The sequence below is a fragment of the Ectothiorhodospira shaposhnikovii genome, assembly GCF_022227765.1.
In the GTDB taxonomy this organism is placed as follows: domain Bacteria; phylum Pseudomonadota; class Gammaproteobacteria; order Ectothiorhodospirales; family Ectothiorhodospiraceae; genus Ectothiorhodospira.
Window position 1 is genome coordinate 1 of sequence record NZ_JAJMLZ010000005.1, and the last position, 57,671, is coordinate 57,671.

Consider the following 57,671-nt stretch of genomic DNA (forward strand, 5'->3'; position numbering starts at 1 on the left):
TTGACAACATCGACCATGGGTCAAAGTTTACGCCACATGGTGCGCTTCGCGCACCCGCAATTCCTCCCGCGATTGAAATCGCGGGTTTCCTTGCGGAGATTCTATGAAATACAACGTTCGCCGGGCGATACCGACGCATTCCGTTCAGCCCTGGAGATGAAACACGGCACCCGCCCGGCAAACAATAAAACGTCGCCCTGATGGCGACAGGCCGGCGGCTTCGCGTCCGCGATAAGACGCGATAAGAGATGTGATCGGGGATTGATCAAGGTGAGATGCCGCGGCCCTACCCCATTCGGGCCGCACGGGTTCCCTGTACTCCATGACCTTTTCCAATGCATGGTCCTGAAGTCGAGATTAGCCGATTTTGTGACGCAATTCCTGTTTCAGGTCAGGTTTATTCTGCAATCAGCGCCACTCAATCCACGCCGGACAGGTGGCTCTCCATGGCCAGCCAGTCTTCGATGGCGGTGGGCCGGGGCGGTGTTTCCGGGGTGAAGCCCAGGGATTTGGCAAAGACCCGTTCCGGGGCCACATGGCCGCCCTTGCAGCGGATCAGTCCCTTCACCAGACCGATGGCCACGGTGCGCCCCTGCCGCACGAAGCGTTGTTCCATGTAGAACCACTTGTCGTCCCAGTAGAGCACCCGGGTGCGCAGTTCGAAGCGCTCGAAGGGCATGAGGGAGCGGCGCCAGCGCATCATGGACGAGGCAATGACCGGCATCCATTTTTCCTGCACCACCAGCCTGCCCATGCCGCTGCGGAACATCAGGTCCACCCGCCCCAGGTCCATCAGCAGCAGAAACCGGGCGTTGTTCATGTGGCGGTTCAGATCCAGGTCGTTGGGCAATACCCGCATCCGCAACACCGACTCGTCCAGGGGACCCAGACGGGGCCGGAAACGCATGGTGATCATCAGCAGAAGCAGCCGGAAGTACAGGTTCATCCGTTCGGACTCCTGGGGGTGGGCAATGCCCCGAGTGTTTCAAACGCTTGAAAGAAAATCAAGGCCTGCATAAGCTCATAAGCGATCGAACAAACGATCAAATTAGAACGAATAAACCACCATGGATCCAAGGTTGAGGAGGCGCAATCATGCGCAATGACAGCAGTGATGGACGTTTCACCCGCCGCCGTGCCTGGCAGGCGGCCTTGCCCGGCGCCCTGCTGATGAGTGCCCTGTCCGGCGGCGCCCAGGGGGCCGCCTTCGCCCTCAAGGAGCAGAGCGCCGCCGCCCTGGGCAATGCCTTTGCGGGGGCCACGGCGGGGGCGGAGGACATCAGTTACAGCTTTTTCAATCCCGCCGCCCTGGCCTACGGCACCGGAACCGAGATCTCTCTGGTGGGCAGCCTGATCCTGCCGCAGTTCGAATATGCCTCGGACAACCCGACGGCCGGTCTGCCCTACCCCGGCGCCCATCACAGCAAGAGCGATCAGGGGGCCTTCGTGCCGGCGGCCTTCGTGGCCCGGGATCTGGGTGAAGGGCTGCGCCTGGGGCTGAGCGTGACGGTGCCCTATGGCCTGGAGACCGATTATGTCCGCCGCTGGGTGGGCCGTTACGATGCCATCAATACCGACCTGCTCACCGTGGACATCAATCCCGCCCTGGCCTGGCGGGTGTCCCCCCGGCTGGCGCTGGGGATCGGTCTATCGGCCCAGTATGCGGACGCCAGTCTGAGCAGCGCCGTGCCGGGGGCGGGCATCACCCCGGACACCGACGGCAAGATCCAGGTGGAGGGGGACGACTGGACCTACGGCTTCAATCTGGGCCTGCTGTATGAACCCGTGGCGGGCACGCGCCTGGGGCTGGCCTACCGTTCCCGCATCAGCCATGAGCTGTCGGGCCACGCCCGCTATACCCCGGCCGGTCTGGGACCGGTCACCGCCGACCCCCAGAAGGTGGGGGGCACGGCCAAGCTGGAACTGCCGGAGACCGTCGGCCTTGGTCTGCATCAGGACATCGGGCCTCGCTGGTCGGTGATGGCGGACGCCACCTGGACCCGCTGGAGCCGCTTCGACGAACTGCGCATCCGGTTTGCGGATGACATCGCCCTGGCCACGGACCCGGTCACCGGCCTGCCCATCAGCGCCATTTCCGAGAGCGTGGATGAATACAACTGGCAGGACACCTGGTTCCTGGCCGTGGGCGCCAGCTATCGGGTCAATGAACGCTGGACCCTGAGAGGCGGGCTGGCCCATGACGAGAGCCCGGTGAGCACCTGCTGCCGGACCCCGCGCATCCCCGACGATGACCGCACCTGGGTGACCGTGGGGGCCACCTTCCAGCCGTCCGACCGGACCCGCCTGGATCTGGGGTATGCCTACATCCGCCTCAAGGACGCGGACATCGTGCTCAACGGGGAATCGGCCCTGCCCGAGATCTCCGGTGGCTATGAAAGCTCGGTGCAGATACTCACCGCCTCGTTCAATCATCGTTTCTGATCCGGAGGGGACGGATGCGGGCCGCCACGGGCATCATGCCGTCGGCGGTTCCGCGCGGTCCCGAAGGGTGCGCGCCAGCGCGATGAAGGCGCGCAGATAGTCAATGTCGGCATCGGCTTGCCGGATACCAAGAAAGATCTGCTTGGCGATGCCCTGCGCCCCCAGCGGCACCGAGGTCAGGTCAAGCCGCTGGGCATGTTCCTCCACCAGCCAGCGCGGCAGGGCCGCCACGCCGCGTCCGCCGGCCACCATCTGCAGCATGATGTCGGTGGTCTCGATGGGCTTGTGACGCTTGGGCCGGATGCCCGCCGGCAGGAGGAATCGGGTGTAGATGTCGAGCCGGTCGATGGCCACCGGATAGGTAATCAACATCTCTTCCGCGAGTTGCGCCGGCTCCACGAAGGGGACATGGCAGAGGCGATGCCCCTTGCCGACCACAAGCACCTGCTCATAGTCGAACACCGGCTCGAACCGCAGGCCGCGGGTGTAGAGGGGATCGGGCGTGACCAGCAGGTCGATCTCGTGGCCGAACAGCGCGCCGATGCCGCCGAACTGGAATTCCTGCTTCACGTCCACGTCCACGTCCGGCCAGGCGTCAAGGTAGGGGGCGACCACCTTCAGCAGCCACTGATAGCAGGGATGGCATTCGATGCCGATGCGCAGGGCGCCGCGCTCCCCCTGGGCGAATTGCCGCAGACGGGCTTCCGCGTGGGTAAATTGGGGCAGCAGGCGATGGGCCACCGCCAGCAGATATTCACCCGCCTGGGTCGGGCGCAGACTTCGGCCCTCCCGGTACCAGATGGCCACGCCGAGCTGCGCTTCCAGCTTGCGCACCGCATGGCTCAGGGCCGACTGGGTGAGATGCAGGTGCTCGGCGGCGGCGGTCAGGGAGCCGTGCTGATCCACGGCACGGATGATCGCCAGATGGGAACGGTCCAGGTGTGTCATGGCATCCGCCTCACATGAATTTCATACATGCTTTGATGAAATAAAACCATTTTTATTCATGGTAATGGCCGATCAGAATGGTGTCATCCATTCACCACTCAGGACAATCGGCATGGCCATCACGCACAACCTCGGCTTTCCCCGCATCGGTGCCAGGCGGGAATTGAAGTTCGCTCTGGAATCTTACTGGAAGGGTGAGTCATCCCTGGATGCCCTCAAGGCGGTGGGCGCCCAGCTGCGCGCGCGCCACTGGGAGGACCAGGCCGGTCTGGACCTTGTACCGGTGGGGGATTTCGCCTTCTATGACCAGATGCTCGACATGAGCTTTACGCTGGGCAACCTGCCCGAGCGCGTGCAAGGCTTCGAAGGGGATGCGCTGGACAACTATTTCCGTGTCGCCCGCGGGCGCTCGGCGCCCGAAGCGGATGCCCAGGCCCGTTGCGGAGGCGTCGCCGCCGGCGAGATGACCAAGTGGCTCGACACCAATTATCACTACATCGTGCCGGAATTCACCGCCGACACGGCTTTCAGGCTTGATGCCTCCCGTCTGCTGGCGCAGCTGGAGGAAGCCAGGGCACAAGGCGTGGGCGCCAAGCCGGTCATCATCGGTCCGGTGACCTATCTGGCGCTGGGCAAGTCGAAGGATGGGGCCGACCGCCTCGCCCTGCTCGATCGCCTGCTGCCGGTGTACGGAGAACTGCTGAACACCCTGGCGGCCCATGGGGTCGAGTGGGTGCAGATCGACGAACCCATCCTGGTCACTGAACTGGACGCGCCGTGGCGCCATGCCTTCGAGGACGCCTATCACACCCTCAAGAGCGTGCCCGTGAAGCTGCTGCTGGCGACCTATTTCGGCGAACTCCAGGACCAGCGCTATCTGGTCGCCAACCTGCCCGTGGCCGGCCTGCACATCGACGCCATCAACGGCCGCGATGACATCATGCCGCTGCTGAACCTGTTGCCTTCCGGCAAGGTGCTGTCGCTGGGTGTCATCAACGGGCGCAATATCTGGAAGACCGATCTGAACGGGGTGCTGGACTGGCTGGAGCCGATCCACGCGCAGCTCGGCGAGCGCCTGTGGATCGCGCCGTCCTGCTCCCTGCTGCATGTGCCGGTGGACCTGGACAGCGAGCGCAAGCTGGATGGCGAGATCCAGTCCTGGCTGGCCTTCGCCAGGCAGAAGCTGGAGGAGCTGCGCATCCTGGCGACCGCGCTGAATCAGGGGCGCGAGGCGGTCAGGGCCGAACTGGACGCCAACCGCGCCGCCATCGAGGCGCGCCGACACTCTCCCCGGGTGAACAATCCGACCGTGAAGGCGGCCATCGCCGGGATCGATGCCGGCATGGGCCGGCGCCGTAGCCCCTATGCCGAGCGTGCTATCCGGCAGGCGGCGCGGCTCCAGCTGCCGAAGTTCCCCACCACCACCATCGGCTCGTTCCCGCAGACCAGCGAAATCCGGGTGGCGCGGCGGCGTTTCAAGGCGGGTGAGATCGACGCGGCAGCCTATCAGGAGATCATGCACGGGGAGATCGCGCGCTGTGTGCGCGAGCAGGAGGCGCTTGGGCTGGACGTGCTGGTGCACGGCGAAGCCGAGCGCAACGATATGGTGGAGTATTTCGGTGAACAGCTCGACGGCTACGTCTTCAGCCAGTTCGGCTGGGTGCAGTCCTACGGCTCCCGCTGCGTCAAGCCACCCATCCTGTTCGGCGACATCAGCCGCCCGCGGCCGATGACCGTGGACTGGATCAGCCATGCCCAGTCGCTCACCGACAAACCCATGAAGGGCATGCTCACCGGCCCGGTGACCCTCCTCAACTGGTCCTTTGTGCGCGACGACCAGCCGCGCGCGGTGTCCTGCCGGCAGCTGGCGCTGGCCATCCGCGAGGAGGTGCTGGACCTGGAAAAGGCCGGCGTGGGCATCATTCAGATCGACGAGGCGGCACTGCGCGAGGGCCTTCCCCTGCGCCGTTCCCAGTGGCAGGACTATCTGGACTGGGCGGTGGAATCCTTCCGCATCACCGCCAACGGGGTGGGCGACGAGACCCAGATCCACACCCACATGTGCTACTCGGAGTTCAACGACATCATCGAGTCGATCGCCGCCATGGATGCCGACGTGATCACCATCGAGACCTCGCGCTCCGACATGGAACTGCTGGATGCCTTCGACCGATTCAAGTACCCCAACGAGATCGGACCCGGCGTCTATGACATCCACTCGCCCAACATCCCGACCGAAGCCCACATGGTCGACCTGATGACCAAGGCCGCGGAGCGGATTCCCGCCGAACGCCTGTGGGTGAATCCGGATTGCGGCCTCAAGACCCGCCAGTGGGGCGAGGTGATCCCGGCCCTGACCCGGATGGTGGCCGCCGCAAAGACGCTGCGTGCCGGATATGCATGAACAGGGTTGCCGGGCCAAGACCCGGCAACCCCCATGACCCGCCACGGGCCTATACGGCGGCGGAATCCGCCCTTTCCCGGCGCCGGCCGGATGAGGCCCTGGCGCCGATCGGGGCAAGGGCCTCCGGCGGCAGGGCATCGGTCAGGACGCACTCGTAGCGCAGGTCTTCATAGACCTGCAGCCGTTCGGCTTCCTCTTCGTCGAGTAGCCCCCGCTCCCGGGCCTGGGCCAGACGCTCACCGAAGGTCAGGCCTTCCACCTCTCCCCGGGCCACCAGCTTCTGGAAGCGGTCATACAGCGGCTCCACCTGCTCCAGCATGCGCAGGGCCACCTCCATGCGGCCGACGGCATCCTCCCCATCATCCTCGGCCCAGAAGCCGATGCCGGTGAGGCGGTCGCGCACCCCGCCGGTCTGCATCATGGCCTGGGCGATGGACTGGCCATCCTTGTCCCGGGGCGGGTGGTAGGGACGGCCCAGGGGGAAGACCAGGGCCCGCAGCGCGGCACCCAGCAGGGGGCTGGGGAAGTTGCGGAAGAACTCGTCGAAGGCCAGACCGATCTGGTTGAGGGAGTCATCCAGGGCCCAGCGCACGAACGGCAACTCTGCCTCCGGGCGACCGGCATCCTCGTGGAACTTGAGCACGGCGGACCCCAGATAGAGGTGACTGAGCACATCCCCCAGACGGGCGGACAGACGCTCCTTGCGCTTGAGCTCCCCGCCCAGCACCCCCATGGCCACGTCGGAAACGAAGGCCAGGGCCGCGCTCATCCGGGTCAGCTGCCGGTAGTAATCGGCGGTGGGGCCGGACCGGACCGGTGTCTGCGCCCATCGGGAACCGGTCAGGCCCAGCACCAGGGCCCGTGTCCCCCGGTTGATGGAATACCCCATATGGCCGAGCAACAGGCGGTCGAAGGCGGCCAGATCATCATTGCGCACCGCTTCCATCTCCTGGAACACGAAGGGATGGCACCGCACCGCCCCCTGGCCGAAGATCATCAGGTTGCGGGTGAGGATGTTGGCCCCCTCCACCGTGATCCCCACGGGGATGGCCTGATAGCTGTAACCCAGGTAGTTGCGGGGTCCGAAGATGATGCCCCGGCCGCCGTGCACGTCCATGGCGTCATTGATGGATCGGCGCATCATTTCCGTCATGTGGTACTTGGCAATGGCGGAGATGACCGAGGGCTTGATGCCCAGATCGCCGGCGGTGGCGGTGAGCCGCCGGGCCGCCTCCATGCGGTAGGCATAGCCCCCGATGCGGGCCATGGCCTCCTGCACCCCTTCGAAGCGTCCAATGGGCAGCCGGAACTGGCGCCGGATGCGGGCATAGGCGCCGGTCATGCGGAAACTCATGTGCCCGGCCGCGGTGCCCAGGGCCGGCAGGGAGATGGCACGGCCCACCGACAGGCATTCCATCAGCATGCGCCAGCCCTTGCCGGCCATTTCCGGGCCGCCGATGATCCACTCCAGGGGGATGAACACGTCCCGCCCTTCCACCGGACCGTTCATGAAGGCCAGTCCCATGGGCAGATGGCGGTCGCCGATGCGGATGCCCGGATGGGCGGCGGGCACCAGGGCACAGGTGATGCCGTATTCCCGGGGCGCGCCCAGCAGACCCTCCGGGTCATGAAGACGGAAGGCCAGGCCCACCACCGTGGCCACCGGGGCCAGGGTGATGTAGCGCTTGGAGAAACTGACCCGCGCCCCCAGGACCTCACGACCTTCGTGCATGCCCCGGCAGACCACGCCGAAATCCGGCATGGAGGCGGCATCCGAACCCACGTCGGGACCGGTGAGGGCAAAGCAGGGGATTTCCCGGCCATCCGCCAGCCGGGGCAACCAGTAATCCTTCTGGGCCTGGGTGCCGTAGTGCAGGATCAGTTCCCCCGGCCCCAGGGAGTTGGGGACCATCACCGTCACCGCCGTGGAGATGTTGCGGGTGGCGATGCGGGTCACGACGCAGCTCTGGGCGTAGCTGGAAAACTCCCGGCCACCGTAGGCCTTGGGAATGATCAGGCTGAAGAAGCGCTCCTTGCGGATGTATTCCCACACCTCGGCGGGCAGGTCACCCTGTTCCCGTTCGATGCGGTCGTTGTCCAGCATCCGGCACAGGTGGGCCACCTGATGATCCAGAAAGGCCTGCTCCTCCTCGGTGAGTCGGGTCACCGGGATGGACCGCAGACGCTGCCAGTCCGGGTTGCCCTTGAACAGCTCCCCTTCCCACCAGGTATCACCGGCCTCCAGGGCCTCCCGTTCGGTGGCGCTCATGGGCGGCAGGCTGCGCTTAAACACCGTGAACAGCCGACGGCTCAGCAGGCGACGGCGCAGCATCGGCAGGTTCAGCACCAGGGCCAGGGGCGTCAGCACCGCCAGGGTCAGGAGCATCCCCCCATCCGGCAGCAAGCCGCCGCCCCACAGTCCCAGCACGTAGAGAAAGACCGCCAGGGTCCAGATCACCAGCGGCGCCCCCTGATAGGCCAGGTACACCCCGCCCAGAACGGCCACGGCCATAGCAATTGCCAGCATCATTTTTGTTCACCTCTTGGTGGCAAGGGCATCCCGCCCCATATACAAACGATCGTTTTACACCAGGTCGCATCAACCCGTGTTTTCCAGGTCCGGCGCGCCTACATGCGCTCGAAGATGCCGGCGGCCCCCATGCCGGTGCCCACGCACATGGTCACCATGCCGTAGCGGCCGCCGGTGCGGCGCAGGCCATGGGTCAGGGTGGCGGTGCGAATGGCGCCGGTGGCTCCCAGGGGATGCCCCAGGGCGATGGCGCCGCCCAGGGGATTGACCCGGGCCGGATCCAGATCCAGTTCCCGCATCACCGCCAGGCTCTGGGCGGCGAAGGCCTCGTTGAGTTCGATCCAGTCCAGGTCCTGAATGCCCAGGCCGGCGCGGCGCAGGGCCATGGGCACCGCCTCCACGGGACCGATGCCCATGATCTCCGCCGGCACCCCGGCCACCGCGTAACCGACGAAGCGGGCCAGCGGTTCCAGTCCCAGGGCCTTCACCTGTCGCTCGCTCATCAGCAGCACGGCACCGGCGCCGTCACTCATCTGGGAGCTGTTGCCGGGGGTGACGCTGCCGGTGGCGGAAAACACCGGCTTGAGGCGGGCCAGGGCCTCGGCACTGGTGTCGGGACGCGGCCCCTCGTCGGTGTCCACCCGGCACTCCCGCACGGCGATGCAGTTCCCCTGGGGGCCCGGCGCCGCATGGCGCACCGTGACCGGCAGGATCTCCCGCCGGAAATGCCCGGCATCCATTGCGGCGACGGCGCGGGCATGGCTCTGCAGGGCGAAGGCATCCTGATCCTCCCGGCTCACGCCCCAGCGGACCGCCACCTTTTCGGCGGTCAGGCCCATGCCGTAGGCAATGCCCACCTGGCCCTCGTCATGGAACAGGGAAGGATTGAACTGGGGACGATGCCCCATCATGGGCACCTGGCTCATGGACTCGGTGCCGGCGGCGATCATCACCTCGCTCTCCCCCAGGCGGATGCGGTCCGCCGCCAGGGCCACCGCCTGCAGGCCGGAGGCACAGAAACGGTTGACGGTATAGCCGGGCACCCGGTCCGGCAGCCCGGCCAGAAGGGCGCCGACCCGGGCCACGTTGAGCCCCTGGGAGCCTTCCGGCATGGCACAGCCCACCACCACGTCGTCGACCAAGGCTGGATCCAGGGTGGGACAGGCATCCAGCACGCCGCGGATGACGTGGGCCAGCAGGTCGTCCGGGCGGGTGTGACGCAGGCTCCCCCGGGGCGCCTTGCCCACCGGGGTGCGCAGGGCGGAAACAATGTACACAGCGTTTTCACTCATGATGCATGACTCCTTGCCGTCATCGGTTCGGCTCAGTTGCGCAGGGGCTTGCCGGTCTTGAGCATGTGGGCGATCCGCTGCCGCGTCTGATCGGTGCGCAGCAGCGCCATGAACGAGGTGCGCTCCAGCTGCAACAGCCATTCCTCGCTGACGCTGCTGCCGCCTTCCACTTCTCCGCCGCACAGGGCAGCGGCGGCATGACGGGCGATGGCCAGGTCGTGGGAGGAGATGAAGCCGCCCTCGTGCATGTTCACCAACTGGGCCTGCAGATTGGCCAGCCCGGCCTTGCCGGTCACCGGGACGGGCGCCGGCAGGGGGGGCCGGTAGCCGCTTTCCGCCAGGGCACGGGCCTGCACATGGGCCACGTGCAGGAGCTCGTGGGGATTGAGCACCACCGTGTCCGAAGGGCGCAGCAGCCCCATCTGCCGGGCCTCCCTGGCACTGCGGGACACCTTGGCCAGGGCCACGGTTTCAAAGGCGCCGCGGATGAAGGGGAACAGGTCCCCGTCGGGGCTGGACTGGGCCGCCCGCCGGGCCAGCTCCTTGCAGCCGCCGCCGCCCGGGATCAGGCCCACCCCGGCCTCCACCAGGCCGATATAACTCTCCATGGCGGCCACCACGTGGTCGCAGTGCATGAGGAATTCGCAGCCGCCCCCCAGGGCCAGACCACGCACCGCGCCCACCACCGGGATGCTTGAACGGCGCAGACGCTGGGTGGCCTCCTGGAAGCGGACCACCGTGTCCTCCAGGCCGGCGTAGTCCTGGCGCTCCAGGGCGGCCAGCACCTGCTTGAGGTCCGCCCCCACGCAGAAGAGTTCGCCGGGATGCCACAGCACCAGGGACTGATAGCGCTGCTCCGCCTCGGTCACCGCCTGCAGCACGCCCTCCAGCACGGCGGAGTTCACCGCCTGGCGCGGCGTCAGGAAACTGAGGATGCCCACGTCTTCCTGGAGATGCCACAGACGCACGGCCCCCGTATCCAGAGTCACATAACGGGCCCGGGACGGGATCTCTCCCAGCACCCGGTCCGGAAACAGCTGACGCCGGTACACCGGCAACGGCGAGCGGGCGACATACTCCTTCCCATGCGCATCCCAGGAGGTTTCCGAGCGGTGGACCTCGGAGACTTCATCCACCCAAGCGGGCAAGGGGGTATTGGCCAGGCTGTGCCCGGCCTGGATGTCTTCCCGGATCCAACCGGCCACCCGCTCCCAGCCCGCCGCCTGCCAGGTCTCGAACGGCCCGCTTGCCCAGCCAAAGCCCCAGCGCATGGCCAGATCCACGTCCCGGGCACTGTCGGCGATCTCCGCCAGCCAGCAGGCGGCGTAATGGAAGACATCCCGCTGAATGGCCCACAGGAAACGGGCCTGGGGATGTTCACTGGACCGCAGGGCGTCCAGCCGCTCCCCCGGGTCCTTCAGGCTCAGGGTCTCCCGCACCGCCTCGTCCATCACCTGGCGGGCCTCCCGGTATCCTCCCTGGGAGGGGTCAAAGACCTGCAGCAGCCTGTCCTGGCGACGATAGACCCCCGCCCCGGTCTTCTGGCCCAGGGCCCGCTGCTGGATCAACCCGCCGATCCAGTCCGGCAGCCTGAAGAAGGGTTGCCAGGGGTCCGTCCGCAGCAGACGGGCCGATCCGTCCACCACGTGAGCCAGGGTATCCAGCCCCACCACGTCCGCGGTCCTGAAGGTGGCGGACTTGGGCCGGCCGATGGCGGGACCGGTGAGTGCGTCCACCACGTCCGCCCCCAGGCCCATCGCCTCGGCATGGTGGATGGTGGCCACCAGGGAGAAGACGCCGACGCGGTTGGCGATGAAGTTGGGGGTGTCCCGGGCGCGGATTACCCCCTTGCCCAGACCGCCCACCAGGAAGGTCTCCAGGGCATCCAACACCTCGGGATCGGTTTCCCGCCCGGGGATCAGCTCCACCAGGTGCATGTAGCGGGGAGGATTGAAGAAATGAACGCCGCAGAAGCGGCGGCGCAGGGATTTGGGCAGGACATCGGCCAGGGCATTGATGGACAGTCCCGAGGTGTTGCTGGCCAGCAGGGCATCCTCGGACAGGAAGGGGATGATGCGACCGTAGAGTTCCCGCTTGAGGTCCATGCGCTCGGCGATGGCCTCGATGACGAAATCGCACTCGGACAGGGCCGACAGGCCGGTGTCATAGTTGGCGGGACGGATATGGGCGGCATCGGCCGGGTCCGCCAGGGGGGCGGGCTGCATCCTGCCCAACCCCTGGATGGCGCGACGGGCATGGGCATTGGGATCGCCGCCGTCGGCGGGCAGTTCGAACAGGACCACCGGGATGCCGGCATTGACCAGATGGGCGGCAATCTGCGCCCCCATCACCCCGGCGCCCAGCACGGCGGCACGCCGGATGAAGGTGGGCGCCGGACGAAAGGGGGCGCCGAGCGCCGCCTGATGCATCATCACTGAACTCATGGACTCCTCCATTATCATCTTGAGTGGGCCAGACGCGGGGCCTGGCGGGGGCTGTGATGCCCTTCGTACAGAGCCTCCAGTTCGTCCTGGAAGCATTTCAGGATGCTGTTGCGCTTGAGCTTGAGGGTGGGCGTGAGCATGGCGTTGTCTACCGTCCAGGGTTCCGGCAGGACCCGCAGACGCCGCACCTGCACGTAACCCGGGAAGCGGTGCAACAGGTCGCCGATCCGTTCCAGCAGCCAGGCTTCCACCTCCGGCGAGGTGCTGGCGATATCCATGCGGGTGGGCAGGCCCTGCTCGGCGGCCACCTCCCGCCAGATCGCCTCGTTGAGTACCACCAGCGCCACCAGATAGGGCCTCCCCTCCCCCACCACCATCACCTGCTCGAACATCGGGTCGTTGGCGATGGCCATCTCCACCTCGATGGGCGGCACCTTCTCGCCGTTGGCCAGCACGATGATTTCCTTGATCCGGCCGGTGATGGTGATGCGCCCCTCCGGGTCCAGGCGGGCCTTGTCGCCGGTGCGCAGCCAGCCATCCCGGGTCAGGGCCTGACGGTCGGCGGCGGGGTTGTTCCAGTAACCGGCCATGATGTTGGGGCCGCGCACCTGCAGTTCGTCCTGTTCACCGATGCGCACGTCCACGCCGGGCAGGGGTTTGCCGACGGTCCCCGGGCGGTTGTCGCTTAGGGTGTTGACCGCAATGACGGGGCTGGACTCGGTGAGTCCGTAGCCTTCCAGCACCGGTACGCCCAGGGCCAGAAACAGGCGGGAGATTTCGGGGCTGAGGGGAGCGCCGCCGCTGATGGCCACCCGCAGACGGCCGCCCAGCCGACGGGTGACCTTGCCGGCCACCAGGGCGCGAAGCAGCGGCCATGACAGTTCCCGCGGATGCCAGGAGACCTGGCCTTGCTCCCGCTGATAGCGATGCCAGCCCACCGCCACCGCCTGGTGGAACAGTTCGCGGGCGGTCGGGGATTTTTCCTTGAGTCCCTGCAGGATGCGCCCGTAGACCCGTTCATAGATGCGCGGCACCGAAACGAGGGCGGTGGGACGGTGATGGGCCAGGTCCTCGGGCAGATCGCCGACCGACCGGGCATAGGCCACCGTGGCGCCGGCCATGACCGGCACGTAATAGCCGATGGTGCGCTCCAGGGTATGGGAGAGGGGAAGGAAGGACAGGAACAGATCGTCCGGATGAATGGGGATGCGCTGCAGACCGGCCCAGGCATTTTCCAGCATGTTCAGATGGGACAACCTCACGCCCTTGGGGCGCCCCGTGGAGCCGGAGGTATAGACGATGGAGGCCAGATCATGGCCGTTTGCGGCCATCGCTTCAGCCCTGCCGTCGCCACCCCGCTCCAGCCACTGGTCCAGGCTCATGACCCGCCCCCGGCTGTCCATGGGACCCGCCGCCTGGGTCACGATCACCCGCTGCAGCCGCTTGAGGGTCTGCCCACCCTGTTCGATGCCGCGCCAGATCTCCATGTGCTGAAGGATCAGCACGCTGGCGCCGCTGTCTTCCAGGATGTAGGCCAGGTTGTCGGCCCGATCGCTGGTATAGAGGGGAACGACCACCAGCCCCAGGCTCAGGGCCGCCTGATCAAAGGTGAGCCATTCACCGCTGTTGGGCAGCATGATGGCCACCACGTCGCCCAGTTTGAGGCCCTCCCGGGCCAAAGCCGTCCGCCAACGCTCCACAGCCGCCGAGGCGTCGGCCCAACTGCATTCCCGCCAGAGACCCTGGCCGGCATCGAATTGACGATAGGCGATGGCCTCGGGGGTGCGCCGCACCCGCGCCTGAAACAAACGGGGCAAGGTGCCGACTTCCCCGGGTGGTATGTAATCCGTCCTCGTTCCCATGGTGTTTCCTCCGATCCTGTCGGGGCTGTCTGTGCAGCCTGAATGCTGAATGACCGATCCTTTCTTGCGACCCATGACCCGCTGCCGCACTGATGACGCACCGCAAAAGATTAAACGTTTGTTTGATATCGGTTTAAAAAAACTCGCTCACTTCGAAACGCAAACTGTCGGGTCGCGGAAACAGTGCTGCATTGTGTCAATGAAACGTTCGTTTTACAGTCTTGAAAAAATGCCCATCCCCGTCCCCGGTGCCTCAGGCCGGGTCGCGGGGTGACGCTTCCAGCACATCCCGAGCCTGCGCCAATTCTTCCGGCAACGGTGCCCGCAGACCCGCGGCGAGAAAAGGCACCACGCGACGGATGATCTCCCGCGGCTCTTCCTGTTCCGAATTCCGGCTCGCCGCCAACAACTGCATCATGTCGTTGCCGGCCATCACGTAGGACATCACGCCCACCAGGAAATGCAGCCGCCAGTACAGTTCCGTCTTGGGCAATTCGGGCAGCACCGCCCGGAAGGCCGGCTTGAACCGGTTCACCAGCGCCTCGTTGGCATGACGCATGTGCTCGTGCAGAAAGCTGGCATGTTCCGTATAGGTGCGACCCATCAGACGCACGAAGCGACTGCCGCCGCCCCCATCCCGGCTCAACTCCAGGGGCGGACCGATGAAGGCCTCGATCAAGCCCTCCAGGGTCACGTGACCCTGACGCTCCAGACGATCCAGACGCCGGATGCGCTCCCGGTTGAGGGGCTCCAGTCGCCGCGCCAGCACCGCCTTGATGAGCCCTTCCTTGGAGCCGAAGTGATAATTCACCGCCGCCAGATTGACCTCGGCATGGGAGGTGATCTGACGCAGGGAAGTCTGTCCAAGACCGCGTTCGGCAAACAGGTGTTCCGCTGTGTCCAGAATACGGTCCTTGGTATCGCTCGCTTCAGCCATGGTGCCTTTCGGAATGGTAAACGTACGTTTATTTATAACGCACGGAACGGGCAGGTCAAGGAGAATTTGATAAAACGCAACTCCCACCCACTACCCATCCCGCGTCGTCCGCCACTAGTAGACGCGCGGCTCCCCTTGCGGCCGGGTCTTGAAGAAGCGCAGTGTCCACAGGTACTGGGCCGGATCCCGGCGGATGAGCGCTTCCAGCGCGGCATTCATGCGGGCCGCGTCGGTCGCGTCATCCCCGGTGGGAAAGTCTGCCAGTGGCGGCGCCATCACCAGCTCGTAGCAGTCCTCATCGGTGCGGTAGAAGCCGATGGCGGGTACCACCGGTGCCCCGGTGAGTTTCACCAGACGCCCCAGGGCCGGTACCGTGGCCTTGGGGATGCCGAAGAAGGGGGCGAACACGGCGTGCTCCCGGCCCAGGTCCTCGTCGCCCAGGTAGTAGAACACCTTGCCCAGGCGGATATGGCGAATGGCCGGGCGCAGACCCTGGTCCCGGGAGAACATGGCGGCGCCGTACTGGGATCGGCTGCGGGTGTTGATCCACTCCACCACCGGGTTGGACATGGGCTTGGCAAAGGATACGCCGCCCACCTCCAGGCTCAGCCGCAGACCGCCGAAATCCAGCGCCGGGGCATGGGCGGCACAGAGGATCACCGGCCGACCGGCCTGCTGCATGGCCAGTACCCCGGCCTCGTCCACCAGCCGGATGCGCTCCCGGTGGCGGCGGCGGCTGCCGAACCACAGCAGGGGGTAGTCGACGAAGCATTGACCGGCGATGCGGAAATGGTCCCGCAGCACCTGTTCCCGGCGGGCGGCGTCCCAGTCGGGGAAGCACAAGCGCAGGTTCACGTCGGCAAAGTGCCGACGCTTGCCGCCGCTGCGCCAGGCCATCCAGCCCACCAGCCGGCCCAGCCCCAGGGCCACGGGACGCGGCAGCCCCATGACCGCCCACAGCAGGCCGATGCCCAGCCAGGTGGGCCAGTAGCGGGGATGGAGCATGAAGGCGCGAAAGGGGGGCAGGTAGCCCTCGGGGGCGTGTTCCCGCCCGCTGGTGTCGGTCACTTCCGTCATTGATCCTGCCCGGCCAGCTGTTTCTCCGCCCGCTTGCGGAACACCTGCATCTCCTTGACCGCCTGCAGGTCGCCCTTCTGCCCGGCCACCCGGATGCCTTCGTCGAAGGCCTCGATGGCCTCGTGCAGGGCACCCCCCTCGGCCAGGGCCCGGCCCAGCAGTTTCCAGGCGGCGGAATAGCCGGGGTCGTGGCCCACGGCGGCCCGCAGATGGATGGCGGCCTCTCCCGGCTGCCCTTCCGCCAGATGGGCATTGCCCAGGGTGAAACGCAGCATGGCATTGTCCTGGCCGGCGGCCAGCATGGCTTCAAAACGCTGAATGTTGCTCATGAATGAACCCCCTAAAGGAAGGTCACGCTCACCTGGAACAGGCGCTCGACCTCGTTGACGCGGCGCTTGTCGGTGAGGAAAAGAATCACATGGTCTTCCGCCTGGATGACCGTGTCGCGGTGGGCGATGATGACTTCGTCCCCCCGCACCAGGGCACCAATGGTACAGCCCCGGGGCAGGTTGATCTCCTCCACCATGCGTCCCACCACCCTGGAGGTCTTGCTGTCGCCGTGGGCGACCGCCTCGATGGCCTCGGCGGCGCCGCGGCGCAGGCTGTGCACCGCCACCACGTCACCCCGGCGCACATGGGTGAGCAGGGCGCCGATGGTCACCTGCTGGGGGGAGATGGCGATGTCGATGATGCCGCTCTGCACCAGTTCCACGTAACTGGGGCGGTTGATCAGGGACATCACCGTGCGCGCCCCCAGGCGCTTGGCCAGCATGGCGGAAAGGATGTTGGCCTCGTCATCGTTGGTCACCGCCACGTAGACATCGGTGTTTTCGATGTTTTCCTCGATCAGAAGCTCCTCGTCGGCGGCATCGCCGCCGAGCACCACCACGTTGTCCAGCACCTCGGCCAGCTCCCGGGCCCGCACCGGGTTGTGCTCGATGAGCTTGACGGAAAAACGCGGACCCAGGGCCTGGGCCAGGCGCTTGCCGATGTTGCCGCCGCCGGCGATGATGAGCCGCCGATAGGGCTTGTCCAGCTTGCGCAACTCGCTGGTGACGGCGCGAATGTTGCGCCGGGCGGCGATGAAGAAGACCTCGTCGTCCACCTCGATGACGGTCTGGCCGTCCGGGTAGATGGCGGTGTCCTTGCGGAAGATGGCGGCCACCCGGGTCTGCACCCCCGGCATGTGGCTGGCCAGGTGGCGCAGTTCCTTGCCCACCAGCGGCCCGCCGTGATAGGCCCTCACCGCCACCAGGGAGACCCGGCCATCGGCAAAGTCCAGCACCTGCAGGGCGCCGGGGTGCTCGATCAGGCGCTGGATGTAGTTGGTGACCTCTTCCTCGGGGCTGATGAGCACGTCGATGGGCAGGGCTTCGGGGGCGAACAGGGCCGGATAGCCCAGGTATTCCACACCGCGGACCCGGGCGATCTTGGTGGGGGTGTGGAACAGGGTGTAGGCCACCTGGCAGGCGATCATGTTGGTCTCGTCGGAATTGGTGACCGCGATGATCATGTCCGCGTCACGGGCACCGGCCGCTTCCAGCACCTCCGGATGGGAGGCAAAACCGGTCACCGTGCGCAGGTCCAGGCGATCCTGCAGGGCACGCAGGATGTCCGACCGGGTATCGATGATGGTGATGTCGTTGGCCTCGCCGGACAGGTTATGGGCCACGGAACTGCCCACCTGCCCTGCCCCCAGGATCAGGATCTTCATTCTTTCGCCTTCTTGGGCTCGATGCCGAGGGCGCGCAGTTTACGGTACAGATGCGTGCGTTCAAGCCCTACCCGCTCCGCCAGCCGGGTCATATGGCCGTCCACCTGCTCCATCTGGCGCAGCAGGTAGTCCCGCTCGAACTGCTCCCGGGCTTCCCGCAGGGGCAGGTCCACATCCACCGGCGGGGCGTCCCGGCAGTCCTGGGCCAGAGGACCGCGCCCGGCCAGGGCGGCCTGTGCCTCGTCCGCGTCCACTTCCTCGGTATTGCCGAGGATCAGCAGGCGCTGCACCAGATTGCGCAACTCACGGATGTTGCCGGGCCAGGGATACCGGGCCAGACGGGCGCAGGCGGCATCACTGAAGCGGCGTCGGGGCAAACCTTCCTCCTGGTGCAGGGACTCGGCCTGATGGCGCAGCAGCTCGGGAATGTCCTCCGGATGCTCGCGCAGCGGCGGGACGTGCAGGGGCACCACGCTCAGGCGATAGTACAGATCCTCCCGGAAGCCACCGGCACGCACCAGGGCGCGCAGGTCCTCGCGGGTGGCGGCCACCACCCGCACATTGACGGCGATGGGATCACTGCCGCCGACCCGGGTCATGCGCCGGCTCTCCAGGGCGGACAGCAGGCGGCCCTGGGTATGCAGGTCCATCTGCGCCACCTCGTCCAGATAGAGCACGCCCCCCGCGGCCTGCTCCAGCAGGCCGTAGCGGATGCGGTTGCCCTGTTCCTGGCCGAAGATCTCCACCGCCGCCTCGTCGGCGTTCATCGCCCCCACCGGCACCTCCACGAAGGGACGGGATGCCCGGGCACTGTGACTGTGCAGATAGCGGGCAAAGGTCTGCTTGCCCACCCCCGCCTCGCCGCTGATAAGCACCCAGGTGTCATGCTGGGCAATGCGCAGCACCTGCTCCCGCAGGGCCTGCATCACCGCGCTGCTCCCCTCCGGGTGGACCCCATGCCCGAACCGGCGGCGCAGGCCGATGTTCTCCCGGGTCAGGCGGTCCGCTTCCAGGGTCCGCTCCACCGTCAGGGTGAGCTTGGCCATGGACAGGGGCTTTTCCAGAAAGTCGTAGGCCCCCAGGCGGGTGGCCTCCACCGCCGTCTCCACCGAGCCATGGCCGGACATCATGATGACCGGACTGGGCTGGCCGCCGGCCTCGCTCCATTCCTTGAGCAGGCTGATGCCGTCACCGTCCGGCATCCAGATATCCAGCAGGATGAGGTCGAAACGGCGTTGGCGCCGCTGCTCCCGGGCTTCCTCCACGGTGCCGGCCACGGCCACGACGTAACCCTCGTCCTCCAGGATCTCCTGAACCAGGGTCCGGATATCCGGTTCGTCATCCACTACCAGGATACAGGCCTCTTTCACACAACCTCCCGTACATCACTGTCCTCGACATGGAGACTGCCGGGGCCGGACAGGGGCAGATGGATCACGATCTGCGCCCCGCCCCCGGCGGGATTCTCCGCCCAGACCATGCCGCTGTGTTCTTCGACGATCTTCTTGACGATGGCCAGGCCAAGCCCCGTGCCCCGGTGCTTGCTGGTGACATAGGGCTCGAACAGACGCGGCATCATGTCCTCGGACAGGCCGCGCCCGTTGTCGCGCACCCGGATCTCCACCATGTTGCGCTGCGCGTCCTGGATACAGCAGGTGGCCAGTTCCAGCTCGCCCCCGGAGACGCCTTCCAGGGCCTCCAGGCCGTTCTTGATCAGGTTATGCAGCAACTGGCGGATACGCCCGGCGTCCGCCGTCAGGGTCGGCAGGGACTCATGCAGTGCCAGGGTGAATCGTACCGGGCTGTCCCCGTGCCGATACAGCTCCACCACCTCCCGCACCAGCCGGTTCAGATCCAGGGGCGAGGGGGTCATGGCCGGGGGACGGGCATAGTCGCTGAAGGCGTTGACCATGGCCTTCATGGCCTCCACCTGCTGCACGATGGTATGGGTGGCCCGCCGGAGTACCTGTTCCTCCTCCGGCCCCAGATGGGGCTGCAGCTTCTTCTGCAGACGCTCGGCGGAGAGCTGGATCGGGGTCAGGGGGTTCTTGATCTCGTGGGCCAGGCGCCGGGCCACCTCGGCCCAGGCGGCATCCCGCTGGGCCTGCAACAGGGTGGTGATGTCGTCGAACACCACCACCGGCCCGCCCCGCAGCCCGCCCCCGTAGGAGAGCCAGACACCACGACACATGAGCACCTTGCGACCACTGGCCCCGAAAACCGTGAGCTGCTCGGTCCACTCCGGCTCCCGCTGGTTGAAGCGGCCTTGCAGGGCCTGGATGAAGGTTTCCACCACCCGGGAGTACTGTCCGATCTCCTCCAGGGAGCGTCCCAGATGGCGCTCCAGATCCACTTCCAGGATCTGCGCGGCGGCGGCGTTGGCGGTGCGCAAGGTCAAGCGCCGGTCCAGGGTGATGACCCCGGAAGACAGGTTCTGCAGTACCGTCTCCAGATACATGCGCTGACTTTCCGCCAGGCGCCGGCTGCGCTCCACCTCGTCCCGGGTGGCGGCCAGGGTGGCGGTCATGCTGTTGAAGGAGCCCACCAGGAAACCCAGTTCGTCGTTGCGGGTGACCAACAGCTTCTTGTGATATTCGCCCGCCGCCACCGAGCGTGTCCCCTCCGCCAGTTCCTGGATGGGGGCCACCAGGCGCCCGGAAAAATACAGGGCCGCCCAGATGGCGGTCATGACCGATATCAGCAGGGCCAGGGAGAGGGTGGTGTTGAAGCTCTGTTTCAGGGGGACCCGCAGATAGGCAAACGCCTTGTAGTCGGAGAAGGCGTCCTGGACGCTGTCCGCCAGCACGCCCATGCGGGCCGCCACCGGATAGACCGCCTGCAGGATGCGGCCGTCCCCGGTGGGGTCCCGGGACGGGATCTGGGTCACCACCCGGATGTGCAGGCCACTTTCGTAAACGGGCTCCAGCGCGGTGTAGGTATTGCCCTGGGACAGGATCAGCAACACCTCGCCCGCCGGCAGGACCGGCAGGCGCTGCACCCGCTCACCGCTGGCATAGGCGATGATGCGGTTGTTGGCCCCGAACAGGGACAGCTCCTGGGCCTGGCTGCTCTCCCGCATGTCCCGCAGCCTCAGGGCGGCCAGGGTCTCGGGCACGTCCACCAGCTCCCGCGCCAGCAGCTCGGTCTGGCGGGCATGCTGGCGCACCCGCAGGTCCAGGGAGGAACGGGACAGCTCCAGGGCATCTTCCAGGGCCTTTTCCACCCGCACGTCGAACCAGCTGTCGATGCCCTCGTCGAGGAACTTGAGGGAGAAGTAATAGACGATGGTGACCGGCAGCAGGGACAGCCCCACGAACAGGACCAGCAGCTTGGCGGTAAGCCGCGATCCCGGCTCCCGGCGGATCACCTGCCGGCTCACCCGCAGCAGACGCACGCAGATGGCCAGCGCCATGATGACCAGGGCCAGGGAGTTGAACAGCAGCACCCAGACATAGAGCCGCTCGAAGCGCTCGGAATTCTGCGCCGCATCCCCCATCACCACCAGGGAACCCAGCAGCAGCACGAACACCACGGCCATGAAGATCAGCCCCACGGGGGCTCTTTTCAGCGCAGCGACCATGCGAACCACTCACTCACCGGACTCCATTCGCGGGACAGATACCCCCGCACCCGCAGCGGCAGGGGCAGGTCTTCCGCCTTCAGGCGGGCGCGCAGACGAACGGTGTAGTCCTGGTCATCATCCAGCAGGGCGGCATCCAGCAGCGGCAGTTCCCGTAGGTCCCCCAGGGTGAACAGGGCGGACTCCAGGCGATAGAAGGCCCGCTGGACGCCGGTATTGAGGTGGGTGACGATGTAGAGACGGCTCAAGGCGTGATACTCCACCCGATACCGCTGCACCAGCTCGGCCACCGTGGCGTTCCACAGCCAGTCCCGGCTGCGGGTGATCTCGATCTGGACCTCGAAGGTCAGCTTGACGCCGTTGTGCAGTGCCTGATTGAGATTGCGGGTAAGCCGGTAGTCGATATCCGCATTGAGCAGGTAGATGCCGCTGACCAGTTCGGTCCCGGCCCAGCGCACCTTGAGGGGATTGTCATCCGACGAGGCCGCCAGCACGCCCGGCCATGCCAGCAGGAAAGCCAGCAACAGGGCCGGAGCGGCGGTTCGGGGCTGGCGGGTCAGGGCATTCAAGATCGGCTCAGCAGGGCATAGTAGAATCCGTCCCCCCCCTGCTCACCGGCACGCAACTGACGGCCGGCCTCGACGCTCACCCCCCAGGCGGCCTCGATGGGCCGCTCACGGGCCGTGGGCTCTTCGGCCAGAAAACGGGCAACCGTCATGACATTTTCCTCCGGCATCAGGGAGCAGGTCACATAAAGAAGCATACCCCCGGGGGCCAGCAGGGGCCAGAGCGCCCTCAACAGACGGGCCTGTTGAGCCTGCAATGCCCGGATGTCCTCCTCCCGGCGCAGGTGCTTGATGTCCGGGTGGCGACGGATCACCCCGGTGGCGGAACAGGGTGCATCCAGCAGGATGCGGTCATAGCCGGGACCCTGGTGCCACGCCTCGGGGGCGCCCGCGTCGGCGGCGATCAGGCGGGCCTCGTACCCGCCCCGCCGCAGATTCTCCCGCACCCGCTCCAGGCGGGCGGGGTCCGCATCCACGGCGGTGAGATCCAGATCCCCCCCGGCCTGCTCCAGCAGGTGCAGGGTTTTGCCGCCCGGCGCGGCGCAGGCATCCAGTACCCGCATGCCCGGGGCGCAGGCCAGCAACGGCGCGGCGAGCTGGGCCGCGACATCCTGAACCGACACCATCCCCTGCTCGAACCCCGGCAGCCGTTCCACCGCCACCGGCTGCGCCAGGGTGAGCGCCGTCTCCACCCGGGGATGGGGCTGGGACGCCAGACCCTGATCCGCCAGGGCGCCCTGGTAATCATCCCGGCTGACGCGGGCTGTATTCACTCTCAGGGTCATGGGGGGGTGGGCATTGAGCGCCTGGCAGAGGGCTTCGGTGTCTTCGCCATGGGCGGAAGCCAGACGACGGTAAAGCCAGTCCGGCAATGCATGGCGCACGGCGGGATCCTGGTCCACGAGCCGGGCCGTCTCGTCCATCTCCCGCTGGGCGCGCCGCAATACCCCGTTGATGAGTCCCACCGCCCATTTCTTGCGCAGCCGCCGCCCCAGGTCCGCCGTCTGTTGGATGGCCGCATAGTCCGGGGTGTTCATGTGCAGCAGCTCGAACAGGCCCATGGCCAGGGCGCAGGCCACGTCCTGATCCCGCCCTCGCAGGGGCTTGTCCATCCACTGCGCCAGCATGGCTTCCAGGCGGCGATGCCAGCGCAGGGTGCCGTAGCTCAGGGCCTGCACCAGTCCCCGGTCACGGGCGCCGACCTGATCGAGCCGGGGCGGCAGGGCCTCGGACAGGGAGACGCCGTCCCGCAGGACACGCAGGATGACGCCGAGGGCGGCTTCACGGGCAGACAGGGACATGCATGACTCCGGTGGTATTGCGGCAGGACGCCCGCGAGGGGCATGGGTCGATCAGCAGGCCTTGCCCCCATCGTCTCCCAGACAGGTCCCCAGGAGCGATCGTGCATTCAGGAAGGCCTTGGCCTCCAGTGGCTTGCCGCCGGGCAACTGCAGGCAGGTGATGCGCAGGATCCCCTCGCCGGTGGCGACGTCGATCCCCTCCGGCCCCTCCGCCACCACGGTGCCCGGCGTCGCGCCGGTGCCGGCGGCCGGCAGGGAGCGGGACATCCATAGCCTCAGCGGCTGTCCCTGATACAGGGTCTGGGCCACCGGCCAGGGGTTGAAGGCGCGGATGCGACGGTCCAGCACCGCCGCCGGCAGCGACCACTCCAGCAAGGCTTCGGCCTTGTCCAGCTTGCGGGCATAGGTGGCCAGCGTCTCGTCCTGGGGTTCGGGATGGAGCCGACCGTCGGCCAGGTCATCCAGGCAGGGCAGCAGCAATGCCGCCCCCATCGCCGCCAGGCGGTCATGCAGGGTCCGGGCGGTGTCGGCGGGGGTGATGGGGCACACCCCCTTGAGCAGCATGTCACCGGTATCCAGGCCGGCCGCCATCTGCATCAGGGTGACGCCGGTGCTTTCATCCCCTTCCGCCAGGGCCCGCTGGATGGGCGCCGCGCCCCGCCAGCGGGGAAGCAGGGAGGCATGGATGTTGACGCAACCCAGCCGGGGAATGTCCAGGACCGACTGGGGCAGGATGAGGCCGTAGGCCGCCACCACCATCAGGTCCGGCCGATACTCCCGCAGTCGCACCTGCACCGGTTCGGGGCGCAGGCGCTCGGGCTGTTCCACCGGGATCCCGTGGGCCAGGGCCACCTGTTTTACCGGGCTGGGGGTCAGCTTGCGGCCGCGCCCCGCCGGGCGATCCGGCTGGGTATAGACCGCGACGACGTCATGGGGGGAGGCAATCAGTGCCTCAAGGGCCGGCACCGCGAAATCGGGGGTGCCGGCGTAGATGATGCGCAGGGGACTGGGCAATGGAAAACCTTGTGAATGAGCGTTGGATCAAGGGCAAGGGTGAACGGGAGGCTCAGACCGCCTCCCGGTGACGGGCGGCACCGGCGGTACCGGTCAGCCGGGCCTGCTTCTCCAGCTTCTTCTTGATGCGGCCCCGCTTCAGGGTCGAGATGTGATCCACGAACAGCTTGCCGTCCAGGTGGTCGATCTCATGCTGGATGCAGACCGCCAGCAGCCCGCCCGCCTCCAGTTCGAAGGGCTTGCCGTCGCGGTTCAGGGCCCGTACCCGCACCCGCTGGGCACGCCGCACCGGCTCATAGAAGCCGGGGACGGACAGACAGCCTTCCTCGGTCTCCACATCCCCCTCGCGGGCAATGATCTCGGGGTTGATCAGGCAGATGGGATGCAGTCCCTGGCCGGAGCGCTCGTCCGAGCCCTCCTCGGCCACGTCCATCACCACCACCCGGTGCAGCACCCCCACCTGGGTCGCGGCCAGGCCGATCCCCGAGGCGTGGTACATGGTCTGGAACATGTCGTCCACCAGCTTGCGGATGGCGTCATCCACCACCTTGACGGTTTCGGCCTGACGACGCAGCCGGGGATCGGGAAAATGCAAGATTTCTAGCAGGGCCATGACCGCTCATCCGCTAAAGTGGGTGTATGTGTGCAGGCTCAAAATCATTTCTGCTACAGTTGGGATCATATTAGATCATTGCCGTACAGGTCGGGTTCTTTACTCCAGCCATGGGGCTTCCATGGGCTGTCTTCGGGGCAGTGCCACGGAAGGGTCCGGAACAATGATGCCTTAGTGACGAGGGGAAACCATGTCCGCTCCCAATCCGCGGCGTATCGGGCGCCGCCTGTCCGCCGTAACGCTTATTCTAGCGTTCCTGGCCTCAGGATGCGCCACCACGCCACCGGAGCCGGAACCATTGCCGCCGGTACCGGCGGCGGCCGCACCGGAACCCGCCCCCGCGCCACCGGCGGAAGTCCGCATCCGCCCCACCGCGCCGGAACGCTACGTGGTCCAGCGGGGCGACACCCTGTGGGACATCTCCAGCCGGTTCCTGCGCGACCCCTGGTTCTGGCCGGAGATCTGGGTCAGCAATCCGCAGATCGCCAACCCTCACCTGATCTATCCCGGCGACATCATCACCCTGTACTACGTGGATGGTCGTCCCTACCTCACCGTGGATGGCGGACCGCGGGTCCGGCCCACCCTGCGCCTTTCGCCCCAGGTCAGGGCGGAACCCCTGCCGCCCTCGATGGATGTGCCCATCCAGGCCCTGCAGCAGTTCCTGATCCGTCCAAGGGTTGTGACAAAGGAGCAGCTGGAAGATTCCGCCTACCTGATGGCCGCCCGGGATGAGCGACTGGTATTCGGCGCCCATGATCGCCTCTACGCCCGCCGCCTGGAAGGAGAGCCCCTGGGCCAGCGCTTCGACGTCTTCCGCCCCGGCGGCGAACTCAGGGATCCCAAGACCCGGGAACTGCTGGGCTACGAGGCCATCCCCGTCGGCGAGGCCGAACTGGTCCGTGGAGGGGATCCGGCCACGATACTGCTGGTACGCAGTGATCGCGAGGCCCTGATCGGGGATCGCCTGCTGCACCAGGAAGCCGAGGAGCAGAACTTCCTCTTCACTCCCGCCGCACCACCCCGGGAAGCCGAGGGCCAGATCATCTCCCTGTTCGACGCCATCAGCCAGATCGCGCGCTTCCAGGTGGCGGTCATCAACCTGGGGGAGCGGGAAGGCATCGAGCGGGGCCATGTCTTCGCCACCTATCAGTCCGGCCGGGTGGTCCGTGACCGCATGGCGGGGCGCCTGGGCGAGCAGGTCACCCTGCCCGACGAGCGGGTGGGTCTGGTCATGGTGTTCCGCACCTTCGAGAAGGTGAGCTATGCCCTGGTGATGGAGTCCACCCATCCCATCGAGAGGGGATTCGCCGTCAGACGCCCCTGAGCGGGGCATGGGGACACGGGCACGACACATGGACTCGTCAGCGCTGACCGCCTGGCTCCACCTCCTGCATGCACCGGGGGTGGGGCCCGCCACCTTTATGCGTCTGCTGCGGCAACATGCCACGCCTCGGGACGTGATGGCGGCCGGCCCGTCCGCCTGGCGCCGGGCGGGCCTGTCGGTGGCGGCCATTGACTTTCTCCAGGCAGAGACGCCACCGGGGGTACAGGCGGACCTGGACTGGTCCCGCCGGGAGGGACACCACATCCTGACCCTGGACGATCCCCGCTATCCGGTCCGTCTGAAGGATATCGCGGGGCCGCCCCCGGTGCTGTATGTGGTGGGGGACCCCCAGGTGCTGTCCTGGCCCATGCTGGCGGTGGTGGGCAGTCGCCATCCCACGCCCGGCGGCCGTGAAACCGCCGCGGCCTTCAGCGCCCATCTGGCCCGCCGGGGACTGGTGATTGCCAGCGGCCTGGCCAAGGGCATCGATGCCGCCGCCCATGAAGGCGCCCTGGCGGCCCAGGGCCTGACCGTTGCGGTGACGGGTACCGGCCCTGACCGGATCTATCCCGCCGCCCACCGCGACCTGGGCCATCGCATCGTGGCCGAAGGGGCCATGGTGACGGAACTGCCCACCGGCACCCCGGTCACACCCCAGAACTTCCCCCGCCGCAACCGCATTCTGGCGGGCCTGGCCGTGGGGACCCTGGTGGTGGAAGCGGCCACCCGCAGCGGCTCGCTGATCACCGCCCGGCTGGCGGTGGAACAGGGGCGGGAGGTGTTTGCCATCCCCGGCTCCATCCACAATCCCCTGGCCCGGGGCTGTCACCGCCTGATCCGCGAGGGCGCGAAACTGGTGGAAACGGCGGATGATATCCTTGAGGAACTCGGTGATCTGCTGCCTCCCCAGCCCCCGGACCCGCGGACACCGGCCATGGTGCCGGCGGCGACCCCCGACCCGGCGCCGGTGCCGGATGCAGACCATGTCCGTCTGCTGGAGGCCATGGGCCATGACCCGGTCTCGGTGGACCAGCTGGTGGCCCGCACCACATTGACCGTGGGTGCGGTTTCCTCCATGCTGCTGCTCATGGAGTTGCGCGGCCAGGTGGCCTCCTTGTCCGGTGGTCGTTATGTCCGCCTGCGGTCGGAAAGCGGAAAATGAAAGAAAACGTACTTGATGTCCTGATGTATTTGTTTGAAAACTATATTGATGACGATACCGAGCTGGAGCCGGATCGGGAACAGCTTCAGGACCTCCTGCTGGATGCCGGGTTTCCGGTGGCCGAGATCCACAAGGCCTTCGACTGGCTGGAAAACCTGGCCGCCCAGGACTCGCCGCAGACGGTCCATGCCGGTTCGGCGCTGCGCGTCTACACCAAGGCCGAGATGAACCGCATGGATGCCGAGAGCCGCGGATTCCTGCTGTTTCTGGAACAAAACGGTGTCCTTAGCCCCGCCACCCGCGAGGTGGTCATCAACCGGATCATGGATCTGGATGCCGAAGACATCAGCCTGGAAGAAATCAAATGGATCACGCTCATGGTGCTGTTCAACCAGCCCGGGCAGGAAGCCGCCTACACCTGGCTGGAGAACATGATGTTCGACAGCCCGCCGGAGTATCTGCACTGAAACCCCACAAAGAACCACAGGTAGCCAGGACATGAGCAAGAACCTGGTCATCGTCGAGTCCCCCGCCAAGGCCAAGACCATCAAAAAGTACCTCGGCAGCGATTTCGAGGTGCTGGCCTCCTATGGCCACGTGCGCGACCTGGTGCCCAAGGAGGGCGCCGTGGACCCCGACCACGACTTCCGCATGCACTATCAGGTGATCGACCGCAACGAGAAGCATGTGGAGAGTATCGCCCGCGCCCTGAAGAAGGCCGATCGCCTGATCCTGGCCACCGACCCGGACCGGGAAGGCGAGGCCATCTCCTGGCATCTCCATGAACTGCTGCGGGAACGGGGCCTGCTGGACAACAAGACCACCGAGCGGGTGGTCTTCCACGAGATCACCCAGCGGGCCGTGCGCGACGCCATTGAGCATCCCCGCGAGCTGTCCAACGATCTGATCAACGCCCAGCAGGCGCGGCGTGCGCTGGACTATCTGGTGGGCTTCAACCTGTCCCCCCTGCTGTGGAAGAAGATCAAGCGCGGTCTGTCCGCCGGTCGGGTACAGAGTCCCGCCCTGCGCATGATCGTGGAGCGCGAAGAGGAAATCGAGCGCTTCATCACCCGGGAATACTGGACCCTGGACGCCCTGGCGGCCAAGGATGAAAGCCCGTTCACCGCCCGTCTGCAGATTTACGGCGGACGCAAGCTGGAACAGTTCGACATCAACAACGAGGCCGACGCCGACCAGGCGCGCCAAACCCTGCTGGCCGCCGCCCAGGGCCGGCTGCGGGTGGCCAGGGTGGAAAAGAAACAGCGGCGCCGCAATCCGGCACCGCCGTTCACCACCTCCACCCTGCAGCAGGAAGCCGTGCGCAAGCTGGGCTTCTCCGCCAGTCGGGCCATGCGCGTGGCGCAGCAGCTCTACGAAGGGATCGATCTGGGCTCCGGCCCCATCGGTCTGATCACCTACATGCGTACCGACTCCTTCACCCTGGCCAATGAGGCCGTGGAAGAGATCCGCGGCCTGATCGCCCAGCGCTACGGCCGCGACAAGGTCCCCGGCAGCCCCCGCCAGTACAAGACCAAGTCCAAGAACGCCCAGGAGGCCCACGAGGCCATCCGCCCCACCTCGGTGCTGCGCCTGCCCGAGGAGGTGAAGGGCCATCTGACCACCGATCAGTTCAAGCTCTATGACCTGATCTGGAAACGCACCGTGGCCTGCCAGATGATCCACGCCACCCTGGACACGGTGGCCGCCGACCTGGAAGCGGGCAGCGCCGAGCATATCTTCCGCGCCACCGGCTCCTCCGTGCGCGACCCCGGCTTCATGGCCGTCTACCGGGAGGATCAGGACGACGCCCCGGTGGAAAACGATGAACGCCTGCTGCCGGAGCTTCAGGAAGGTGAACAGGTCACCCTGAACGACGTGCAGGCGGATCAGCACTTCACCGAGCCGCCGCCCCGGTATTCGGAAGCCAGCCTGGTGAAGGCCCTGGAAGAGCACGGCATCGGCCGTCCCTCCACCTATGCCTCCATTATCAGCACCCTGATGCAACGGGAATATGCAGAGCTGGTGAACCGGCGCTTCGTGCCCACGGACATCGGCCGCATCGTCAACACCTTCCTGACCCAGCACTTCACCCAGTACGTGGACTACGACTTCACCGCCCGCCTGGAAGACGAGCTGGACGAGATCTCCCGGGGCGAGAAGGACTGGATTCCGGTGATGGAGGGCTTCTGGAGCCGCTTCCATGAGCAGGTGAAGGAAAAGGATGCCTCGGTCACCCGCGAGGAGGCGGTGCAGGCCCGGGAGATCGGCACCGATCCCAAGTCGGGTCGGCCGGTCTCCGTGCGCATGGGGCGCTACGGACCCTTCGTCCAGATCGGCACCAAGGAAGACGAGGAAAAACCCCGCTTTGCCGGCCTGCGCCCCGGCCAGAAGATGGACAGCATCACCCTGGACGAGGCCCTGGCCCTGTTCCAGCTGCCCCGGGAACTGGGGGAGACCCCGGAAGGGGAGCCGGTGAGCGTGAACATCGGCCGCTTCGGACCCTACGTGAAGTTCGGCAGCCGCTATGCCTCCCTGAAGAAGGAGGACGACCCCTACACCATTGAGCTGTCCCGGGCCCTGGAACTGGTGGCGGAGAAGAAGGAAGCGGACGCCAATCGATTCATCCAGGTGTTCGAGGAGGCCGGCATCCAGGTGCTCAACGGCCGCTACGGTCCCTACATCACCGACGGCAACAAGAATGCCCGCATTCCCAAGGACGAGGACCCCAAGGCCCTGACCCTGGAGCAGTGCCGCACCCTGCTGGCGGCCGCGCCGGAGAAGAAGGGCCGGGGCACCCGGAAGGCCGCGCCGAAGAAGAAGGCCACCACCGCCAAGGAGGCATCCGAGGACAAGGCCAAACCCGGGAAAAAGGCCGCCGCAAGCAAGAGCAAGGCCGGGACCACCACATCCGGAGCCACCAGGACGGGTACCCGTTCCCGCAAGGCCACTACCACTGCCAAGACCGGTGACCGGGACACCTCCCCGGCCGAGCGCAGTGCCGGCAACTCCCGCTGACAGCCCTCGCCATGACCAGACGACTGACGGACGCCACCGATGCCGCCGCCCTCATCCGTGGGGGCGGCGTCATTGCCTACCCCACCGAGGCCGTATTCGGTCTGGGTTGCGATCCCCGCAACGAAGTGGCGGTCCACCGGCTGCTGCAGATCAAACAACGGCTCCCCGACCAGGGACTGATCCTCATCGGCGCGGACTTCGCCCAGTTCTCCCCCTTCCTGCGGCCGGTGGATGCCCGGCTGCAGGAACAGGCCATGGCCACCTGGCCCGGCCCCCACACCTGGCTGTGGCCGGCCCGACCGGACACGCCGCGCTGGCTCACCGGGGTCCATGACACCCTGGCGGTCCGTGTCACCGATCATCCCCTGGCGGCGGCACTGTGCCGGGCGGCCGGCATGGCCCTGGTCTCCACCAGCGCCAACCTGTCCGGCCATCCCCCGGGGCGATCCGCCGACGAAGTGGACGCAGCCCTGGGCTCGCTGCTGGACGGCATCCTGGAAGGCCCTACCGGTGGCCGGGAAAACCCCAGCGAGATCCGGGATCTGCAGACCGGCCGGCAGATCCGGGGCAGCTGAGCCCATGACCGGCACGGCCTCCCCCCGGATTGAACCGGTTCTGGACTACTTCCGTGGCCTGCAGGACCGGATCTGCCAAGTCCTGGCCGACCGGGACCCGAGCGCCGCCTGGGTGGATGATGCCTGGACCCGGGAGGAAGGCGGCGGCGGCCGCAGCCGGGTGATGCGCCGAGGGGCGATCTTCGAACAGGCCGGCATCAACTTCTCCCATGTCTCGGGCCGCAACCTGCCCCCCACCGCCACGGCCCACCGCCCTGTCCTGGCCGGACGGCGCTTCCAGGCCGCCGGGGTCTCCCTGGTCATCCACCCCCTCAATCCCCATGTCCCCAGTTCCCATGCCAACGTGCGCTTCTTTCTGGCGGAAAAGGAGGGCGAGGCGCCGGTGTGGTGGTTCGGCGGCGGCTTCGATCTCACCCCCTATTACGGCCACGACGAGGACTGCATTCACTGGCACGCTCATGCCCGTACCCTGTGCACGCCCTTCGGCGAGGGGGTCCATGCCCGCTTCAAGCAGTGGTGTGACGAGTATTTCTATCTCAAACACCGCCGGGAACACCGGGGGATCGGCGGATTGTTCTTCGATGACCTGAACGAATGGGGCTTTGAGCGCTGTTTTGAGTTCGTGCGCGGCGTGGGGGACGGCTATCTGCCCGGCTATCTGCCCATCGTGGACCGGCGTCACGGGACGCCTTACACCCAGGCCCAGCGGGATTTCCAACTCTACCGGCGGGGGCGCTATGTGGAGTTCAACCTGCTCCATGACCGGGGCACCCTGTTCGGGCTGCAGTCGGGGGGACGGACCGAGTCCATCCTCATGTCCCTGCCGCCGCTGGTGCGGTGGGAGTACAACTATCAGGCGCCGCCGGGAAGCCCGGAGGCGCAATTGCTGGAGCGGTATCTCACCCCCAGGGAATGGGTCTGAGGCGGGAGCGGGGGTTCTGCCTCAGTCCGCGGCCGGGGCCACCTCGGGAAACTCGTTGAGCACCTGGTCGGTGCGCGCATCCACCTCGTGGAGCTTCACCCCGTACCCCCACAGGGTGGCCAGATGCCGCAACACCTGACGGGCATCGGACGCCTCCAACAGGCGACCGTCCACCACGCGATGCTCCAGGATCAGCCGCCGGTCCCCGGACAGGTCCACGTCCACCACCTGAATGTCCGGCTCATGGCGGGCCAGATCATACTGGGCCGACAAGGCCCGGCGCACATCCCGGTAACCCCCGTCGTCATGGATGGCCTCCACCACCAGGTTCGCCTCGTCCGCATCATCCCGCACCGAAAACAGACGCATGTCCCGCATCACCTTCGGCCCCAGGAACTGGAGGATGAAGCTCTCGTCCCGATACTCGGTCCAGGCCTGCTTCCAGGTGCCCAGGAAGTCCCCGTTGCCGGCAATGTCCGGGAACCAGCGCCGATCTTCCTCGGTGGGGTTCAGACACATCCGTTTCAGATCCTGCAGGATGTTGAAGCCCAGGGCATAGGGATTGATGCCCGAAAACCGAGGGTCATCGTACTCCGGCTGGAACACCACGTTGGTGTGGTGGTGCAGGAACTCCATGAAGGCCCCGTCGGTGAGCCGACCGGTTTCGTGCAGGCGGGTCATGAGGTGATAGTGCACCGCCGTGGCGCAGCCCTCGTTCATCACCTTGGTCTGCTTTTGGGGATAGAAATACTGGGACACCACCCGCACGATGCGCAGGATCTCCCGCTGCCAGTGCTGCAGCCGGGGGGCGCGCTTTTCCAGGAAATAGAGCAGGTTTTCCTCCGGTAGGCCAAGGGCTTCCCGGCGCTCGTCCAGGGCCCGCTCCCGGGGGGCCGGCCCGCCCGTACGCTGGGGCAGGGTGCGCCATAGGTCGCTGAAGGTCTGCTCCTCGTAACGGCGCCGCTCCTTTTTCCGCTGCATTTCCTGATGCAGGTTCAGCGGCTGGCGGCGGGGATAGCGATGCACCCCGTGACTCATCAGGGCATGGGCGGCATCCAGCACCCGCTCCACCTCCCGCAGGCCGTAACGTTCCTCGCACTCGGCCACGTAGGCCTTGGCAAAATCCAGATAGTCCAGGATGCCTTCGGCGTCGGTCCAGGAGCGGAACAGGTGGTTGTTCTTGAAGAAATGGCTGTGACCGAAGGCGGCGTGGGCCATGACCAGGGTCTGCATGGTCATGGTGTTCTCTTCCATGATGTAGCACAGGCAGGGATTGGAGTTGATGACGATCTCGTAAGCCAGGCCGGTCATGCCCTTGCGGTAGTACATCTCGTCCCGGGCGAAGTGCTTGCCGAAGGACCAGTGACGATAGAACAGGGGCATGCCCATGGAGGAATAGGCATCCAGCATCTGTTCCGAGCTGATGATCTCCACCTGACTGGGGTAGGGATCCAGCCCCATCTCGTCGATGGCCACGCGCTCGATGGCGTCAAAGGCCTTCTTGATGAGCGGATAGTCCCAGTCGGCACCGGTGTAGAGGGGGGTGTTCGTGGTCATCGGGTGCCGCCTCCTACCGCCGCAGTTCCACCGGGGTGAACAGATCCCGGAACACGGGAAAGATGTCCGCCCGGGACTTCACCTTGCGCATGGCCAGGGGCCGGCCGGCCTTCACCAGGCGCTCGTAGACCTGCCACAGGTCCGTGGTCATCTCCCAGCCCCGCTCCTCGGCCACCTCGATGTAGGCAAAGTACCGGCACACCGGCAGGATCACCGATTCCATCAGATCCACCACCGCCGGGTTGTCCGCCGGGGTGTTGTCGCCGTCGGAGGCCTGGGCGGCGTAGATGTTCCAGTCCGCCGGGTCATAGCGCTCCCGCAACACCCGCTCCATTTCCTCCAGGGCCGGGGAGACCAGGGTGCCGCCGGTTTCCCGGGAGTAGAAAAAGGTGTCCTCGTCCACCTCCTGGGCAATATGGGTGTGCCGGATGAAGACGATGTCCACATGCTGGTAGCGGCGCTGCAGGAACAGGTACAGCAGCATGAAGAAGCGCTTGGCCAGGTCCTTCATGTCCTCGGTCATGGAGCCGGAGACGTCCATGAGACAGAACATCACGGCCTGGGAAATGGGCTTGGGCACCGGGTCGAAGCGGTTGTAGCGCAGATCGATGGGGTCGATATAGGGGATGCGCTTGGCACGGACGACCTGCTCCTCCCGCAGCCGGATCAGCGCCCGCAGGCGCTCCGGATCCTTGCCGGAACGCTCCAGGCGGTCGATCTCCTCGTCCAGGGCCCGGGTCTCCTCCCGCCGGGGACGCTTGAGGGCCAGGCGCCGGGACAGGGAGTTGCGCATGGTGCGGGCCAGGTTGAGATTGGAGGGGGAACCGGAGACGGAATAGCCCGCCCGCTGCAGACCCTGCTGTTCCACCTTGGTGAGCTGGGTACGCACCAGGTCGGGCAGTTCCAGGTTCTCGAAGAACAGGTCCAGAAACTCGTCCCGGCTGACGGTGAACTGGAAGGCATCCTCCCCCTCCCCCTGGGGACTGCCGCCGCGACCGCCCTGCCCCGGTCCACCCTCGGGCCGGGCAATGGCGTCTCCGGCCACGTACTGCTTGTTGCCGGGCACCACGTGGCGGCGCAGGCCCTTGCCGCCGTCCTTGCGAAAACCGGGCTCCTGCAGGCCATCGGTCGGAATGCTGATCTCCTCACCCCCCTGACCGATGTCCGCCACCTTGCGCCGGGCCGAGACGTCCCGCACCGCGTCCAGGATCTGGCGCCGGGCACGGCCGATGAAACGCTGGCGGTTGGCCAGGCTCTTGTCCTTCGGATTGAGACGCCGGTCGACGATATTGACCACTGTGGTACTCCCGAGGCAGGGCCGTCAGCCCGCCTGCTTGACCCGCATGTACCATTCCACCAGACGGCGCACCTGCCGCTCGGTGTACCCACGCTCCACCATGCGCTGGACGAACTCGGTGTGCTTGCGCTCCATGTCCGAGTCCGTCTTGGCGCCGAAGCTGATCACGGGCAGCAGGTCCTCCACCTGGCTGAACATGCGCTTCTCGATCACCTCCCGGATCTTCTCGTAGGAGGTCCAGGAAGGCATCCGCCCCCCCTGACTGGCCTGGGCCCGGAGGGCGAACTTGACCACCTCGTTGCGGAAATCCTTGGGATTGGCGATGCCCGCCGCCTTCTCGATCTTGCTCAGCTCCTGGTTCAGGGCCTGACGGTCCAGCAACTGGCCGGTGTCCGGGTCCTTGAAGTCGTGGTCCTCGATCCAGGCGTCGGCGTAGGACACATAGCGTTCGAACAGGTTCTGGCCGAAGTCGCTGTAGGACTCCAGATAGGCCTTCTGGATCTCGTGGCCGATGAAGTCGGCATAACGGGGCGCCAGTTCCGCCTTGATGTACTCCAGGTAGCGCCGCTCCGTGTCCTCCGGGAACTGCTGGCGACGGATGGACTGCTCCAGCATGTAGAGCAGGTGCACCGGGTCGGCGGCCACTTCCCGGGTATCGTAGTTGAAGGTCTCGGACAGCACCTTGAAGGCAAAGCGGGTGGAGACCCCGTCCATGCCCTCGTCCACCCCGGCCACGTCCCGGTATTCCTGCATGGACTTGGCCTTGGGGTCGGTGTCCTTGAGGCTCTCACCGTTGTAGACCCGCATCTTGGAGAACAGGTTGGAATTCTCATGCTCCCGCAGGCGGGTGAGCACGGAGAACTTGGCCAGGATGTCCAGGGTGGCCGGGGCGCAGGGGGCGTCGGCCAGTTCGCTGGACTGGATCAGTTTCTCGTAGATCTTCTCCTCCTCCGCGACCCGCAGGCAGTAGGGCACCTTGACCACGGAAATGCGGTCGATGAAGGCCTCGTTGTTCTTGTTGTTCTTGAAGCTCTGCCATTCCGATTCGTTGGAATGGGCCATGATGATCCCCTGATAGGGGATGGCGCCGATGTTCTCCGTGCCCACGTAGTTGCCTTCCTGGGTGGCGGTGAGCAACGGATGGAGCATCTTGATGGGCGCCTTGAACATCTCCACGAACTCCAACATCCCCTGGTTGGCCCGGTTGAGGCCGCCGGAGTAGCTGTAGGCGTCGGTATCGTTCTGGCTGTAGAGCTCCAGCTTGCGGATGTCCACCTTGCCCACCAGGGAGGAGATGTCCTGATTGTTCTCGTCCCCCGGCTCGGTCTTGGAGACGGCGATCTGGCGCAGGCGGGAGGGGTAGAGGCGCACCACGGAGAAGCGGGCGATGTCACCGCCGAACTCGTCCAGTCGCTTCACCGCCCAGGGGGAGATGAGGCCGGTGAGGCGGCGCCGGGGGATGTTGAAGCGCTGTTCCAGGGTCTCTCCCATGACGGCGGGATCGAACAACCCCAGCGGACTCTCGAACACCGGCGAGATTTCGTCACCGGCCTTGAGCACATAGATGGGATGCGTCTCCATCAGGGCCTTGAGACGCTCGGACAGGGACGACTTGCCACCCCCCACCGGACCGAGCAGGTAGAGGATCTGCTTGCGCTCCTCCAGACCCTGGGCCGCATAGCGGAAAAAGCCCACGATGCGCTCGATGGTCTCCTCCATCCCGTAGAAATCCTCGAAGGCGGGATAGATCTTGATGGTGCGGTTGAGAAAGATGCGCCCCAGCCGTTCATCCTTGGCGGTGTCCAGCACCCTGGGTTCGCCGATGGCGGCCACCAGTCGCTCGGCGGCACTGGCATAGCGCATCGGATCATCGGGGCATCCTTCCAGGTATTCACCCAGGGACATCTCCGTCTCCTGGCGTTTCTGATAGGCGCGTGCGTACTGCGCAATCAAGGCTTCAGCCGAATCCATCGCAATCACCCCCTCGTTATGGAGTCAGATGACACTGCGTTGACCTATGCAAGATAGGGACCACAGCCGAATATCCGTCGCACTCAACCCGCCAGACCGCCCCTGGGCAGGGGCCCGGTTTGCCGGCAACCTGAACGGGAAGGTGGATGAGCTGCCCGGGTACTTTTTCAAGCCTGACCCGTGGCCTGTCTTTCCGGTTGGACGTCACCCGCCGTGCACAGTTCCTGTGCGCGGCCGGCTTTTTGCCACGGAAACGGGCATCCGCCCTGCATGAAGCATAGTACAGTCGTCGGACTTTCCCCGAACCCGCGCCGGCTTGACAACCGGCCGGCAATCCCCAAACCTGCCCTCCCGCGCAGGCCCCCGGAGGAGATCATGGAGCCCAAAGACAGCACCGAAAACGAGGCCTACAAGGGCTTTACCAATAGCGCCTGCCCGTTCATGCCCTGCCACCGGGGTATCACCCGGGAGTTCAACTGCCTGTTCTGCTACTGCCCGCTGATTGCCTATGAATGTCCCGGGCCTTACACAGTCTTCACCGACCCACGGGGCATGCGACGCAAGGACTGCAGCGACTGCACCCTGCCCCATGACGGCTACCGCCAGTCCTGGCACTTCATCCAGAAATGGCTGGAACGTCCGGTCCTGTGGGACGGTCATGAACAGACCCGCTACCGGGTGGCCCGGCCCGAGGACGCACAGCCGGAACCGTGACCCCGCGCATGGACGGGCTGGGCGCCATTCTTCCGCGCAATGTCCTCAATCATCCGGTGCGCCTGCACCACCCCGGAAATATTGGTTAAGCTATCGGTTCAACAATCGGGGTAAGGATGAATCGCTGGACTCTCCGCCACGCCTTGGTGGTGATGGCGATCACCATGGGCATCGGCCTGCTGCTGAGCAGCATCGCCATCCAGCATATCGACCTGAAACTTCGCCAGGAATTGCTGGAGAAGGCGGGCAGGATCCAGCTTGGCCTGGACATCGAGCAGATCCGCGCCCTGAGCGGTCACCCCGACGACACCGAACTGGAAGCCTTCCGCTCGCTGCAGTCCGCGCTGATGCGGGCGCGCCTGGACAACGAGCGCTATGCCTATCTCTATCTCCTGGGGCTGGATTCGACCGGCAGGGTGGTTTTCCTGGTGGATCAGCCATTCGCCCCCTGGGAAGAATGGACTGAATTGCCACCCGGCTCGATATTTGAAGAGCACTCGGCAGAGCTTGCCGCCGCATTCGAACACGGCAGACCCTTCGTGGAAGGCCCGCTGACCGACGAGTGGGGCACCTGGGTCAGCGCCATCCTGCCCATCCATGATCCCGACACCGGCAACATACCGGCCATCCTGGGCATCGACGTGGATGCAGGCACGTGGAAACAGGACATTGCCGGTCGGGCAGCCCTCCCCCTGGGCTTCTTCTGGAGCCTGTTCATCGGGTTTGCCGCCGCCCTCGTCTCCACCTACCGGCTCCATGAATCCCCTCGCCCCATCCTTGGCCGGCTGCTGATTCCGCTGGTGCTGATGCTCGTCCTGCTGGTGAGCGGCTTCAATCTCATCGTCCTCTGGTTCCAGTCCGAACATCTCCAGGAATCCAGCCGGGAGGCCTACACCGGGGTGCTGAGGGATATCCGCCATCTCCAGGGCGAGCAGGCACGCATCCTGAATACGAGCGCCGAACTGCTGATCCAGCACCCGAGCCTGGAGCGGGCACTGCGCCATCCCGATGACACCGCGACAATGGGGGACGCCCGCGATCTGCTGCATCAGTTCGCCTCACTCCACCCATTTCATTACGCGGCCCTGCTGACCCCGCAAGGCGAGTGCCGGGCCTGCACGGCCCGGATGCCCGCCGAACTCCAACCCCTTTGGGGATACCCGCCGAGCGGAGACCAGGCACCATCACGACTGGTGCTGGACGAGACAGGAAGCCTGCTCATGCAGGCTACCCGCCCGATCCTGGACTCACGGGAACAGCGGCTCGGCACCCTGGAACTTGCACTGTCCTTCGATCAGGTGCTTGCCGGCAGCCATCTGCGACCGGACATGGAACTGGCCTTCATCGCACCGGTATCCGAACCGGGCGGCGATGGGTCGAGCGGACATCGACCCCGGTCCGGCTCGCTTCTCTATGCCTCCGACCCGCTGCTGCGGGAAATCCTCGCGCCCTTCGTCGTCGCGCCGCCCATGCATGCCTTGCGGGACCTCCCCTTCAGGGACGGGCACTGGCGCCTGACGGCCCTCCCATTTCAGGACGCCAGCGGGTATCGGATCGGCAACCTTTTGCTGTTGCACGAGATTTCCGAACTCCAGGCGGCCCACGGCAGGGTTCTGGGCCTGTCCGGCGCATGGACCCTGGTGTTGCTGGGAGGTCTGCTCGGGTTCCTGATCGTGCTGCTGCGGCGGACCGATGCCGGCATCCGCGAGCAACAACGGGAACTGCGGGAAAGTGAACGGCGTTTCCGCGGCTTCTTCGAGAAAAACAGTGCCGTCATGCTGCTCATCAACCCCCGTGACGGAAGCATCGTGGATGCCAACCCCGCCGCCGCCCGGTTCTACGGTCATGAGCCGGCAACGCTGCGCACCATGAGCATATTCCAGATCAACAACCGGCAGGAGGCGGAAATCAGGTTGGCGATGCAGCAGGCCCTGCAACAAATCTGCAACCAGTTTGAATTTCAACATCGTCTGCATGACGGCGACATCCGCCATGTGGAGGTCCATTCCACGCCGCTGGACCTGGACGGGCAGACCCTGCTGTTTTCCATCGTCCATGACGCCACGTCCCGTCATCAGGCCCAGCAGGCGCTGGTGCGGGCCAAGGAGGCCGCCCTCATGGCCAGCCAGGCCAAGAGCGATTTCCTGGCCAACATCAGCCATGAGATACGCACCCCGATGAACGGCATCATCGGCATGGCGGAACTGCTCAAGGATACCCCGATGGCACCCCGGCAGGCCGGTTACACCCGCGCCCTGCTGTCCAGCGCAAGAACGCTGATGGATCTCATCAACGACATCCTGGACGTCTCCCGCATCGAGAGCGGCAAACTGGAGCTGGAGGCGATCCCCTTCTCCCTGCCGGAGCTGCTGGACAGCGTGACCGGAACCCTGATACCCACCGCCCATGCCCGGGGTCTCACGCTGGGCTATCAGATTGAATCGGATGTACCGGCATGGCTGGTAGGGGATCCGACCCGGCTGCGCCAGGTCCTGTTCAACCTCACCGGCAATGCCGTCAAGTTCACCCACGCAGGCGGCGTACGGATCACGGTCAGCCGACAGGCACGGGAACAGGGGCGCGGGCTGCTGCAATTCGCGGTCGTGGATACCGGGATCGGCATCGCGGCGGACAAGCTGGACCTGCTGTTCCAGAAATTCACCCAGGTGGATGCCTCCACCACCCGCCGCTACGGCGGCAGCGGACTGGGGCTGGCCATCTGCCGGCAACTGGTGGCGCTCATGGGCGGGGATATCCAGGTCGAAAGCCGGGAGGGACAGGGCTCCACATTCCAGTTCACTGTGCCGCTCCAGGCCGCCACCTCGGCAAGGTTTGAGACCGCACCGGAACGGAAACTCGACGGCGTCGGCAATCCCGACGTCCGCATCCTGGTCACCGATGACAACCCGGTGAATCGCGAGGTGGCCATGGGTATCCTGCGCAAGCTGGGGCTGACGGCGGATTCCGTGCCTTGCGGCCGGGACACGCTGGCGACCCTGCGGGACCGCGACTACGATCTCTTGCTGCTGGATATCCAGATGCCGGACATGGACGGCCTGGAGGTGACCCGACGCATCCGACGCGGTGAAGCCGGCCCGGCCGCGCGGAACATGCCGATCATCGCCATGACCGCCCAGAGCAGCCCCGAAGAGCAGGCCCTTTGTCGCGAAGCGGGCATGGATGGGCACCTGGGCAAACCGCTGACACCCGAGGTCGTGGCACGAACACTGCTGCCATGGCTCGGCCGGGATCCGGGGAATAAGTCACCCTCACCCGGTGTGTCGGCACGGCCATCACCCGGCACTCCGATCTTCGACAGGCCGGGCATGGAACGGCGCCTGCAGGGGGATCTGGATCTGCTTCGCAAGGTACTGGAAACGGCGCGGACAGACCTGCCCCGCCAGATCGAGACACTGGAACGGCTGCTGAACACGCCCGGCAGCACGCCGGAACAGGTCTGCCGGCAGGCCCATGCCCTCAAGGGTGCCGCCGCCAGCACGGGAGGCGAGTGCCTGCGCCTGGCCGCCCAACGCCTGGAAACGGCCGCGAACGACGATATCCAGGCCGCGGCCGCCCTGCTGCCGGATCTTGAACAGCAATGTAACGAATTGCTGGAGGCTTTGCGGCTTGTGTTGCGGGAGATGTCCGATCATGATCCACGACCCGATGCCGGAACGGCATGACCATCCGAGGTGACACGCCGGTGCGCATCCTGATTGCCGAGGACGACCTGACCTCCCGCACCCTGCTGGTATCGCTGCTGGAGAAAGCGGGACATGAGGTGATCGAGACCCGGGACGGCATGGAGGCCTGGCGGATGCTGCGGATGCCCGACGCCCCCCGACTGGCGATCCTCGACTGGATGATGCCGGAGATGGACGGCATCGACGTGGTGCGCAGGGTGCGCGGCCTGCGGACCGAGTTGCCCACGTTCATCATCATGCTGACCTGTCGGGATACCAAGGCCGACCTGATCCACGCCCTGGACAGCGGCGCCGACGACTATCTGGTCAAGCCCTTCGATGCCGGCGAACTGCGGGCCAGGATGGGCGTGGGCATCCGGATCATCCAACTCCAGGAGGCCCTGTTGCAGAGCCGTGAAGACATGGCCTACCAGGCCACCCATGACCCCCTGACCGGCCTGCCCAATCGCCGGGCCATCCTGGAACATCTGGAACGGGAGCGGGAACGCTGCATTCGCAATGGTGAAATGCTGGCCATCGGCATGTGCGACGTGGACCGGTTCAAGACCATCAACGACACCCACGGCCATCAGACCGGCGATGAGGTCCTGTGCGGGATTGCCCACCTGCTGCGCGAGAGTGTGCGATCCTACGATGCCGTCGGGCGCCTGGGGGGTGAGGAGTTCCTGATCGTCGCCGCCATGCCGGTCGGTGCCGATCCCTGGCAACTGTTCGACAAACTGCGCCAGCAGCTGTGCAGGACCCCGATCGTGACCCGGGCCGGCGCCCTGCCCGTCACCCTCAGCATCGGCGTCTGCGCCGCCGCCAGGGACAGCAGCCTGGATGAAATGCTGGCCCTGGCCGATGAGGCCCTCTACCAGGCCAAGAGCCAGGGACGCAACCGTACCGTCTGCAATACCAGGCGCCCTCGGGAACCTGGATGATACAAGCCCTTGACGCAGCGCATGTCCAGCTGTCCATCAAGGTTGACAGTGCCAAAAATGCACGGGTACGATCGGGCATTCCGGGGAACTTAGGAACGCCCCGCCTGTCTTGTTCACCCGCGGGAGAACCCGAGGGTGATGAATCCTTTCGCGGGAGCAACGTATGCGAATCCTCTTCGTCCATCCCAATTACCACTCCGGGGGCGCCGAAATCGCCGGTAAGTGGTCCCCCGCCTGGGTGGCCTATCTGGCCGGCTACCTCAAGACCCACGGTTACACCGAGTACGTCTTCGTCGATGCCATGACCGACGACACCTCGGACGAGGATCTGCGCAGGATCTTCGCCGAAGCCCAGCCCGACATCATTGCCTGTACCGCCGTCACCCCCGCCATCTACAAGGCCGAACAGACCCTCAAGATCGCCAAGGAGGCCTGCCCCAACGCCGTGACCCTGCTCGGCGGCATCCACGCCACCTTCATGTTCCAGCAGGTGCTCACCGAAGCCCCCTGGATCGACGCCATCGTGCGCGGCGAAGGCGAGGCCGTGGTGCTGGAAGTGGTCCGTGCCGTGGACGAGGGCCGCTGGGAATCGGGCCGTCAGGACATCAAGGGCATCGCCTACATTGAGGACGACAAGGTGGTCGCCACCCCCGCCGCGCCCACCATCCGCGACGTGGACTCCATCATCCCCGACTGGGGCGTGCTGGACTGGAAGAAATACATCTACATCCCCATGGGCGTGCCGGTGGCCACCCCCAACATGGCCCGCGGCTGCCCCTTCACCTGCAGCTTCTGCTCCCAGTGGAAGTTCTGGCGTGACTACCGGGTGCGCGATCCCAAGAAGGTGGTGGACGAGATCGAGATCCTGGTGAAGGAACACGGCGTCGGCTTCTTCATCCTCGCCGACGAGGAGCCCACCATCAACAAGGCCAAGTTCGTGGAGTTCTGTCAGGAACTCATCGACCGCGACCTGGGCGTGCTCTGGGGCATCAACACCCGCGTGACCGACGTCATGCGCGACGAAGACCTGCTGCCCTTCTACCGCAAGGCGGGCCTGGTCCATATCTCCCTGGGCACCGAAGCGGCGGCACAGCTCAACCTGGACATGTTCGTCAAGGAAACCACCGTGGCCCAGAACAAGCGGGCCATCGAACTGCTGCGCAATGCCGGCATCGTCACCGAGGCCCAGTTCATCGTCGGCCTGGAAAACGAGACCGCCGAGACCCTGGAAGAAACCTTCCAGCTGTGCATGGACTGGAACCCGGACATGGCCAACTGGGCCATGTTCACCCCCTGGCCCTTCTCCGACCTGTACACGGAGATGAAGGACAAGGTGGAGATCTTCGACTTCGAAAAGTACAACTTCGTGACCCCCATCATGAAGCCCAAGGCCATGACCCGCGGCGAACTGCTGGACCGGGTGATGCACAACTACCGCCGCTTCTACATGAAGAAGGCCTTCCTGGGCTATCCGTGGGAAAGAAACCCGCTGCGCCGCAAGTACCTGCTGGGCTGCCTCAAGGCGTTCCTCAAGAGTGCCTTCGAGCGTCGCTTCTACGACCTGGGCAAGGCCGGCTACTGGGGTCCCCAGTCCAGAAAGACCGTGAACTGGAACTTCGACACCTCCCGCACCCTGGTCAAGCCCGAGCCGCAGCTTGAGGAGCAGGTCATCAAGTGGAAGAGCGCACCGCCCCGCAAGCGGGCCGGTGCCAAGGGCGCCGCCCTCAAGGCCTGCGGTGGCGGCGACGAGCAGCTGCCGGAGAACACCTCCAGCACTGCCCAGCAGGTGAAGATCTGCGGCGGCGGGGACCAGCAGCTGCCCGAGAGCATGGATGACGCCAAGATCAAGGAGAAGATCAAGGAAAACGCCTGAGGCGCCGTCTGAACGACAGCCAGGGCCGTCATTGACGCAAGGGCACCTTCCGGGGTGCCCTTCGTCGTTTCAGGGCATCGCCTTGCCCAGGCCAAATGCCTGCCTGTATCTTGACCCATCGCCTTTACCGTCACTGCCCAGGTATACCCCGTGATCGAAGATCCCACCGCCCCCATCGACTTCCCCGCCATGCCCGATCCCAGTCCCCGCAAAGCCCGGGCACTGATGATCCAGGGCACCAGCTCCGACGTGGGCAAAAGCCTGTTGGTGGCCGGTCTGTGCCGGGCCTATACCCGCCGGGGCCTGACTGTGCGGCCCTTCAAGGCCCAGAACATGAGCAATAACGCCGCCGTCACCCGGGACAGCGACCTGCCACCGGGGCCTGACGGACAGATCCCCCGCGGAGAGATCGGCCGCGCCCAGGCCCTGCAGGCCCGGGCCTGCAAGGTGGAGCCCTCCATCCACATGAATCCTGTGCTGCTCAAGCCCCAGACCCTGATCGGCTCCCAGGTGGTACTGCGGGGGCGGGTGCTGGGCAACTGCCGGGCCAAGGTCTACCACAAGATGAAGCCCCAATTACTGCCGGCGGTGATGGACAGTTTCCACCGCACCGCCGCCCAGGCGGACCTGGTGTTGGTGGAAGGGGCCGGCAGCGGCGCCGAGGTATACCTGCGCAAGTCCGACATCACCAACATGAAACTGGCGCAACTGGCCGATCTGCCAGTGGTGATCCTGGGGGACATCGACCGGGGCGGCGCCCTGGCCGCCATCGTCGGCACCCATGCCCTGTTCAACGAATCCGAGCAGGCCCGGGTGGTGGGCTACATCATCAACAAGTTCCGGGGTGAACTGTCCCTGTTCGAGCCCGCCTGCGAACTGATGACCCAGCGCACCGGCTGGCCCTCGCTGGGAGTGCTGCGCTGGTTCGAGGGGGCCACCCGCCTGCCGGCGGAAGACTCCCTGGCCCTGGAACGCCCCGCCGACGGAGAGGGCCGGGGTCTCAACATCGCCGTGCCCCAGCTCTCCCGGGTGGCCAACTTCGATGACCTGGACCCGCTGGCGGCGGAGCCCGGTGTGAGCGTGCGCTGGGTGAAGCCGGGCAATCCCATCCCCCGGGATACCGACGTGATCATCCTGCCCGGCTCCAAGGCCACCCGCGCCGACCTGGAGGTGCTGCGACGGGAAGGCTGGGACATCGACATCCTCTCCCACGCGCGCCAGGGCGGCCGGGTGGTGGGCCTGTGCGCCGGCTTCCAGATGCTGGGCAGGGTGGTGCGGGACCCCCGGGGTATCGAAGGTGAACCGGGAGAAACCCCCGGGCTGGGCCTGCTGGATGTGGAAACGGAGATCGGCGCCGAGAAAAAGCTCATTGAACTGGATGCCCGGGACACCCTGAGCGGCTGCCGGGTCACCGGTTACGAGATGCACATGGGGCGTACCCACGGCCCCGGCCTGGAACGGCCCTGGCTGATGCTGGACGACGGCAACGGCAGCCCGCGACCGGAAGGCGCGGTATCCGCCGACGGCCGGGTCACCGGCGGCTATGTCCACGGCATCTTCGGGGATGACGGCTTCCGTGCCGCCTGGCTGTCACGGGTGGGCGCCCAGGCCTCCGCCCTGGATTACGAGGCGCGGGTGGAAGCGGCCCTGGAGGCCCTGGCGGATCACTGCGAGGAGAACCTGGACCTGGATGCCCTGCTGGCCCTGGCCCGGTAGAGACCATGCCCTCACTACCCTTCACCCCACTCCCGAACGCCACACCGGCCCGCGCCCGCATCCTCATGATCCAGGGCACCAGTGCCGACGTGGGCAAGAGCCTGCTGGTGGCGGGTCTGTGCCGGGCCTATACCCGCAGGGGTCTGACCGTGCGGCCGTTCAAGGCCCAGAACATGAGCAACAACGCCGCCGTCACCATCGACGCGGATGCCCCGCCGGGTCCCGACGGCAGCCCTGCCCGGGGGGAGATCGGCCGGGCCCAGGCCCTGCAGGCCCTGGCCTGCGGTGCCCCCTGCTCGGTGCACATGAATCCGGTCCTGCTCAAGCCCCAGAGCGACCTGACAAGTCAGGTGGTGCTGCGCGGCCATGTGCTCGGGAGCTGGGCCGCCGCAGATTACCAGGATCTCAAGCCCGGCCTCATGCCCGCCGTCCTGGACAGCCTGCGGCGTCTGGCCGCCGAGGCGGATCTGGTGCTGGTGGAAGGGGCCGGTAGCGGCGCCGAACGCTATCTGCGGGCCCGGGACATCACCAACATGGGTCTGGCGGAGGCGGCGGACATCCCCGTGGCCCTGCTGGGGGAGGATGCCCGCGGAGGCATGACCGCCTCGGTACTGGGAGCGCACCAGCTATGGACGGCCTCGGAGCGGGACCGGGTGCGCGGCTATATCGTCAACCGCTTCCGCGGCGACCCGCGGATTTTCGATCCCGCCCGCGAGGACATGACAGGGGCCACCGGCTGGCCCTGCCTGGGCCTGGTACGCTGGTTCGACGGCGCCGCCCGGCTGGCCCAGGAGGACTCCCTGGCCCTGGAACAACGCAGATCCCGCACGGGATCGGGTCTGCTGATCGCCGTGCCCCGGCTGTCCCGCATCGCCAATTTCGACGACCTGGACCCGCTGGCGGCGGAGCCGGGTGTGAACCTGCGCTGGGTCAATCCCGGCGAACCCATCCCACGGGCGGCGGACGTGGTCCTGCTGCCCGGGTCCAAGGCCACCCGCACCGACCTGGAGATGCTGCGGCGGGAGGGCTGGGACATCGACATCCTGGCCCACGTACGCCAGGGGGGCGGCGTGGTGGGGCTGTGTGCCGGCTACCAGATGCTGGGCAGGGTGGTGCGGGACCCCCAGGGTCTGGAAGGCCCGCCCGGCGACACACCGGGCCTGGGGCTGCTGGATCTGGAGACCACCATCACCCGGGACAAGCGCCTGCTGGATCTGGATCAGCTGGACCGTCGCAGCGGACAGCAGGTGCAGGGCTACGAAATGCACATGGGACGCACCACGGGGCCGGGACTGGCCCGACCCTGGCTCATGCTGGATGAGGGGCCGGAAGGGGCGGAGTCCGCCGATGGCCGGGTCATGGGGGCCTATGTGCATGGCCTCTTCGCCGGGGACGGCTTCCGCGGCCACTGGCTCCGGCACATGGGGGGCGAGGCCGGCGAGCTGCACCATGCCAGGCAGACCCAGGCCACCCTGGACGCCCTGGCAGTGCAACTGGAAGAGGATCTGGACCTGGACCGGCTCTGGGACATCAGCCGCCCCATGGGCGCCCTGCCCCCGTCATGAACGATGTCCTGGTCATCGGCGGCGGCATCGCCGCCTTCTGTGCCGCCCTCGCCGCCCGCCGGGCCGGTGCCTCGGTGCAGCTGGTGGACAGTGCCCCCCGCCATCTGCTGGGAGGCAACGCCCGTCACTCCCGCAACCTGCGTCTGGTCCACGACGCCCCCTCCCCCCTGTTCCCGGGTCGTTATACCGTGGAGGAGTTTCTCACCGACCTGCGGCGGGTCAGCGGCGGCCACATGGATGAAGATCTGGCCCGTCTGATGGCGGAGCGTTCCCGGGAATTACCTGACTGGCTGCAGGCCCAGGGCGTGAGGTTCCAGCCCACCGGCGACGGCATGCTTCCCTGGTCCTGCAAGACCGCCTTCTTCCTGGGCGGCGGCAGGGCCATGATCAACGCCCTGGCCCGAACCGCCGAAGACCTGGGGGTGGAGATCCTGCACGACACGAAAGTTCTGGATGTCCGGCTGCGGGCCGGGGACCACCACCACCTTCCGGCATGCCGGGAAGGGTCATCACTGACCCTCTCGGCCCGCACCGTGGTGATCTGCAGCGGCGGCTATCAGGCCAACCCCGAGGCCCTGTCCCGGACCTGGGGCATCGATGCCGCGGCCTTCCTGGTCCGGGGCAGCCCCCATGTCCGGGGCGAGATCCTGCTGTCCCTGCTGGCCCAGGGTGCGGCGCCGGCGGGGGTTCCCGGGGCCTGCCATCTGGTGGCGGTGAATGCCATGGCCCCCGCCGCCGACGGCGGTATCGTCACCCGGGTGGACGGCATGCCCTGGGGCCTGGTGGTGGATCGGGACGGACGCCGCTTTCAGGATGAAGGGGCGGAGATCACCCCGCGCCGCTATTCCTTCTGGGGCCGCCGGGTGGCCCGCCTGCCCGGTGCCAGGGCCCACCTGATCCTGGACGCGACGGGACTGCGCCGGGCGCCACCCTCCATCTATCCCACCCACCGGGCGGATACCCTGGAGGCACTGGCCCGGACCCTGGCACTGAACCCGGCCATCCTGCGGGACACGGTGGATCGCTACCACGCGGCCCTGCGGCCCGATGGCCCGGAGGACGGCCACACCGAGGGCCTGGAACCGCCCAAGACCCGCCGCGCCCTGCCCCTGACCACCCCGCCCTTCCATGCCTGGACCATGGCCCCCGGCATCACCTTCACCTGCCACGGCCTCAAGGTGGACGCACGGGCCCGGATCATGACGGTCGATGGCCGGCCCTGCGACGGTCTTCATGCGGCGGGGATGATCATGGCCCCCACCGTCCTGGGCACCGGCTACGTGGCCGGCGCCGCCCTGACCGTGGGCGCCGTGTTTGGCCGCATCGCCGGGGAGGAAGCCGCCCGCCGGGTCCTGACACTGCGCCCCGAGGGAGAAAAATGCCTGAACTGAGCCCCCCGGATTCCTCCACAACGCTCGCCGAGGCCCGGCGGGTGATGAACCTGTGCAACGTCTGCAGCTACTGCACCGGCTACTGCGCCGTGTTCCACGCCTCGGAACGGCGCCCGGACCTCACCCGGGACGACCTCCATTACCTGGCCAACCTGTGCCACAACTGCCGGGCCTGCTGGTATGCCTGCCAGTACGCCCCGCCCCACGAATTCGCCATCAACGTGCCCGCCACCCTGGCCCGGGTTCGCCACGACAGCTACCGCCGTTACGCCTGGCCCCGTGCCTTCGCCGCCCTGCTGGCCCGCAGCGGTCCGGCCACCCTCATGGTGAGCCTGGTCGCCACCCTGCTGATCCCCCTGCTCACGTTGATACTGGTGCCCTGGGACACCCTGTTTGCCGTGCACCGGGAGGCAGGGGCCTTCTACGCGGTGATCCCCTGGGGGGTAATGACCACGGTGGCCCTGATCACCCTGGGCACATCGGTGCTGGCCCTGGGCATCGGGGTGGCCCGTTTCTGGCGGGACATCGGTCGGGGCGCACCGCCGGCCTCATCCTGGTGGCGGGCCCTGCCCCGGGCGGCGGCGGACCTGCTCACCCTGCGCAACCTGGACGGCGGGGGCGGCGGCTGCAATGACGTGGACGGGCGTTTTACCCAATGGCGACGAGGCTTTCACCATGCCCTGTTCTATGGTTTCCTGCTGTGCCTGGCCTCCACCACGGTGGCGGCCGGCTATCATCACTTCCTGGCCCTGGAAGCACCCTACCCCTTCTTCAGCCTGCCGGTGCTGCTGGGCACGGCGGGGGGTGTCGGCATGATGGCGGGAACGGCCGGGCTGGTGTGGGTGAAACGGCGGGGGGACCCGGCACCCACCGCGGCGGAAACCCTGCCGGCGGATTACGCCCTGCTGGGTCTGCTGTTCGCGGTGGCCGCCACCGGCCTGGTACTGCTGGCCCTGCGGGAGACCGCGGCCATGGGGCTGTTGCTGGCCCTGCACCTGGGCACGGTGCTGGGCTTCTTCCTGCTGGTGCCCTACAGCAAGTTCGTGCACGGGGCCTACCGGGGGGCGGCACTGCTGCGTCGAGCCATGGAGCAACACCATGGCCCTGGAACCGGAATCACGGCCAAGGAATGAGCATTCAGGTGCCGTTCGATACCTATGACGGCCGCCACACCTCATAGCCGCAGCTCCAGCAATGGTGCAGGGCTTCGCGCCCGGCCCCTTCAGCACGCTCCCGCACCCGCCCCTTGACCGCATACAGTCCCCGCAGGGTGCAGCGGGGGCATTTCAGGGCATCGCCTTCCTGCTCCAGGGTCTCGGGGTTTGCGTCGGCCTTGTCTTCGGTGACGACATCACCGGCCATGTCCGCCGACAGGCGGTTCAGGTCGTCCCCGAGGGCGACGATGAGTTCCGTGGCCCGGGGATTGCCGTCACCGACGGCGGCCTGCAGTTCATCCAGACGACGCTGCAGGGCGGAGAGGCGGTTGCGGATATCGCTCATGAGATCTCCTGGATGCGTTGGCTGGCACTGATTGTTGAACGGCGGCATGCCGTGGGCAAGCCTTTCCCGTCGAGGCTCACGCCTGACCGGAAGCCGACTCCACCGCCTGGGTCACCACCTGCCGCAGGGTGTGATGACAACGGACGATCTCGCCCAGGACCACAATGGCCGGCGCCTCCAGCCCCTCCCGACGGATGGTTTCCAGCAACTCGCCCTTGGTGGTGATCACCACCCGCTCCTCCAGGGTGGTGGCGGAGGCGACCACCGCTGCCGGGAGTGCGTCGACCATCCCGCCCTGCCCCAGGCCATCCAGGATGAAGGGCAGGTTGCGCAGGGACATGTACAGGATCACCGGCTGATTCAGGCGCCCCACCAGGGTCCAGTCGATGCCGTCCGGCGTGGGCCGGGTGCCGGCACCATGGCCTGTGGCCAGGAACAGGGCCTGATTCACCCCCCGGCAGGTGGCCGGGATACCCACTGCGCTCAGCCCCGCCAGCCCCGAGGTCAGCCCCGGGATGACCCGATGGGGGATGCCCTGGGCCACCAGCTCGGCCACTTCCTCGCCGCCGCGACCGAAGATGAAGGGGTCACCGCCCTTGAGCCTCACCACCCGGAAGCCCCGCCGGGCCTGATCCACCAGGGTGGCGGTGATGTCATCCTGATGGGTGGAGGGCCTGCCGCCGCGCTTGCCGGCAAAGATGCGCACCGCCTCCGGACGGGCCAGGGCAAGGGCGCGGGGATCGATGAGGGCGTCATGTACCAGGACATCCGCCTGCAACAGGGCCGACAGGGCATGCAGGGTCAGCAGCCCGGGATCACCGGGACCGGCTCCGACGATCCACACCTCCCCCTGTCGCAGTCGGGGCATGCCGGGCAACAGGGTCCCCAAGGTGTCCAGAGCGGTCTCCGGGGACAGGGGGCGAGTGGGTGAGACTTCGTTCATCGCAATGCTCCGGGGCTGTCCGCTCATGTCCCGTAACCGGGACGATAACGGCGGACATAGTCCGTGTTGTACAGGGCGCTTTCGCGAAAATCCTCACTGCCCAGGGCCGGCCCCACCAGGATCAGGGCGGTACGCTCAATGGGATCGACCCGGTGCATGGCCACGATGCCGGACAGGGTGCCCCGCAGCACCGTCTGATCCGGCCAACTGGCGCGGGCGACGATCGCCACCGGGCAGTCCTCGCCATAGTGGGGTACCAGGGCCGCCACCACGTCCTCCAGACGGTGGATGGCCAGATGAATGGCCAGGGTGGCGCCGGTGCGGGCAAAGTTTTCCAGGGTTTCGCCCGGCGGCATGGCGGAGGCGCGTCCGGACATGCGCGTGATCACCAGACTTTGGGCCACTTCCGGCACCGTCAGTTCCCGCCCCAGCACGGCGGCGGCGGCGGCAAAGGCAGGCACGCCGGGGGTGAGGGTGTAGGGAATGCCCCGTCGATCCAGACGGCGCATCTGCTCGGCCACGGCGCTGTAGACGGACAGATCGCCGGAGTGCAGGCGGGCCACATCCTCCCCGGCCTCGTGGGCACGGACGTATTCCGCCTCGATGGCATCCAGATCCATCGGCGCCGTGTCCACCAACCGCGCCCCGGGTGGGCAATGCTCCAGCAACTCCGCCGGCACGATGGAGCCGGCGTAGAGACACACGGGGCAACGGGCCAGCAGGCGCGCGCCCCGCAGGGTGATCAGATCCGCCGCGCCGGGGCCGGCGCCGATGAAGTGTACGGTCATCAATCAGTTCCTCTTTTCCACCGCCCATTGCACCACGGGCATGGCGGGACGGAAACCGTGCAGACTGCCAACGGGTTCCAGACGTTCCACCGACAGACGGGTCAGGGTGCCGCCGTAGCGCTGCCAGGCCCGCTGGATGACTTGCTCCGTCTCCAACACCACCACGTTCGCCACCAGGCGACCACCGGGGAGCAGGGCGGCCCAGCACTGGTCGATGACGGCCTCGTCGCGGGCGCCGCCGCCGATGAAGATCGCATCCGGCCGGGGCAATCCCTCCAGTACGGCGGGGGCACGACCGACCCGCACCTCCAGCCGGGGGACGCCCAGGGCGGCGGCATTGCGGGCCGCGCGGGCGGCCCGCTCCGGGTGGCTGTCCACGGCAATGGCCCGGGTGCCGGGGTGGGCCAGCAGCCATTCGATGCCGATGGAACCGGAACCCGCCCCCACGTCCCAGAGCAGCGCGCCGGCCCGGGGACGCAGACTGGACAGGGTGACGGCGCGGATCTCCCGCTTGGTGATCTGGCCGTCGTGTTCGAACCAGTCATCCGGCAGCCCCGGGGCCAGGGGAATGATGGGGGCATCCGCCTCCGCCAGTACCTCCAGTGCCAGCAGGTTCAGGGGCTGGACGTCCTGGAGGTCGAAATCCCGTGCCCTGACATGACGCTGGCGTTCCCGTGGACCACCCAGGGCCTCCATCAGGGTCACGGCGGTCTCACCGAATCCCCAGCGGGTCAGGGCCTCGCAGATCTGCCCCGGCGAGTCCTGGTCGGCGGTCAGGACGAACAGGCGCGCACCCGGCTGCAGGGCCGGCCGCAGGGTCTCCAGGGGCCGGCCGGTGAGGGACACCACCGCGCATTCCTGCTGGGCCCAGCCCAGGCGGGCGGCGGCCAGCGACACGCTGGAGGGATGAGGCAGGCAGCACATCTCCCGCGCCGGCAGATGCCGCAGCAGGGTGGTGCCCACGCCGAAGAAAAAGGGATCACCGGAAGCCAGCACCACCACCGGCTGCCCCCGCCGGGCGAGAATCCGGGGCAGGGTGTCGGACAGGGGCGAGGCCCAGGGCAGTGCTTCTCCCCGGATCAGGGGCGCGGCCAGGGTCAGATGACGTGCTCCGCCGACCACCAGGACGGCGGCACCGATCAGGGCGCGGGCAGCGGGACTCAGGGCCTCGACGCCCTCCTCTCCCAGGCCTATGATGCTCAGCCAGGGACCCGGGGGGGCACCGGCCGGCTGACGGACGTGTTCAGCGGTCATTGCAATCTCTGCCCCGGCGACATCCCGCGCCCCGCCCCACCGGCCAAGGGGCCGGGTCTGCCCATCCGTTCTGCCTGAAGCGAGCCATGACCCACACACCCCTGCGCATCCTGATCCTCGGCGGCACCGGAGAAGCCTTGCAACTGGCCCGGGCCCTGGAAGGTGACGCACGCTTTGCCCCCACCTACTCGGTGGCCGGGCGCACGCAAAATCCCCGCCTGCCGGACCTGCCCTGCCGCGGCGGCGGCTTCGGGGGCCCCGACGGCCTGGCCGGCTACCTGGGCCGGGAGGCCGTCGAGGTACTGGTGGATGCCACCCACCCCTTTGCCGCCCGCATGTCCACCCATGCGGTCATGGCCGCGAAGCAGACGGGCGTTGCCCTGCTGGCCCTGCGGCGCCCGGCCTGGATACCCGGCCCGGAGGATCACTGGCACGGGGTGCCGGACATGGCCGCCGCGGTACAGGCCCTGGGCACCCGCCCCCGGCGGGTCTTTCTCACCATCGGGCAACTGGAACTGGCTCCCTTTTGCGAGGCACCCTGGCATCGTTACATCATTCGCAGCGTGGATCTGCCCGCGGTACGTCCGCCGGACTGCCTGTGCATCACCGAACGCGGCCCCTTCCGGCTGGAGGATGAACAACGACTGCTGCTGCAGCACCGCATCGACGCCCTGGTGACCAAGAACTCCGGCGGCGAGGCCACCCGCGCCAAGCTGGAAGCGGCACGGATGTGCAACGTGGAGGTGATCATGGTGGATCGCCCGTGGGTGCCGCCGGCGCCCGCCGAAGTGCCGGACCCGAAGGCCGCCCTGGACTGGCTGGGCGCCCACTACGTCCGTTCCCGACCCACGCTGCGGGGCGTGTAGATCCAGGGATCCTGCCCGGTACGGGGGATCAGCCGGGTCTCGGCGTTGCCGACGATCACCAGGGTGCGCATGTCCGCCTGCTCCGGCCGGGCCCGGGCCAGGGTGGTCACCGCCACCGCCTCTTCCGGGCGGCTTACGGCACGGGCAAAGATCACCGGCACATGGCCCGGTAGATGACGACGCAACAGGGTCAGGGCTTCGCCCAGTTGCCAGGGACGCGCCTTGGAAATGGGATTGTAGAACGCCATGGCAAAACCGCCGCGGGCGGCGCACTCAAGGCGATTCAGGATGACGGTCCAGGGTTTGAGGTTGTCCGACAGGGACATGACGCAGAAGTCATTGCCGAACGGCGCCCCCAGACGGGCACCGGCGGCCAGCACCGCGGACACCCCGGGATGCACGGTCACCTCCAGATCCCGCCAGCCGGGCTCGCCATGGTCCATGGCCTCGAAGACCGCGGCCGCCATGCCGAACACACCGCCGTCGCCGGACGAGACCACGGCCACCCGAGCGCCTTCCGCGGCCAGTTGCAGGGCCAGGCGCGCCCGCATGATCTCCTCGCGGTTGTCGGAGGCATGGATCCGCTGCCCCCCCTCGGCGACCACCCGCTCCACATAGGGGACATACCCCACCAGATCCGTGGCCTGGGCCAGGGCCAGGGTGGCCCGGGGACAACGCAAATCCTCGGCGCCGGGACCCAGACCGATGACATCCACGCGACCGCTCATCGAACCCCCTGCCTGCCGGGTACCAGCACGATGGTGAAATAGGGCGCCGTCCGGTCTTCCGGCCAGTCGGCCAGGCGCGCCACATGGGCGCCCTCCATGGTGCCCCGCTCCACCAGAATGGCCCGTTCCAGCAGACCGGCCCGGATCAGGGCCGTGCGGATACGGGGAAGATTACGGCCCACCTTCATGAAAACAGCGGCATCGGTACGGCTCAGATGGGACACCATGGCGTCCTCCGGCAGGGTGCCGGGAATCACCGTGAGCACATCGTCACCATGGGTGATCGGGGTATCGGCCTGGGTCCAGCATCCACTCATGCCGCTGATGCCGGGGACCACCCGGGCCGGGAAGCGGTGAGACAGGCGATCGTGCAGATACATGTAGGAACCATACAGGAAGGGATCACCCTCGCAGATCACCGCCACATCCTCTCCTGCGTCCAGATGGCGCGCCACCGCCGCCGCCGCCTGGTCGTAGAAGTCGCTCATGTCGCGCGCATAACGGGGATCATGGATGGAGACCTCGGTGGTGAAGGGGTACTCCAGGCGCAGGATCCGCTGCTCGGGAAGCAGGTGGGGGCCGGCGATCCCCAGGGCCTGCCCGGTGCGACCCTGCTTGGCAAAGGCGGCCACCACCGGTGCCGCCCGCAGCAGGCGCAAGGCCTTGAGGGTGATGAGTTCCGGATCACCGGGCCCCAGACCGATGCCGAACAGGGTGCCGGAGCCGCTCATTCCTGTTCACTCGCCAAGGCGTTGATGGCCGCCACGGTCATGGCGCTTCCGCCCAGACGGCCGTGGACGATCACGGACTCAAGACCCGGATAGGCGGCCAGGGCCTCCTTGGATTCCGCGGCGCCGACGAAACCCACCGCCATGCCGATCACCAGAGCCGGACGGGGCGCCCCCGCATCGATCAACTCCAGCAGGTGGAACAGGGCGGTCGGGGCATTGCCGATGGCCACCACGGCACCATCGAGCCGTTCCCCCCACAGATCCAGGGCGGCAGCGGAGCGGGTGTTGCCGATCCGCCGCGCCAGTTCGGGGACGCGGGGGTCGTCCAGGGTGCAGATGATCTCGTTGTCCGCCGGCAGCCGGGCGCGGGTAATGCCGTGGGCCACCATCTTGGCGTCACAGAGGATGGGCTTCCCCGCCAGCAGGGCCGCCCTTCCCGCCTTGGCGGCATCGGGCGTGAAGACCACCTGGGGCGCCAGTTCCACCATGCCGCAGGCATGGATCATGCGCACCACCACCCGGGCCTCCTCGGTACTGAAACCGTCCAGTCGGGCTTCGCCGCGGATGGTGGCGAAGGATTTACGATAGATGGCCGCGCCATCCTTGATGTAGTCGTAGGTCTGGGGCATGGATCGAGTGAACTGCGTGAAGGGCAATGCCGGGGCGGCCGGAGCGGGTGGGTAAGCTTAGCGGGTCGGGGTCCACGGGGCAATGCCCGACTTGCCCGACACCGGCCATCGGCCACCGGCGTTACCGGCTTTTTGAGGCCCGGGCATGCAAGCGCACTATAATCAGGCATGCAATCCTGTCGCCGCCAATCCCGTCAACCCTCGCCGAGGCAAGATTTTCAGGCCTGAAAAACCGTCACCATGCCGATCCCTCCAATCATGCCGCCGCTACCATGCTCGCAGGTTCCCAAAGGCACCTCGGACCGTTATCGGCAGCACAGAAACCGGATGGCCAGCCTGGTTTCACGTACGATGGCCAGGCATCCCCGATGCGATGAATTCAGCGGCGGGCACGGCATGCGCTTGCTGGAATGCAATCACCGCAATCACGCGGCCTTCATGGCCGAGGTGCTTGCGGCCAATGACTTTCAGCTGCTGGCGGAGACCCTGCCCTGGGTGTATGCCGCCTATCATCATCAGGGCGTGCATTTTGACTATTTCCCCGCCCAGTTCGAAGCCTGGACACAGGCCATCCGTCTCACGCTCAGCGAAGCCGACGCGGAACATCTCCTGCCCGTGTACCGCTGGATGGCCGACAGTCATCCCGCGATCATCAAGACCGCCCTGTCTCATCAGGCTCGCAGGCTCCACGTCCCCGACCGGTACCGGGAGGAATACACCTACATCACTGCCAGCCTGCTGCAGGGAAATTATCCGGACATCATCCGTCGCTGCAGAGCATTGCTGAGCCGCGGCATGTCCTACGGCGACATCCTGCAGGAACTGTTCTATCCCGCCATGGTGGATGTCGGGGCACGCTGGGAGGACGGCGAGATTTCAGTGTCCATGGAACACCAGGCCACCGCCATGGCCTACGGCATCCTGTCTTCCCTTTACCATGATCTACCCTTCCCCGACATCCACCGCGGACACGCCCTGGTCAGCCCCGTTTCAAACGAGTTTCACGAAATGGGCGCCTGGATGCTGGCAACCAGCCTGGAACTGGATGGGTGGGACATCACCCTGCTGGGCGGCGATACCCCCCGGGAATATCTGATCACGACGGCGGTGCGGCAACGCCCCAGGTTCGTGGCCCTATCGGTGACCCTGATCAGCAACATCCATGAAGCCCGCTGTACCATCGAATACCTGCGGCAGGCCCTTGGACGTGACAGCACCACCCGCATCCTGGTCGGTGGGCAGGCGTTTCTCATGGCCCCCCGCCTGGCCGCATCCGTGGGGGCCGATGCTTGCCTGGAAAGTTGTGATGCGGCGGTCCGATGGGCGCGAACCCTGGAGGCGGAAACTGATGAACCCATCAGCTCTTGATCCCACCCTGCAGCCCGAACTGGCTCGGGCACTCCACAGCTATGTCATGGAGTCCGGCCGCCTGGTGGTAGTGGAAGTGGACAGTGACGGCCGGATCATGGGTGCCAACGTCACGTTCCGTTCCCGCTTTGCCGGATTTGCGGATGTACGCGGTGAATCCCTGTCCCGGTTCCTGGCCAGCGATGACGAGATGCCCGACATCGAGCCGGGACTTGCCCACCGTACCGCCATCGCCCGGATATTCAACACCGTCATGGGAGGAGAAAACTACCTGTTCCATGCCTATCCGCTCAATGCCCACACACTGCTGATCGGGGAGCCCGCCAAGACGGACGACAGCGACGTGATCGGCCGCATGGGCAATCTGGCACTGGAAATGTCCCGCCTGGTCAGGGATCTTCGCAAGGCCAATCACGATCTGGCCGTGG

The 57,671-nt window shown here is 66.6% G+C and carries 46 protein-coding genes (1 of these 46 running past the window's edge); 20 read left to right on the forward strand and 26 right to left on the reverse strand.

Annotated features, from left to right (window positions below):
• Positions 1-201 (forward strand): hypothetical protein (locus LQD11_RS07770; RefSeq protein ID WP_238617039.1); only part of this gene is annotated, 201 nt, incomplete at its 5' end.
• 217 nt (positions 202-418) lie between these two features.
• Here LQD11_RS07770 and LQD11_RS07775 read toward each other — a convergent pair.
• A complete protein-coding gene (locus tag LQD11_RS07775; protein WP_200171278.1) occupies positions 419-946 on the reverse strand; it encodes a thioesterase family protein in 528 nt (175 codons plus the stop codon).
• A gap of 149 nt (positions 947-1,095) precedes the next feature.
• On the opposite strand from LQD11_RS07775, the gene LQD11_RS07780 reads away from it, so the two are divergent.
• Positions 1,096-2,442: an OmpP1/FadL family transporter gene (locus tag LQD11_RS07780; RefSeq protein WP_200171279.1), complete on the forward strand. Its 1,347-nt coding sequence runs from the start codon at positions 1,096-1,098 to the stop codon at positions 2,440-2,442.
• 33 nt (positions 2,443-2,475) lie between these two features.
• Here LQD11_RS07780 and LQD11_RS07785 read toward each other — a convergent pair whose 3' ends face one another.
• Entirely contained in the window at positions 2,476-3,390 is a 915-nt protein-coding gene (locus LQD11_RS07785; RefSeq protein WP_238617040.1) for a LysR family transcriptional regulator, read from the reverse strand.
• Between the two features lie 112 nt (positions 3,391-3,502).
• Here LQD11_RS07785 and metE point away from each other — a divergent pair, with 112 nt between their 5' ends.
• Entirely contained in the window at positions 3,503-5,794 is a 2,292-nt protein-coding gene (metE, locus tag LQD11_RS07790) for a 5-methyltetrahydropteroyltriglutamate--homocysteine S-methyltransferase (RefSeq protein ID WP_238617041.1), read from the forward strand.
• Between the two features lie 49 nt (positions 5,795-5,843).
• Here metE and LQD11_RS07795 read toward each other — a convergent pair whose 3' ends face one another.
• The 14 genes from LQD11_RS07795 to def all read right to left on the reverse strand — a co-directional run bounded on the left by LQD11_RS07795 (position 5,844) and on the right by def (position 24,724).
• Positions 5,844-8,324 carry an acyl-CoA dehydrogenase gene (locus LQD11_RS07795; RefSeq protein ID WP_238617042.1) on the reverse strand — a complete coding sequence of 827 codons (2,481 nt, stop codon included), beginning with the start codon at positions 8,322-8,324 and terminating at the stop codon, positions 5,844-5,846.
• Between the two features lie 98 nt (positions 8,325-8,422).
• Entirely contained in the window at positions 8,423-9,616 is a 1,194-nt protein-coding gene (locus LQD11_RS07800; protein ID WP_238617043.1) for an acetyl-CoA C-acyltransferase, read from the reverse strand.
• Between the two features lie 32 nt (positions 9,617-9,648).
• Positions 9,649-12,060 carry a 3-hydroxyacyl-CoA dehydrogenase/enoyl-CoA hydratase family protein gene (locus tag LQD11_RS07805; protein WP_238617044.1) on the reverse strand — a complete coding sequence of 804 codons (2,412 nt, stop codon included), beginning with the start codon at positions 12,058-12,060 and terminating at the stop codon, positions 9,649-9,651.
• 14 nt (positions 12,061-12,074) lie between these two features.
• Positions 12,075-13,922, reverse strand: a complete 1,848-nt coding sequence (locus LQD11_RS07810; RefSeq protein ID WP_238617045.1) for an AMP-dependent synthetase/ligase — start codon at positions 13,920-13,922, stop codon at positions 12,075-12,077.
• 253 nt (positions 13,923-14,175) lie between these two features.
• Complete coding sequence (locus LQD11_RS07815; RefSeq protein ID WP_238617046.1) at positions 14,176-14,859, reverse strand: TetR/AcrR family transcriptional regulator; 684 nt, start codon at positions 14,857-14,859, stop codon at positions 14,176-14,178.
• A 114-nt stretch (positions 14,860-14,973) separates the two neighbouring features.
• Positions 14,974-15,936, reverse strand: a complete 963-nt coding sequence (locus LQD11_RS07820) for an LpxL/LpxP family acyltransferase (RefSeq protein ID WP_238617047.1) — start codon at positions 15,934-15,936, stop codon at positions 14,974-14,976.
• On the reverse strand, positions 15,933-16,265 hold the full coding sequence (locus LQD11_RS07825) for a tetratricopeptide repeat protein (protein WP_008930839.1): 333 nt from the start codon (positions 16,263-16,265) through the stop codon (positions 15,933-15,935). The genes LQD11_RS07820 and LQD11_RS07825 overlap by 4 nt, the downstream gene beginning before the upstream one ends.
• An 11-nt stretch (positions 16,266-16,276) precedes the next feature.
• Complete coding sequence (trkA, locus tag LQD11_RS07830) at positions 16,277-17,650, reverse strand: Trk system potassium transporter TrkA (protein WP_238617049.1); 1,374 nt, start codon at positions 17,648-17,650, stop codon at positions 16,277-16,279.
• Positions 17,647-19,020, reverse strand: a complete 1,374-nt coding sequence (locus LQD11_RS07835; RefSeq protein ID WP_238617050.1) for a sigma-54-dependent transcriptional regulator — start codon at positions 19,018-19,020, stop codon at positions 17,647-17,649. Before LQD11_RS07835 ends, trkA begins: the two co-directional genes overlap by 4 nt.
• Positions 19,017-21,230, reverse strand: coding sequence for a sensor histidine kinase (locus tag LQD11_RS07840; RefSeq protein ID WP_008930836.1), 2,214 nt, complete (start codon positions 21,228-21,230; stop codon positions 19,017-19,019). The genes LQD11_RS07835 and LQD11_RS07840 overlap by 4 nt, the downstream gene beginning before the upstream one ends.
• A complete protein-coding gene (locus tag LQD11_RS07845) occupies positions 21,215-21,799 on the reverse strand; it encodes a DUF4390 domain-containing protein (RefSeq protein ID WP_238617051.1) in 585 nt (194 codons plus the stop codon). The genes LQD11_RS07840 and LQD11_RS07845 overlap by 16 nt, the downstream gene beginning before the upstream one ends.
• On the reverse strand, positions 21,796-23,097 hold the full coding sequence (rsmB, locus tag LQD11_RS07850) for a 16S rRNA (cytosine(967)-C(5))-methyltransferase RsmB (protein ID WP_238617053.1): 1,302 nt from the start codon (positions 23,095-23,097) through the stop codon (positions 21,796-21,798). Before rsmB ends, LQD11_RS07845 begins: the two co-directional genes overlap by 4 nt.
• Positions 23,098-23,148: 51 nt before the next feature.
• Positions 23,149-24,111 carry a methionyl-tRNA formyltransferase gene (fmt, locus tag LQD11_RS07855; protein WP_238617054.1) on the reverse strand — a complete coding sequence of 321 codons (963 nt, stop codon included), beginning with the start codon at positions 24,109-24,111 and terminating at the stop codon, positions 23,149-23,151.
• Between the two features lie 52 nt (positions 24,112-24,163).
• Entirely contained in the window at positions 24,164-24,724 is a 561-nt protein-coding gene (def, locus tag LQD11_RS07860; RefSeq protein ID WP_008930832.1) for a peptide deformylase, read from the reverse strand.
• A gap of 190 nt (positions 24,725-24,914) precedes the next feature.
• Here def and LQD11_RS07865 point away from each other — a divergent pair, with 190 nt between their 5' ends.
• From LQD11_RS07865 to hemF, 6 genes are read left to right on the forward strand one after another with little or no spacing between them, the layout of a single operon-like run.
• Entirely contained in the window at positions 24,915-26,051 is a 1,137-nt protein-coding gene (locus LQD11_RS07865; protein ID WP_238617055.1) for a LysM peptidoglycan-binding domain-containing protein, read from the forward strand.
• A 28-nt stretch (positions 26,052-26,079) separates the two neighbouring features.
• Positions 26,080-27,213 (forward strand): DNA-processing protein DprA, encoded by a 1,134-nt coding sequence (gene dprA, locus LQD11_RS07870; RefSeq protein ID WP_238617057.1) that lies wholly within the window; start codon positions 26,080-26,082, stop codon positions 27,211-27,213.
• Complete coding sequence (locus LQD11_RS07875; RefSeq protein WP_238617058.1) at positions 27,210-27,680, forward strand: DUF494 family protein; 471 nt, start codon at positions 27,210-27,212, stop codon at positions 27,678-27,680. The genes dprA and LQD11_RS07875 overlap by 4 nt, the downstream gene beginning before the upstream one ends.
• A gap of 31 nt (positions 27,681-27,711) precedes the next feature.
• Positions 27,712-30,228, forward strand: coding sequence for a DNA topoisomerase I (locus tag LQD11_RS07880; RefSeq protein WP_238617059.1), 2,517 nt, complete (start codon positions 27,712-27,714; stop codon positions 30,226-30,228).
• A gap of 11 nt (positions 30,229-30,239) precedes the next feature.
• Positions 30,240-30,803: an L-threonylcarbamoyladenylate synthase type 1 TsaC gene (gene tsaC, locus LQD11_RS07885; RefSeq protein ID WP_238617061.1), complete on the forward strand. Its 564-nt coding sequence runs from the start codon at positions 30,240-30,242 to the stop codon at positions 30,801-30,803.
• Between the two features lie 4 nt (positions 30,804-30,807).
• Complete coding sequence (gene hemF / locus LQD11_RS07890) at positions 30,808-31,725, forward strand: oxygen-dependent coproporphyrinogen oxidase (protein WP_238617062.1); 918 nt, start codon at positions 30,808-30,810, stop codon at positions 31,723-31,725.
• Between the two features lie 21 nt (positions 31,726-31,746).
• Here the strand turns inward: hemF and LQD11_RS07895 are convergent, their stop codons facing one another.
• Genes LQD11_RS07895 through LQD11_RS07905 form a run of 3 tightly spaced genes read right to left on the reverse strand, consistent with a single transcriptional unit; the run spans position 31,747 to position 36,550 of the window.
• Positions 31,747-33,282 (reverse strand): SpoVR family protein, encoded by a 1,536-nt coding sequence (locus LQD11_RS07895; protein WP_238617064.1) that lies wholly within the window; start codon positions 33,280-33,282, stop codon positions 31,747-31,749.
• A 13-nt stretch (positions 33,283-33,295) separates the two neighbouring features.
• Entirely contained in the window at positions 33,296-34,579 is a 1,284-nt protein-coding gene (locus tag LQD11_RS07900; protein ID WP_238617065.1) for a YeaH/YhbH family protein, read from the reverse strand.
• A gap of 24 nt (positions 34,580-34,603) precedes the next feature.
• Positions 34,604-36,550 carry a PrkA family serine protein kinase gene (locus LQD11_RS07905; protein WP_238617066.1) on the reverse strand — a complete coding sequence of 649 codons (1,947 nt, stop codon included), beginning with the start codon at positions 36,548-36,550 and terminating at the stop codon, positions 34,604-34,606.
• 375 nt (positions 36,551-36,925) lie between these two features.
• On the opposite strand from LQD11_RS07905, the gene LQD11_RS07910 reads away from it, so the two are divergent.
• The 8 genes from LQD11_RS07910 to tcuB all read left to right on the forward strand — a co-directional run bounded on the left by LQD11_RS07910 (position 36,926) and on the right by tcuB (position 49,569).
• Positions 36,926-37,264 carry a cysteine-rich small domain-containing protein gene (locus LQD11_RS07910; protein WP_238617068.1) on the forward strand — a complete coding sequence of 113 codons (339 nt, stop codon included), beginning with the start codon at positions 36,926-36,928 and terminating at the stop codon, positions 37,262-37,264.
• Between the two features lie 116 nt (positions 37,265-37,380).
• Positions 37,381-40,947 (forward strand): ATP-binding protein, encoded by a 3,567-nt coding sequence (locus LQD11_RS07915; protein ID WP_238617069.1) that lies wholly within the window; start codon positions 37,381-37,383, stop codon positions 40,945-40,947.
• The gene (locus LQD11_RS07920; RefSeq protein WP_238617070.1) at positions 40,944-41,891 is read left to right on the forward strand and encodes a GGDEF domain-containing response regulator; all 948 of its coding nucleotides are present in this window, start codon (positions 40,944-40,946) and stop codon (positions 41,889-41,891) included. Before LQD11_RS07915 ends, LQD11_RS07920 begins: the two co-directional genes overlap by 4 nt.
• Positions 41,892-42,054: 163 nt before the next feature.
• The gene (gene bchE / locus LQD11_RS07925; protein WP_200171346.1) at positions 42,055-43,764 is read left to right on the forward strand and encodes a magnesium-protoporphyrin IX monomethyl ester anaerobic oxidative cyclase; all 1,710 of its coding nucleotides are present in this window, start codon (positions 42,055-42,057) and stop codon (positions 43,762-43,764) included.
• A gap of 189 nt (positions 43,765-43,953) precedes the next feature.
• Positions 43,954-45,480 carry a cobyric acid synthase gene (locus tag LQD11_RS07930; RefSeq protein WP_238617244.1) on the forward strand — a complete coding sequence of 509 codons (1,527 nt, stop codon included), beginning with the start codon at positions 43,954-43,956 and terminating at the stop codon, positions 45,478-45,480.
• A 5-nt stretch (positions 45,481-45,485) separates the two neighbouring features.
• On the forward strand, positions 45,486-47,045 hold the full coding sequence (locus LQD11_RS07935) for a cobyric acid synthase (protein WP_238617071.1): 1,560 nt from the start codon (positions 45,486-45,488) through the stop codon (positions 47,043-47,045).
• Positions 47,042-48,436: an FAD-dependent tricarballylate dehydrogenase TcuA gene (gene tcuA, locus LQD11_RS07940; RefSeq protein WP_238617072.1), complete on the forward strand. Its 1,395-nt coding sequence runs from the start codon at positions 47,042-47,044 to the stop codon at positions 48,434-48,436. Before LQD11_RS07935 ends, tcuA begins: the two co-directional genes overlap by 4 nt.
• Positions 48,424-49,569, forward strand: coding sequence for a tricarballylate utilization 4Fe-4S protein TcuB (gene tcuB / locus LQD11_RS07945; protein ID WP_238617073.1), 1,146 nt, complete (start codon positions 48,424-48,426; stop codon positions 49,567-49,569). Before tcuA ends, tcuB begins: the two co-directional genes overlap by 13 nt.
• 22 nt (positions 49,570-49,591) lie before the next feature.
• Here tcuB and LQD11_RS07950 read toward each other — a convergent pair whose 3' ends face one another.
• The 4 genes from LQD11_RS07950 to cbiE form a co-directional block, all read right to left on the reverse strand.
• Positions 49,592-49,936, reverse strand: coding sequence for a hypothetical protein (locus LQD11_RS07950; protein WP_200171358.1), 345 nt, complete (start codon positions 49,934-49,936; stop codon positions 49,592-49,594).
• A gap of 76 nt (positions 49,937-50,012) precedes the next feature.
• Complete coding sequence (gene cobA / locus LQD11_RS07955; protein ID WP_238617074.1) at positions 50,013-50,879, reverse strand: uroporphyrinogen-III C-methyltransferase; 867 nt, start codon at positions 50,877-50,879, stop codon at positions 50,013-50,015.
• A 23-nt stretch (positions 50,880-50,902) separates the two neighbouring features.
• Positions 50,903-51,667 (reverse strand): precorrin-4 C(11)-methyltransferase, encoded by a 765-nt coding sequence (gene cobM, locus LQD11_RS07960; protein ID WP_238617075.1) that lies wholly within the window; start codon positions 51,665-51,667, stop codon positions 50,903-50,905.
• A 3-nt stretch (positions 51,668-51,670) separates the two neighbouring features.
• Positions 51,671-52,921, reverse strand: coding sequence for a precorrin-6y C5,15-methyltransferase (decarboxylating) subunit CbiE (gene cbiE / locus LQD11_RS07965; protein WP_238617076.1), 1,251 nt, complete (start codon positions 52,919-52,921; stop codon positions 51,671-51,673).
• Positions 52,922-53,007: 86 nt separating this feature from the next.
• On the opposite strand from cbiE, the gene LQD11_RS07970 reads away from it, so the two are divergent.
• On the forward strand, positions 53,008-53,787 hold the full coding sequence (locus tag LQD11_RS07970) for a cobalt-precorrin-6A reductase (RefSeq protein ID WP_238617077.1): 780 nt from the start codon (positions 53,008-53,010) through the stop codon (positions 53,785-53,787).
• On the opposite strand, the gene cobJ is transcribed toward LQD11_RS07970, so the two are convergent.
• The 3 genes from cobJ to LQD11_RS07985 are packed head-to-tail and all read right to left on the reverse strand — an operon-like array spanning position 53,751 to position 55,875.
• Complete coding sequence (gene cobJ / locus LQD11_RS07975) at positions 53,751-54,515, reverse strand: precorrin-3B C(17)-methyltransferase (protein WP_238617078.1); 765 nt, start codon at positions 54,513-54,515, stop codon at positions 53,751-53,753. The two genes, LQD11_RS07970 and cobJ, sit on opposite strands and share 37 nt — an antisense overlap.
• A complete protein-coding gene (locus tag LQD11_RS07980; RefSeq protein WP_238617079.1) occupies positions 54,512-55,246 on the reverse strand; it encodes a precorrin-2 C(20)-methyltransferase in 735 nt (244 codons plus the stop codon). Before LQD11_RS07980 ends, cobJ begins: the two co-directional genes overlap by 4 nt.
• A complete protein-coding gene (locus LQD11_RS07985) occupies positions 55,243-55,875 on the reverse strand; it encodes a precorrin-8X methylmutase (protein ID WP_238617080.1) in 633 nt (210 codons plus the stop codon). The genes LQD11_RS07980 and LQD11_RS07985 overlap by 4 nt, the downstream gene beginning before the upstream one ends.
• Positions 55,876-56,226: 351 nt before the next feature.
• Between LQD11_RS07985 and LQD11_RS07990 the strand changes: the two genes are divergently transcribed.
• A complete protein-coding gene (locus LQD11_RS07990; protein WP_238617081.1) occupies positions 56,227-57,243 on the forward strand; it encodes a cobalamin B12-binding domain-containing protein in 1,017 nt (338 codons plus the stop codon).
• Positions 57,224-57,671, forward strand: partial view of a GGDEF domain-containing protein gene (locus LQD11_RS07995; protein WP_238617082.1) — the start only. The gene runs 557 nt beyond the window's last position; 448 of the gene's 1,005 nt are visible here — the first part of the coding sequence; it begins with the start codon at positions 57,224-57,226; its stop codon lies off the right edge, out of view. Before LQD11_RS07990 ends, LQD11_RS07995 begins: the two co-directional genes overlap by 20 nt.

Coding starts and splice junctions, on each gene's coding strand:
- LQD11_RS07800 (WP_238617043.1), bottom strand. CDS start 9,616: ATGAGTGAAAACGCTGTGTACATTGTTTCCGCCCTGCGCACCCCGGTG.
- LQD11_RS07895 (WP_238617064.1), bottom strand. CDS start 33,282: ATGACCACGAACACCCCCCTCTACACCGGTGCCGACTGGGACTATCCG.
- LQD11_RS07795 (WP_238617042.1), bottom strand. CDS start 8,324: ATGATGCTGGCAATTGCTATGGCCGTGGCCGTTCTGGGCGGGGTGTAC.
- LQD11_RS07785 (WP_238617040.1), bottom strand. CDS start 3,390: ATGACACACCTGGACCGTTCCCATCTGGCGATCATCCGTGCCGTGGAT.
- LQD11_RS07875 (WP_238617058.1), top strand. CDS start 27,210: ATGAAAGAAAACGTACTTGATGTCCTGATGTATTTGTTTGAAAACTAT.
- LQD11_RS07910 (WP_238617068.1), top strand. CDS start 36,926: ATGGAGCCCAAAGACAGCACCGAAAACGAGGCCTACAAGGGCTTTACC.
- LQD11_RS07805 (WP_238617044.1), bottom strand. CDS start 12,060: ATGAGTTCAGTGATGATGCATCAGGCGGCGCTCGGCGCCCCCTTTCGT.
- LQD11_RS07840 (WP_008930836.1), bottom strand. CDS start 21,230: ATGGTCGCTGCGCTGAAAAGAGCCCCCGTGGGGCTGATCTTCATGGCC.
- LQD11_RS07930 (WP_238617244.1), top strand. CDS start 43,954: ATGCCCGATCCCAGTCCCCGCAAAGCCCGGGCACTGATGATCCAGGGC.
- cobA (WP_238617074.1), bottom strand. CDS start 50,879: ATGAACGAAGTCTCACCCACTCGCCCCCTGTCCCCGGAGACCGCTCTG.
- bchE (WP_200171346.1), top strand. CDS start 42,055: ATGCGAATCCTCTTCGTCCATCCCAATTACCACTCCGGGGGCGCCGAA.
- metE (WP_238617041.1), top strand. CDS start 3,503: ATGGCCATCACGCACAACCTCGGCTTTCCCCGCATCGGTGCCAGGCGG.
- LQD11_RS07970 (WP_238617077.1), top strand. CDS start 53,008: ATGACCCACACACCCCTGCGCATCCTGATCCTCGGCGGCACCGGAGAA.
- LQD11_RS07880 (WP_238617059.1), top strand. CDS start 27,712: ATGAGCAAGAACCTGGTCATCGTCGAGTCCCCCGCCAAGGCCAAGACC.
- LQD11_RS07780 (WP_200171279.1), top strand. CDS start 1,096: ATGCGCAATGACAGCAGTGATGGACGTTTCACCCGCCGCCGTGCCTGG.
- trkA (WP_238617049.1), bottom strand. CDS start 17,650: ATGAAGATCCTGATCCTGGGGGCAGGGCAGGTGGGCAGTTCCGTGGCC.
- tcuA (WP_238617072.1), top strand. CDS start 47,042: ATGAACGATGTCCTGGTCATCGGCGGCGGCATCGCCGCCTTCTGTGCC.
- cobM (WP_238617075.1), bottom strand. CDS start 51,667: ATGACCGTACACTTCATCGGCGCCGGCCCCGGCGCGGCGGATCTGATC.
- LQD11_RS07775 (WP_200171278.1), bottom strand. CDS start 946: ATGAACCTGTACTTCCGGCTGCTTCTGCTGATGATCACCATGCGTTTC.
- LQD11_RS07950 (WP_200171358.1), bottom strand. CDS start 49,936: ATGAGCGATATCCGCAACCGCCTCTCCGCCCTGCAGCGTCGTCTGGAT.
- LQD11_RS07810 (WP_238617045.1), bottom strand. CDS start 13,922: ATGGGAACGAGGACGGATTACATACCACCCGGGGAAGTCGGCACCTTG.
- cbiE (WP_238617076.1), bottom strand. CDS start 52,921: ATGACCGCTGAACACGTCCGTCAGCCGGCCGGTGCCCCCCCGGGTCCC.
- tcuB (WP_238617073.1), top strand. CDS start 48,424: ATGCCTGAACTGAGCCCCCCGGATTCCTCCACAACGCTCGCCGAGGCC.
- LQD11_RS07905 (WP_238617066.1), bottom strand. CDS start 36,550: ATGGATTCGGCTGAAGCCTTGATTGCGCAGTACGCACGCGCCTATCAG.
- def (WP_008930832.1), bottom strand. CDS start 24,724: ATGGCCCTGCTAGAAATCTTGCATTTTCCCGATCCCCGGCTGCGTCGT.
- LQD11_RS07825 (WP_008930839.1), bottom strand. CDS start 16,265: ATGAGCAACATTCAGCGTTTTGAAGCCATGCTGGCCGCCGGCCAGGAC.
- LQD11_RS07920 (WP_238617070.1), top strand. CDS start 40,944: ATGACCATCCGAGGTGACACGCCGGTGCGCATCCTGATTGCCGAGGAC.
- LQD11_RS07935 (WP_238617071.1), top strand. CDS start 45,486: ATGCCCTCACTACCCTTCACCCCACTCCCGAACGCCACACCGGCCCGC.
- LQD11_RS07815 (WP_238617046.1), bottom strand. CDS start 14,859: ATGGCTGAAGCGAGCGATACCAAGGACCGTATTCTGGACACAGCGGAA.
- tsaC (WP_238617061.1), top strand. CDS start 30,240: ATGACCAGACGACTGACGGACGCCACCGATGCCGCCGCCCTCATCCGT.
- LQD11_RS07865 (WP_238617055.1), top strand. CDS start 24,915: ATGTCCGCTCCCAATCCGCGGCGTATCGGGCGCCGCCTGTCCGCCGTA.
- LQD11_RS07980 (WP_238617079.1), bottom strand. CDS start 55,246: ATGAGCGGCTCCGGCACCCTGTTCGGCATCGGTCTGGGGCCCGGTGAT.
- cobJ (WP_238617078.1), bottom strand. CDS start 54,515: ATGAGCGGTCGCGTGGATGTCATCGGTCTGGGTCCCGGCGCCGAGGAT.
- hemF (WP_238617062.1), top strand. CDS start 30,808: ATGACCGGCACGGCCTCCCCCCGGATTGAACCGGTTCTGGACTACTTC.
- dprA (WP_238617057.1), top strand. CDS start 26,080: ATGGACTCGTCAGCGCTGACCGCCTGGCTCCACCTCCTGCATGCACCG.
- LQD11_RS07990 (WP_238617081.1), top strand. CDS start 56,227: ATGGCCAGGCATCCCCGATGCGATGAATTCAGCGGCGGGCACGGCATG.
- LQD11_RS07915 (WP_238617069.1), top strand. CDS start 37,381: ATGAATCGCTGGACTCTCCGCCACGCCTTGGTGGTGATGGCGATCACC.
- LQD11_RS07985 (WP_238617080.1), bottom strand. CDS start 55,875: ATGCCCCAGACCTACGACTACATCAAGGATGGCGCGGCCATCTATCGT.
- LQD11_RS07820 (WP_238617047.1), bottom strand. CDS start 15,936: ATGACGGAAGTGACCGACACCAGCGGGCGGGAACACGCCCCCGAGGGC.
- rsmB (WP_238617053.1), bottom strand. CDS start 23,097: ATGTCCCTGTCTGCCCGTGAAGCCGCCCTCGGCGTCATCCTGCGTGTC.